Here is a 56,556-nt window from a genome sequence, read left to right on the forward strand (position 1 = left end):
TAGGGGGTCATGGCGACTTACCAAACCAAGGCAAACTCCGAATACCGATGAGTACAGCTTGGGAGACAGAGCACCGGGTGCTAACGTCCGGACTCAAGAGGGAAACAACCCAGACCGCCAGCTAAGGTCCCTAAAATTGGCTAAGTGGGAAACGAAGTGGGAAGGCTAAAACAGTCAGGATGTTGGCTTAGAAGCAGCCATCATTTAAAGAAAGCGTAATAGCTCACTGATCGAGTCGTCCTGCGCGGAAGATGTAACGGGGCTAAGCCAGTTACCGAAGCTGCGGATTTGCAATTTATTGCAAGTGGTAGGAGAGCGTTCTGTAAGCCTGTGAAGGTGCGTTGTAAAGCGTGCTGGAGGTATCAGAAGTGCGAATGCTGACATGAGTAGCGTTAAAGGGGGTGAAAAGCCCCCTCGCCGTAAGCGCAAGGTTTTCTACGCAACGTTCATCGGCGTAGAGTGAGTCGGCCCCTAAGGCGAGGCAGAGATGCGTAGCTGATGGGAAACAGGTCAATATTCCTGTACCGATTGTTAGTGCGATGTGGGGACGGATCTTAATAGGTCATCCAGTTATTGGATTATTCTGGTTTAGTTGGATGTAGGCGTGCATTAGGCAAATCCGGTGCACATATACCGAGGCCAACGATCGAGCGGACTTGTCCGTGAAGTGACTGAACGAGGTTCCAGGAAAAGCCACTAAGCTTCAGCTAACAACGACCGTACCGCAAACCGACACTGGTGCGCGAGATGAGTATTCTAAGGCGCTTGAGAGAACTCAGGAGAAGGAACTCGGCAAATTGACACCGTAACTTCGGAAGAAGGTGTGCCCTATTAGTGTGTAGTGAACAACGAAGCATGAATGGGTTGCAAAAAATCGGTGGCTGCGACTGTTTATTAAAAACACAGCACTCTGCAAACACGAAAGTGGACGTATAGGGTGTGACGCCTGCCCGGTGCTGGAAGATTAAATGATGGGGTGCAAGCTCTTGATTGAAGTCCCAGTAAACGGCGGCCGTAACTATAACGGTCCTAAGGTAGCGAAATTCCTTGTCGGGTAAGTTCCGACCTGCACGAATGGCGTAACGATGGCCACACTGTCTCCTCCTGAGACTCAGCGAAGTTGAAATGTTTGTGATGATGCAATCTCCCCGCGGAAAGACGGAAAGACCCCATGAACCTTTACTGTAGCTTTGTATTGGACTTTGAACAGATCTGTGTAGGATAGGTGGGAGGCTTTGAAGCAGGGTCGCTAGATCTTGTGGAGCCAACGTTGAAATACCACCCTGGTGTGTTTGAGGTTCTAACCTAGGTCCATTATCTGGATCGGGGACAGTGCATGGTAGGCAGTTTGACTGGGGCGGTCTCCTCCCAAAGCGTAACGGAGGAGTTCGAAGGTACGCTAGTTACGGTCGGACATCGTGACGATAGTGCAATGGCATAAGCGTGCTTAACTGCGAGACTGACAAGTCGAGCAGATGCGAAAGCAGGACATAGTGATCCGGTGGTTCTGTATGGAAGGGCCATCGCTCAACGGATAAAAGGTACTCTGGGGATAACAGGCTGATACCGCCCAAGAGTTCATATCGACGGCGGTGTTTGGCACCTCGATGTCGGCTCATCTCATCCTGGGGCTGTAGCCGGTCCCAAGGGTATGGCTGTTCGCCATTTAAAGAGGTACGTGAGCTGGGTTTAAAACGTCGTGAGACAGTTTGGTCCCTATCTTCCGTGGGCGCTGCAGATTTGAGGAAGCCTGCTCCTAGTACGAGAGGACCGGAGTGGACACACCTCTGGTGTATCGGTTGTCACGCCAGTGGCATTGCCGAGTAGCTAAGTGTGGAAGAGATAACCGCTGAAAGCATCTAAGCGGGAAACTCGTTTCAAGATGAGATCTGCCGGGGCCTTGAGCCCCCTAAAGAGTCGTTCAAGACCAGGACGTTGATAGGTCAGGTGTGGAAGCGCAGTAATGCGTTAAGCTAACTGATACTAATTGCTCGTGCGGCTTGACCCTATAACTTTGATCAATCTGATCAAGGTGTTATGCCAAGTTGACGCATTCAAAATAATTCGCCAAAAGCTGATTCCAAACTCTATGAATTCGTTTGATTGATCGTGTGATCAATCGGACAACCCTTTATGCCTGATGACCATAGCGAGTTGGTACCACTCCTTCCCATCCCGAACAGGACAGTGAAACGACTCAGCGCCGATGATAGTGCGGGTTCCCGTGTGAAAGTAGGTCATCGTCAGGCTCTTACAGCCCAGAAAACCCCAGTCAGCAATGACTGGGGTTTTTTGCTTTGCGCACAGAAAACGCCAAACGCATAAAAAGCGCTGACTCGAAAGAAGCAGCGCTTTTTTATTGCGGCGAACATCCACCAATCAGGTGTTGCGTACTCCCAAAGCATCGGATTGTGCTGCGCCGGCCGTAATCAGCTCTGCAAGCAGGTCCGTCGTCAGGGCCTCCAGCGACGCATCCGCAAAGAATCGAGCTCGAATCAGCTCGAAGTAGGGCGTCCCGCCAAGCCACGCATCCCACTCAGCGTGCGACACCGCATGCAATTCCAGAAGCTTGAACTTCATCAGCACCTTCATCGCGTGACGCGCGTGCTTCACAGGATCGCGCTCCAAGCCAGCTAAACGCTTGCGCGCCGTATGCAACGCGCGCTCGACATCGGTGAAGACGCCACCATGCCCCGGGATCACCTGCCGCGGCGACAATTGACCTGCGCCCAAAACAAAAAAAGCCCGATGAGATGAACTCATCGGGCTTTCTATTGGGCCTTCAAAACCCGCACTTCGCAGGCCCCATGAGCCCGCGAGAAGAGCTTACTTAAGCCGCCAGCCGCTGCTCAATCGCAGCCTTCGTCTCCGGCAGTTCCTTCGGCAGATGGTGCGCCAGTTGCTGGAACAACTCCGTGTGCAACTTCAGCTCAGCCTGCCAAGCCGCCTTGTCGATGCTCGTGACGGTAGCGAACTGCTCGGCGCTGAAATCCAGGCCGGTCCAGTTCAGGTCTTCGTAGCGCGGGCTCACGCCGGTGATGTGCTCGACACCTTCCGTCGCCTTGCCTTCCACGCGGTCGATCATCCACTTCAGCACGCGCATGTTCTCGCCGTAGCCAGGCCAGACGAACTTGCCGTCCGCGCCCTTACGGAACCAGTTGGTCGTGTAGATCTTTGGCAGCTGGGCGCCCAAGGCTTGCAGTTTCTTGCCCAGGTCGAGCCAGTGCTGGAAGTAGTCGCTCATGTTGTAGCCCATGAACGGCAGCATGGCGAACGGGTCGCGGCGCACCACGCCCTGCTGGCCGGCGGCCGCAGCGGTGGTTTCCGAGCCCATCGTGGCGGCCATGTAGACGCCTTCGACCCAGTTGCGGGCTTCGGTGACCAGCGGCACGGTCGTCGAACGGCGGCCGCCGAAGATGAAGGCGTCGATCTTTACGCCCTTCGGATCGTCCCAGGCTTCGTCGAGCGCGGGGTTGTTGGTGGCGGCGACGGTGAAGCGCGCGTTCGGGTGGGCGGCCTTGGCGCCGGTTTCCTTGGCGATCTGCGGCGTCCACTCCTTGCCTTGCCAGTCGATGCAATGCGCGGGCGCGTCGCCCATGCCTTCCCACCAGACATCGCCATCATCGGTCAGCGCCACGTTCGTGAAGATCACGTCACGGTGCAGGCTGGCCATGCAGTTCGGGTTGGTCAGGTCGTTGGTGCCCGGAGCCACGCCGAAGTAGCCGGCTTCCGGGTTGATGGCGCGCAGCGTGCCGTCGGCTTGCGGCTTGATCCAGGCGATGTCGTCGCCGATGGTCGTGACCTTCCAGCCGTCGAAGCCCGCCGGCGGGATCAGCATGGCGAAGTTGGTCTTGCCGCAGGCGCTCGGGAAGGCGGCGGCCACGTGGTGCTTCTTGCCCTCGGGGCTGGTCACGCCGAGGATCAGCATGTGCTCGGCCAGCCAGCCTTCGTCGCGGCCCATGTTCGAGGCGATGCGCAGCGCGAAGCACTTCTTGCCCAGCAGCGCGTTGCCGCCGTAGCCCGAGCCGTAGCTCCAGATCTCGCGCGTTTCGGGGTAGTGGACGATGTACTTGGTGGTGTTGCAGGGCCAGGTCACGTCCTTCTGGCCGGCCTCGAGCGGGGCGCCCACGGTGTGGACGCACGGCACGAACTCGCCATCGGTGCCCAGCACTTCGTACACGGCCTTGCCCATGCGGGTCATGATGCGCATGTTGACGGCCACGTAGGGGCTGTCGGACAGCTCGATGCCGATGTGTGCAATGGGCGAGCCCAGCGGGCCCATGCTGAAGGGCACCACGTACATGGTGCGGCCCTTCATGCAGCCGTCGAACAAGGGCTGCAGCGTCGCGCGCATCTCGGCCGGGGCCATCCAGTTGTTGGTGGGGCCGGCGTTTTCCTTCTGTGCGGAGCAGATGAAGGTGCGGTCTTCGACGCGTGCCACGTCGCTCGGATCGGACATCGCGAGGAACGAGCCCGGGCGCTTGGCGGGGTTCAGTTTCTTGAAGGTACCGGCGTCGACCAGTTGCTGGCAGAGGCGGTCGTATTCTTCCTTGCTGCCGTCGCACCAGTGGATGGCGTCGGGTTTGCACAGCGCGGCCATCTCGGCCACCCAGGCGATCAGCTTGGCGTTCTTGACGTATGAGGGCGCCTGAATGGGAAGGCCCTTCATCGTGGGTGCGTTCATCGGAAATCTCCTAAGTTGAAAAATCGTCTTTCCGAACGGGGCGCCGCGCCTGACCAGGCGCGGAGGTCCGTTTGAGAAAACGTTTCGCTTCGGGAGATTGCGTCAACGCGGGCCGCACAGCCCGCGGACAAAAGCGCGAAAGCCTGTCAGTTCAGGCGAGAAAAACGGCGATCGACGCCAGCAGCAGCATCAGCACGCCGCCAGCCAGCGGGAGCACGAGCGGCATCAGGTGAACGACCGATTCGACGGCGTCATGTTCGGCGGCGGCAGCGTGGCCGTGCTCGGCGGGGGTGGGATGGGACATCGGGAAATACCTCGAATACGCAAATGACAACGCATCAAATGCAGTCAACCGCAAATGACAAAACTCCCGCCATTTTACCGGCGAGGCGCCGTCAGCGGGTCTAGGGGGTTGCGAGGAGCCCTCAGTGCTGCTCCACCGCTTCGAAACCGGCGTCTTTCAGGGCGCTCAACACGCTCGCCAGGTGGGCCCGACCGCGTGTTTGCAGCACCAGCTCGACGTCGACATTCTGCGCCGCCAGCATGGTGAAGGCGCGCTGGTGGTGCACTTCGTCGACGTTAGCGCCCGCTTCGGCCACAGTGGCCGTGATCTGGGCCAGCGAACCCGGCACGTCGCGCGCGCTGACACGCACCCGGGCGAGCCGTCCGGCGCGCACCATGCCGCGTTCGATGATGGCCGCGAGCAGCAGCGGATCGATGTTGCCGCCCGACAGCACCAGGCCCACGCGCTTGCCGCGAAAGCGTTCCGGGTGGCGGATCAGCGCCGCCAGGCCGGCCGCGCCCGCGCCTTCGACCAGGGTTTTTTCGATCTCGAGCAGCATCAGCACGCCTTGCTCGATGTCGCCTTCGTCCACCAGCAGCAGGTCGTCGACCTTGGCGGCGATGATCTCCCGCGTCAGCACGCCCGGCGTGCCGACCGCGATGCCTTCGGCGATCGTGCTCGTGCCCTGCGCGTGGTGCGTGCCCTTGACGGCATTCACCATCGCCGGAAAGCGCTGCGTCTGCACGCCGACGATCTCGATGCCGGGCTTGATCTCGCGCGCCGCAACGGCCATGCCGGCGATGAGCCCGCCACCGCCGACCGCCACCACCAGCGTGTCGAGGTCGGGCACCGCGTCGAGCATCTCGAGTGCGATCGTGCCCTGGCCGGCAATGATGGCTTCGTCGTCGTAGGGGTGCACGAAGGTCAGCCCTTCGCGCTCGGCCAGCGCCAGCGCATGGGCGCGCGCTGCGTCGAGCGTGTCGCCGTGCAGCACCACCTCGGCGCCGAAGCCGCGCGTGCGCTCGATCTTCACGCCGGGCGTGAAGCGCGGCATCACGATGAGTGCGCGCAGGCCCAGCCGCTGCGCGTGATAAGCCACACCCTGCGCATGGTTGCCGGCCGACATGGCGATCACGCCGCGCGTGCCGCCTTCAGACAAATCGACCAGCTTGTTGCACGCCCCGCGTTCCTTGAACGAGGACGTGAACTGCAGGTTCTCGAACTTGAGGAACACCTGCGCGCCCACGATTTCAGAGAGCGTGCGCGACTCCACGCAGGGCGTGTTGAGCACCTGGCCCTGCAGGCGCGCCGCGGCGCGACGGATAGCTTCGATTCCGACCATGGCGCGCATTGTGGCTGGAATCCAGCGGATCAGGGTTTTTACTCTTTCGGCGTCTTCCCGAAGCCAAAAGTCTGCGTTATGGTCGCTCCAAGTATTTCCTCGCAGGAGGTTGCCTGATGGTCAAGCGTGCGGGTGTCGATGTGGTGGCTGCTGCGGTGCGCGGGCAGGCCTTGCCTTCGCCCGGCCTCAAGGAAGCACCGGTGCTGGAGCTCATGTGCTCGCACTTCGTGCTCACGCTCGCCGCCAAGCAGGGGCCGCGCTTCAATGTGCGGCGCGATATCAACGGATTGCTCTCGCTCACCGGGCGTCACCTCGTGTGGCCCGCCGCGGTGCTGCAGCGATTGCGCGAGTTCCTGGGTCGCCGCTGTGCGGGCAACGAGGCGTGGAAGGGCGTCGAAGATTTCGACGGCCGCACGCTGCTCGAACGCCACGGCGTGTGGCGCGGCCCGTATGAAGAAGGCACGCTGTTCTTCTACCTCGACGAGTACGCGAAAGACCAGCCGAAAGACCTGCTCTCGGTGCTGGCCGTCACGCGCGACTGGCTCACGCACGCGCTGCGCAAGCAGTCCACGCTGGTCGAGAAGAACATCGACGCGCTCGCGGGCCTGCTGCAACTCAACAAGGCCGAGCGCGCGCTGCTCCTGTACGGCACGCTCGCGCGCTACCAGCGCGACCTGCGTTCGCTGCTGGTCGAGTTCAAGGTCAACAACGCGCCCGAGGCCTACGCCGCCATCGCCGACATCGCGGGCGTCAACGCGAGCGAGGTGGGCGAGGCGCTGCGCGCGGGCTCGCGGCTGGAGCGCATCGGCTTGGTCGAAAACCTCATCTCCGAGCACAACATCACCGACCTCGCCGACCTCATGAAGGTCAGCGAGAAGTTGCCGCCCGTGCTCATGCGCGAGTACCGCGACCACAACGAGCTGATGGCCGTGTTCACGCGGCCCTCGGCCAAGAGCGCACTCACGCCGCACGATTTTTCTTTCGTGCAGGAGGACGCGCAGATGCTCGTCACGCTGCTGCGCGCTGCGGTCGCGCGCAAGGAGCCCGGCGTCAACGTGCTGCTCTACGGCCCGCCCGGCACCGGCAAGACGGAGCTGGCCAAGGTGGTCGCGCAGGCCGCGGGCCTGGAGCTCTTCGAGGTCGAGTACGCCGACCGCGATGGCAACTCGCTCAGCGGCCGCGACCGCTACCGCTCGCTGCAGATCGCGCAGGTGTTCCTCAAGGGCAGCGCGCAGGCCGCATTGCTGTTCGACGAAGTCGAGGACGTGTTCCCGCCCATCAGCACCGAGGCCGCACAGTTCATGGCGCGCGCCGAGCAGATCCCCGCGCCCGCCAGCGGCAGCGTGAGCGGCAAGGCCTGGGTCAACCAGATCCTCGAGGCCAACCCCGTGCCCACGCTGTGGGTCACCAACCGCATCGAGCAGATCGACCCGGCCTTCCGCCGCCGTTTCGCCTACCACCTGGAGCTCAAATCGCCGCCGCCCGGCGCGCGCGAACAGCTCGTCAAGAAGACGCTCGAAGGCGTGGTCGTGTCCGAGGCCTTCACCGCCAAGCTGGCCGAGCGCAAGGGCCTCACGCCCGCGCAGATCCGCACCGCCGTGCGCTTCGCCGGCCTGGCGAAGACCGACGAGGCCTCGGTCGAGGCCCTCATCGAGCGGCAGCTGCGCAATGCCGACCTCGCGCTGGGCACGCTCGACAAGAGCCCGGCCGAGCGCCGCAGCGTGACCACCTACGACCTGGACATGCTCCACGTCGAGACCCGCTTCGAGATCCCGCGCATCGTCGAGGCGTTGAAGGCGCGCGGCCACGGCACGCTGTGCTTCTACGGCGCGCCCGGCACCGGCAAGACCGCGCTGGCCGAGCACATCGCCAAGGCCGTGGGGCGCCCGCTCATCGTCAAGCAGGCCAGCGACCTCATGAGCAAGTACGTCGGCGAGACCGAGCAGAACATGGCCGCCATGTTCAAGGAGGCCGAGTCCGAGAAGGCCGTGCTGCTGCTGGACGAAGCCGATTCGTTCCTGCAGGACCGGCGCGGTGCGCAGCGCACCTACGAGGTCACCGAGGTCAACGAGATGCTGCAGGGCATGGAGCGTTTTCGCGGCGTGTTCGTGTGCACCACCAACCTGCTCGACCGGCTCGACCAGGCGGCGCTGCGGCGCTTCACCTTCAAGATCAAGTTCATGCCGCTCACCGCGGCGCAGCGCGAACGCATGTTCGTCACCGAGGCGCTCGCGGGCGACGCGGCCCTGCTCACCGGCGAGGTGCGCGCGCGCCTGGCGCTGCTGTCGCAGCTGTGCCCGGGCGATTTCGCGGCCGTGAAGCGGCAGACCGACATCCTCGCTGCCGAGTTCTCGGCGGCGGAGTTTCTCGAACAGCTCGAAGCCGAGCATCGCATCAAGCCCGAGGTGCGCGAATCGCGCGGCATGGGCTTCATCCAGTAGCGGGCGAGCGTCCCGCCCCCGCGCCCCGAACAAAAACCAGTCTGCACTGTCCGCCACCGCGGACGCCAGGAGGACCCCGATGGCCTTTCGCAATGCACACGCGTCGCGGCGCTCGCGGGCCCTGGCCGCCACCACCGGCGCGATGGCGCTCGCCCTGGCCGGCCTGCTGGCGGGGTGCGGCGGAGGCGGCGGGGGAGGAGGTGGCGGCGGTGGCTTCCCGATCGGCGTGCTGCCGACGCCCGTGCCGGGAGGCGGAGGCAACGGGGGCGAGGGCGGCATCGTCGCGTCTGCGACCGTCGCCGGCCAGTGCGTCGCGCCGCGCCGGGGCACCAACCCCGCGACGGGCCGCGCGTACCCCGACACCGCCGGCACCGTCGACAACGAGAAGAGCTGGGTGCGCGGCTGGATCGACGAAACCTACCTTTGGTACAACGAGGTGCCCACGACCCTCAAGGCCTCGGACTACGCCACGCCGTTGACCTGGTTCAGCGCGCTCAAGACGCAGGCCACCACGCCCTCGGGCCAGCTCAAGGACCGCTTTCACTTCTACCTCGACACCGAGGCGTACCGCCTGGAGTCGGAGGGCGGCGTGTCGGTCGGCTACGGCATGGACACGGCGGCGGTGCGCAGCTCGCCGCCGCGCAACATCCGCCTCGCCTTCGTCGAGCCGGGCTCGCCGGCGGCGGCGGCCGGCCTGGCGCGCGGGGCCAAGCTGGTCGGGGTCGACGGCGTCGACGTGGTGGCCAGCACCGGGCAGGCCAACGTCGACATCATCAACCGCGCGATCTCGCCGCAGAACCTCGGCGAGAAGCACACTTTCACCTTCGAGGTGAGCGGCACGCGCGGCAGCCCGATCGAGCTCACGGCCCAGCGCATCACGAGCACGCCGGTGCTGTACACCCGCACCATCGGGCCGGCCGGCAACCGCGTGGGCTACCTGCTGTTCAACGACCACATCTCGACCGCCGAGGGGCAGCTGGTCACGGCCATGAACACGCTCAAGCAGGACGGCGGCGTCCAGGACCTCGTGATCGACATGCGCTACAACGGCGGCGGCCAGTTGCGCATCGCGAGCCAGCTGGCCTACATGGTGGCCGGGCCAGGCCCGACGAACGGCAAGACCTTCGAGTTGCTGACCTTCAACGACAAGAACCCGTACCGCACCACGCTCGCGGACAACCTCACGCCCTTCTTCACGACCACCCGCGCCGGCCAGCCCCTGCCCACGCTGGGCCTGTCGCGCGTCACGCTGCTGACGGGCCGCAGCACCTGCTCGGCCAGCGAGTCGGTCATCAACAGCCTGCGCGGCGTGGGCGTCACGGTCAACCTCGTAGGCGCCACCACCTGCGGCAAGCCCTACGGGTTCGTTCCGCAGGACAACTGCGGCACCACCTACTTCGCGGTCAACTTCAAGGGCGTCAACCAGGCCGGCTTCGGCGACTACGGCGACGGCTTTGCACCCAATGCCAGCTGCGCCGTGGCCGACGACTTCGACCACCTGCTGGGCGACACCGCCGAAGGCCGGCTGGCCGCGGCGCTGCGGCTGCGTGACACCGGTTCGTGCACGGCGGCGGCGGCATCCGCCAAGGCCGCGGACACCCCGGGCCTGGAGAAGGCCGCCGCGCCGGTGGAAGAAGACGAGCCCTTCCTGCGCCCCCGCTCGCCGCTGCGCGAGAACCGGCTGATCGACCCCCTGCCCAGCCCGGGCTGATGCCGGCCTGACCCCGCGCGCGGGGCCGGCTCAGGCCTCGCGGAAAACCCCTAGCCGCACCCCATTGCCACGCCTGCGGCCTGCCACTTAGAGTTTGGCAAACGTTTGCGCAAAGGTTTGCGCAAACGTTTTCACTCCTGGCGCTCCTCTGGGAACCGGGCTTGAAACCAAACACTTAGGAGAAGCAGATGCGCAAATGGACAGTGACGACCTTCTGGCTCGTCGTCGTGGCCGTGCTCACGGCATGCGGCGGCGGGGGCGGCAATGACGGCATCGGCCTGGCGCCCGGGTTCGCCGCGCCGCCGGTGGCGCAGAAAGTCATCATCGACAGCGACTACAACACCATGAGCGACGACGGCCAGCTCGGCGTCATGGCCGCGCAGCTGCAGGCCGAGGGCAAGGTGCAGGTGATGGGCATCAGCGTGGTGTCGGGCAACCAGTGGCTCAAGCAGGGCGTGGCCGACGCGCTGATGTCGGTCGAGCGCCTGGGCGTGGGCCAGCGCATCGGCGTCTACGTGGGCGAGAACTACGCCATCAACCACGACTACGCCACCATCGAGGCCGAGATGAAGGCCGGCGCGGGCGGCGACGGCTACCTGGGCGCCTGGAGCGGCCCCGAGCCCAAGACCGACGCCGACCTCAAGCCCTCGCCCGACGGCTTCGCCACGCGCACCGTGGTGCAGCGCAAGAGCGCGGTCGACTTCATCATCGACACCGTCAAGGCCAACCCGAACGAAATCACCATTCTGGCCATCGGCCCGCTCACCAACATCGCGCTGGCCGTGAAGAAGAGCCCCGAGATCGTGCCGCTGATCAAGAAGATCATCTACATGGGCGGCGCCGTCGACGTGGCCGGCAACACCACCCATTTCGCCGAGTTCAACTGGTGGTTCGACCCCGAGGCCGCGCAGTTCGTGGTGCGCCTGCCGATCCCGCAGGTGGTGGTGCCGCTGGACGTGACCGACACCGTGTTCCTCACCAAGCCCGTCTACGACCGCATCGCGCACCCGGCCAAGCCGACGGCCGTGACCGAGGTGTTCCGCAAGCTCAACGGCTACGGCTTCAGTGGCACCAACGGCTTCGAGAACAACCCGAACTACACGCAGAACATCTGGGACACGCTGGTGCTGGCCTACCTCATCGATCCGCGCTACGCCACGCAGACCGTCGAGCGCTATGTCGACGTGGTCGCCAAGCCCGGCGCCGCCGACAACGGCCGCTCCATCGGCTACACCACGCCGCCCGCCGGCACGTCGCTGCAGAAGATGACGGTGGTGAAGAAGTTCGACAACGCGCGCTTCTTCGAGCTCTACATCGACCTGCTCACGCGGCCGGTGCCGATTTCGCTGCCGGCGACCGGCTCGTAAACCACCTGCCGTCAGCCGGCGCGCGGGGCCGGAGCGCCGATACTTCGGCCCTCGAACAGGGAACACACGCATGCTGATCGGCATCGATATCGGAACCTCCGCGGTCAAGATCGTCCTGACCGACATGCAGTTGCATGTCGTCGCCACGGTCGATCGGCCGCTCACTTCGCAGTACCCGCAGCCCCTGTGGTGCGAGCACGACCCCGACCAGTGGTGGGCCGCCGTGGCGGACGGCCTCGACGAGCTGGCGCGCACGCACCCGACGGCGATGACCGGCGTGCAAGGCATCGGCCTGTCGGGTCAGATGCATTCGCTGGTGCTGCTCGACGCGGCCGACCGCCCGGTGCGCCCTGCGATCTTGTGGAACGACGGCCGCGCCGCCGCCGAGGCCGCCGAACTCATGCAGACCGACCTGGCCCTGCGCCGCGCCGTCGGCGTGCAGCCGATGGCGGGCTTCACCGGCCCCAAGCTGCGCTGGCTGCGCACCCACGAGCCCGAGGCCGTGGCGCGCGCCCGCTCGCTGCTGCTGACCAAGGACTACGTGCGCCTGCAGCTGTCGGGCGAGAAAGTGACCGACGTCACCGACGCGGCCGGCACTTGGCTGTTCGACCAGGCACAGCGCCGCTGGTCGCCGCAGGCGCTCGCCGCCTGCGGGGTCGATCCTGCCTGGCTGCCTCGCGTGGTCGAGTCGTGCGAACCCTGCGCCACCGTGCGCGACGCGCTGGCCGCGCGCTGGGGCCTGCCGCGCGGCGTGCCGATTGCGGGCGGCGCGGGCGATGCCGCGGCGGGCGGCGTCGGCATCGGTGTGGTCGGGCCGGGCGACGGCTTCGTGTCGCTCGGCACCTCGGCGCAGATCCTGGTGGCCGACACCGCGCACCGCCCCGACCCCGAGCGGCTGGTGCACGCCTTCTGCCACGCGCTGCCGCAGCGCTGGTACCGCATGGCGGCGCTGCTCAACGGCGCGAGCCCGCTCGCGGCGCTGGCGTCGTGCACCGGCGGTGCACCGGTCGGCGCGCTGCTGGCCGAGGTCGAGGCCGCGTACACCGGGCCGTCGCGGCTGCTCGCGCTGCCCTATCTGTTCGGCGAGCGCACGCCGCACAACAACCCGTTCGCGCGCGGCGCGATCGTCGGCCTGTCGGGCGCCACCACGCGCGCCGACCTGATGCAGGCGGTCTGCGAAGGCATCGCCTTCTCGCTCGCCGACGGCCTGGAAGCGCTGAGCGCGCAGACGGCGCGGCCCGAGCGCCTGGCGCTGATCGGCGGCGGCGCGCGCTCCGCCTTCCTGGCGCAGCTGATCGCCTCGGTGCTGGACGTGCCGCTGGTGCTGTACGAATCCGCCGACCGCGGCCCGGCCTTCGGTGCGGCGCGGCTCGCGCGGCTGGCGGTCACGGGCGAAGACCCGGCGGGTGTGGTGGTGGCGCCTGCCGTGCGCCAGGTGCTGGCGCCCGACGCCGCCTTGCATGCGGCCTACCAGCCCCGGCTCGAGGCCTTCCGCACGCTCTACCGCGCGATGGCGCCGGTCTGGGCGTCGGTGGCCTGAAGAGGCGCTCGTCGGCTCAGTCCGGCGTGAGCCCGGCGGTGTCCACCACCTTCTTGTACACGTCGAATTCGGCGGCGATCTGCTGCGTGAAATCCTGCGGCGTGTTGCCGACGACGAAGGAGCCGGTGTCCTGGATGCGCTTGCGCACGGCAGGCTCTTCGAGCGACTTGCGCGCCGCCGCGTGCACCTTGTCCACCACGTCCTTGGGCAGGCCCTTGGGGCCCACGATGCCGTAGTACGCCATGCGGTTCACCGGCGCGAGCCCGACCTCCTTGAAGGTCGGCACGTCGGGCAGGTCCTTCAGGCGCTCGGACGCCGCCACGACGATCGGGATCAGCCGACGGTCCTTGATGAAGGGCAGCGCCGACGGCAGGTTGTCGAAGATCATCGCGACCTGGCCCGCGACGGTGTCGTTGAGCGCCGGGCCCGACCCGCGGTAGGGGATGTGCGTGACGGACGCGCCGGCCATGCCCTTGTACAGCTCCATCTGCAGGTGCCCGATGCTGCCCGTGCCTGCGGTGGCGTAGGCGTACTTGCCGGGGTTCTTCTTCAGCACCTCGATGAAGCCCTTGTAGTCCCGGGCCGGAAAGCTGGGGTGGACCGCAATGACATTGGGCGTCGCCGCCAGGTTGATGATCGGCGTGAAGTCGGTCTTCGGGTTGTACGGCACCTTGGGGTTGATGGCCGGGTTGGCCGCCGTCGTCGACACGGTGCCGATGCCCAGCGCGTAGCCGTCGGGCGTGGCGCGCGCGGTCTCGGCGGCCCCGATCGCGCCGCCCGCGCCCGACTTGTTCTCGACGATGACGCTCTGCCCCAGGTGCCTGCCCAGGGGCTCGGAGATGACGCGCGCAATGATGTCCGTCGTGCCGCCCGGTGCGAACGGCACCTGCAGCTTGACGGGCTTGTCGGGATAGCCCTGCGCGTGGGCGGGCACGGCCGCTGCCAGCAGGCAGGCGAGGGCGAACAGGGTGGGGTTTTTCGGCAAGGTGTCTTCCTCCTCTTGGATGGATGAAATGGGTGGGATGAGTGGGGGCCGATCAGGGGCGCCGCGGAATCAGGCAGCTCGCGTCGAGTTCGCCCGGGTCGTTGACGCCGAGCATGGCCATGTTCCGGTCGACCTCGTCCCGCAGCAGCCGGATCGCGTGCATGACGCCCGCGTGGCCGCCCACGGCGGCGGCGTACATGAACGGCCGGCCCGCGAACACAGCCTTGGCGCCCAGCGCCAGCGCCTTCAGCACGTCGCTGCCGCGCCGCACGCCGCCGTCGACCATCACGGGCAGCTCGCCTGCGGCGTCCAGCACCTGCGGCAGCGCGCGAAGCGCCGGTGCCGCGCCGTCGAGCTGTCGGCCGCCGTGGTTGGAGACGATGAGCCCATCGGCGCCGAGCTGCCGCGCGCGCCGCGCATCGGCCGGATGAAGAATGCCCTTCAGGATCAGCGGCCCGCGCCACTGCTGCCGGATGCGGGCGATGTGGTCCCAGTGGATGTGGTCGCGGCCGGTCGTGTCGCGGATCGCGGTGCTGGAGAAAAGAGGCGCGCCGCGCGTGGCGAACGAGTTCTCGAAATGCGGCATGCCCTGCGTCACGAAGGTCCGCGCGAGCGTGCCGAGCAGCCAGCGCGGCCGCACGAGGCCGTCCCACGCCAGCCGCAGGCTGGGCCGCAGCGGCGTCGTGAAGCCGGCGCGCACGTTGTTTTCGCGGTTCGCCCAGACGGGAATGTCGACCGTCACGACCAGGTGGCGAAAGCCCGCGCCGGCAATGCGCGCCACCAGGCCGTCGATGCGCGCCGCGTCGCCCGGCAGGTAGGCCTGGAACCACGTGCCGGGCGCGGCCTGGGCCACTTCTTCCATCGGAATGAGCGAGGTGCCGCTCATGACCGCGGGAATGCCGGCCGCCTGCGCCGCCTGCGCGAGCACCAGGTCGCCGCGGTAGGCCGACAGCGCGCTGATGCCGACCGGCGCGATCCCGAAGGGCGACGCGTAGCGCTGGCCGAACAGCGTGACCTCCTGCGAGCGCCGGGAGACATCGACCAGCACCCGGGGCAGGAAGTCGTGCGCGTCGAACGCGGCGCGGTTGGCGTCCAGCGAGCGGTTGTCCTCCGCCGCGCCGGCGATGTAGCCGAACAGCGGGCGCGGCAGCCGGCGCTTGGCCGCGTGCTCGAAGTCCTGCAGCGACAGGATGCCGGCCAGACGCCGCGGCGTCGCGGCGGTAACAGCAGGGGCTTGCGCCGGCGCGGTGCGCGGGGCATCGAAGGCACGCGAGAAAACAGTCATGTCCGCCATCCAGTCAGTCGTTCGGTCCGCGCGGACTGTAGGCGTGCAGAAGGTTTTGAAAAAGCGAATTTATGGTAACTTGTCATTTCGCTTTTTTCGAAATGACAGAGGGGGACGGCGCATGACGCTGAAGCAACTGGAGGCCTTCTACTGGGCCGCGACCTGCGCCAGCTTTGCGCTCGCGGCGCAGCGGCTGCACCTGTCGACCTCGTCGCTGTCCAAGCGCCTGGCCGAGCTGGAGGTGTCGCTCGGCGCGCCCTTGTTCGACCGCGCCGGGCAACGGGCCACGCTCACGGACGCGGGTGAGCGGTTCCTGCCGCGCGCCGCCGCGCTGCTGCTGGCGGCCGACGAGACGAAGCGGTCGATCGGCGCGCCCGCCAGCCTCGGTGGCCGTTGCACTTTCGGCATCGGCGAACTGAGCGCGCTGACCTGGCTGCCCCAGCTCGTCGCGCACGTGGGGCGGCACCTGCCGGACCTGCGCCTGGAGCCGCACGTCAACTTCGGCTCGGCGCTGGACGAACGCCTTCGCAACGGCGAGCTCGACTGCGCGGTGATCGCCGGGCGCTCACCGCACCACGGGCTGATCTCGTCGCACACCGTGGGCCAGGCGCATTTCGTGTGGGTGGCCGCGCCCGCGCTGGCGGGCAAGACCACGACCCTCGGCGCGCCGCTGCTCGCGCAGCATCCCATCGTGACGCTGCCGACCGGCGCGGGCACCAGCCGCCTGCTCGACGAATGGCTCATGGCCGAGAACCTCGAGGCGCCGCACCGCCTCAGCTGCAACAGCTGGGGCGCCGTCGCCGGCCTGCTGATCGAGGGGATCGGTGTCGGGTTCCTGCCGGAAGGCTGGGCGCGCCTGCTGTCGCGCCGCGGCGACCTGCGCATCCTGAAGGCCCGCCAGGCCTTGCCCGCGCTGACCTACACCTTCCAGAAGCGCAGCAACGACGAGCGCCATCTGCTGACGGCCATGCGCGCCGCGGTGCTCGCGTCCATCGATTTCTCGAAGGCGGCCCGCCTGCTCTAGGTGGAGAGCGTTAGAAGGCTTCGCACACGCGAAGCACTTCGGCGCCGTAGGCCTCGAGCTTCTTCGTGCCGATCCCGCTGATGCCCTGCAGGTCTTCGAGCGTCGCGGGCGCGCGCTCGGCGATGGCGGCCAGCGTGGCGTCGTGGAAGATCACGTAGGCCGGCAGGTTGTGTTCCTTGGCCACCTCGGCCCGCCAGGCCTTGAGTGCCTCGAAGCGCTTCTTGCCCACGTCGTCCAGCGAGGCGGCTGCCGGCGACGGCGCGCCCTTGGCGGCCTTCTCGCGCCGGGGCTTGCGCTCGGCCGGTGACGACACCGACTCGCGCAGCGACACCGTGGTCTCGCCCTTGAGCACCGCGCGCGAGCCCTCGGTGAGCTTCAGCGTGTTGAAGGCCTCGGCGTCCACCGCCAGCGCGCCGGTGGCGATCAGCTGGCGCAGCACGCCGCGCAGCGCCACCTCGCTGAACTCCGCGCCGATGCCGAAGGTGCTGATGCGCTCGTGGCCGAACTGCTTGACCTTCTCGGTCGCCTTGCCGCGCAGGATGTCCATGATGTGGCCCGCGCCGAAGCTGATGCCGCTGAGCTGCTGCACGCGGTAGATGGTGCTCAGCAGCTTGCGCGCGGCATCGGTGCCGTCCCACACCTGCGGCGGGTTCAGGCAGTTGTCGCAGTTGCCGCAGGGCGTGCTCTTCTCGCCGAAGTAGCCCAGCAGGCGCACGCGGCGGCAGTCGCTGGCCTCGGCCAGCGAGAGCAGGGCGTCGAGCTTGCCGCGCATCACCTGCTTGAACTCTTCGCCGGCCGGGCTCTCGTCGATCATGCGGCGCTGGTTCACCACGTCGTTCAGGCCGTAGGCCATCCAGGCGTCGGCGGGGGCGCCGTCGCGGCCTGCGCGGCCGGTTTCCTGGTAGTAGCCCTCGATGTTCTTGGGCATGTCGACGTGGCCCACGAAGCGCACGTCGGGCTTGTCGATGCCCATGCCGAAGGCGATGGTCGCGACCATCACGATGCCTTCTTCGCGCAGGAAGCGGTCCTGGTGCTTCTGGCGCACCGCCGCATCGAGCCCCGCGTGGTACGGCAGCGCGTTGATGCCGGCGCCCTGCAGCGTCGTCGCGAGGTCTTCCACACGCTTGCGCGACTGGCAATAGACCACGCCCGCGTCGCCCTCGTGCTCGCGCTCGATGAAGCGCAGCAGCTGTGTGGTGGCGTCCTTCTTCTCGACGATGGTGTAGCGGATGTTCGGACGGTCGAAGCTGGAGACGAACTGGCGCGCTTCTTCCAGCTGCAGCCGCTCGACGATGTCGGCGCGCGTGAGGTCGTCGGCCGTGGCCGTGAGCGCGATGCGCGGCACGCCCGGGTAGCGCTCGTGCAGCACGGTGAGCGCGCGGTACTCGGGGCGGAAGTCGTGGCCCCACTGGCTCACGCAATGCGCCTCGTCGATGGCGAACAGCGAGAGCTTGCCGCGCTCGTTCAGCGAATCGAGCTGCGACAAAAAGCGCGGCGTGTTCACGCGCTCGGGCGCCGCGTACAGCAGCGTGATCTCGCCGCGCAGCATGCGGCGTTCCACGTCCTGCGTCTGCTCCCAGTCGAGCGTGGAATTGAGGAACGCCGCGCTCACCCCCGCCTCGTGCAGCGCGCCGACCTGGTCGTGCATCAGCGCGATCAGCGGCGACACCACCACCGCCACGCCGCGCCCCGCGCGCTGCCGCGCGATGGCCGGAATCTGATAACAGAGCGACTTGCCGCCGCCCGTGGGCATGAGCACCAGCGCGTCGCCGCCGCCGACCACGTGCTCCACGATGTCCTGCTGGGCCCCGCGAAAGCGCGCGTAGCCGAACACGTCGTGAAGGATGTCGGCGGGGGCCGCGCTGCCGGAGCTGCTGCCGTCGCTGGAAGCGTCGAAGGGGCGGGGAGCGAGGGAAGACACAGGCGGGGGTGCGAAGGGCGGGGAGGGGGGAGAAAAGGGCCGGAGCCGGGGCGGACGCCGATTGTCCCCCAGCGGCTCCGATATGACTGTGGCACGGCGTTTGCAATGGTGAACCCCGTCCCGGCACCCCTCTTGTCTAGACAGCAAACTGGGGCATTTCTCTCGGAGATGCACCAAAACAGGACTTTCGGGTTATCCTGTATATACAAGTTGGGGCGCTTGGCAACAATGCGAGGCGTGCTGCCCATATCCCCCGGGCATGTATCGCCGAGTCACCTCTCTCAAAAAATGGAACCAGGAGTCCCCATGGTCAAGACGGTAGTTGTGAAAGTCGCTTCGCTGCTGGCAGCAGGTGCATGTGCAGCGGGCATGGCCGGAACGGCCGCCGCCCAGGACACGAAGATTTCGCTCGGCATGTCCGGCTGGACCGGCTTTGCGCCGCTGTCGCTGGCCGACAAGGCCGGCATCTTCAAGAAGAACGGGCTGGACGTCGAACTCAAGATGATCCCGCAGAAGGACCGCCACCTGGCGCTGGCCTCCGGCGCGATCCAGTGCGCGGCCACCACGGTGGAGACGCACGTGGCCTGGAACGCCAACGGCGTGCCGATCGTGCAGATCTTCCAGATGGACAAGTCCTACGGCGCCGACGGCCTGGCCGTGCGCAACGACGTGAAGAGCTTTTCCGACCTCAAGGGCAAGAGCATCGGCGTGAGCGCCCCGGGCACCGCGCCGTACTTCGGCCTGGCCTGGATGCTCAGCAAGAACGGCATGAGCCTGAAGGACGTGAAGGTGGTCTCGCTCGAGCCGCAGCCCGCTGCGCAAGCTTTCGTGGCCGGCCAGAACGACGCCGCCATGACCTACGAGCCCTACCTCTCGACCGTGCGCGCCAACCCGGCCGCCGGCAAGATCCTGGCCACCACGCTCGACTACCCGATGGTGATGGACACCGTGGGCTGCGCCCCCACCTGGCTCAAGGCCAACGCCAAGGCCGCCGCCGCGCTCACCAAGTCGTACTTCGACGCGCTGGACATGATCAAGGCCGACCCGGCCAAGGCCAACGAGCTCATGGGCTCGGCCGTCAAGCAAAGCGGCGAGCAGTTCGCCAAGTCGTCGGCCTACCTGCGCTGGCAGGACAAGGCCGCCAACCAGAAGTTCTTCGCGGGCGAGCTCACCAGCTTCATGAAGGAAGCCGCGGCCATCCTGCTGGAGGCCGGCGTGATCCGCAAGGCGCCGGAAGACTACGCAGCCACCTTCGACGCCAGCTATGTCAAGTAAGGCCTTGCCGCAGATGCAACCGATGACCGCCGCCCCGGCGCGCGCCGTGACGCCGCCGCCCGCGCCTCCCGTGCGGCGCCGCGTGTTCGCGCCGCTCGAGCCCATCAGCGCGTCCGCGCGCACGCTGCTGGGGCTCGGCTTCTTCGTGCTCTTCGTGGTGGTGTGGGGCATCGCCACGCTGGGCGGCTTCGTGTCGCCCACCTTCCTGGCGAGTCCGATCACGATGGTCAAGGAGGGCTGGCTGCTCTTCACCGAGTACGGCTTCATCGGCGACATCGGCATGACCGTGTGGCGCGTGTTCGGCGGCTTCCTGCTGGCGGCCGTCATCGCGGTGCCGCTGGGCGTGGCCATGGGCACCTGGAAGACCGTCGAGGCCTTCTTCGAGCCCTTCGTCTCGTTCTGCCGCTACCTGCCGGCCTCGGCTTTCATCCCGCTGCTCATCCTGTGGGCGGGCCTGGGCGAAATGCAGAAGCTCTTGGTGATCTTCATCGGCTCGTTCTTCCAGATCGTGCTGATGGTGGCCGTCACCGTGGGCGGCGCGCGGCGCGACCTCGTCGAGGCCGCCTACACGCTGGGCGCCAACAGCCGCGGCATCGTGGCGCGCGTGCTCATTCCGGGCGCCGCGCCGGGCATCGCCGAAACGCTGCGCCTCGTGCTGGGCTGGGCCTGGACGTACGTGATCGTGGCGGAACTCATCGGCTCCTCGTCGGGCATCGGCCACATGATCACCGACAGCCAGGCGCTGCTGAACACCGGGCAGATCATCTTCGGGATCATCGTGATCGGCGTCATCGGCCTGTTGTCCGACTTCGCTTTCAAGGCGATGAATCGCCGTCTGTTTGCATGGGCTGCACTGTGAAGAACCAACTCTCCATTCAAGGCGTCTCGCGCGTCTTCACCGGCACCAAGGGCCAGCGCACGCAGGCGCTGCAGCCGATCGACTTCGAGGTGAAGGAGAACGACTTCGTCACCATCCTCGGCCCCTCGGGCTGCGGCAAGTCGACGCTCTTGCGCATCGTGGCGGGGCTCGACTTCCCGACCACCGGCCAGGTGATGCTCGACGGCGAGCGCATCGAAGGCCCCGGCGCCGACCGCGGCGTGGTGTTCCAGAGCTACACGCTGTTCCCGTGGCTCACGGTGGCGCAGAACATCCGCTTCGGCCTGCGCGAGCGCGGCATGAGCGAGGCCGACCAGAAGGAACGCAGCGAGTTCTTCATCGCCAAGGTCGGCCTGCGCGGCTTCGAGCACCACTTTCCCAAGCAGCTCTCGGGCGGCATGCAGCAGCGCACCGCCATTGCGCGCGCGCTGGCCAACGACCCCAAGATGCTGCTGCTCGACGAGCCCTTCGGCGCGCTCGACAACCAGACCCGCGTGCTCATGCAGGAGCTGCTGCTGGGCATCTGGGAGTCGGCGCAGAAGACGGTGCTGTTCGTCACGCACGACATCGACGAGGCGATCTTCATGGCCAACCGCGTGGCGGTGTTCAGCGCGCGGCCGGGCCGCATCAAGACCGAGATCGCGGTCGACTTCCCGCACCCGCGCAGCTACACCATCAAGACCTCGCCCGAGTTCATGGACATCAAGGCGCGCCTGACCGAAGAAATCCGCGCCGAGTCGATGGCCGCTGCGGAACATTGAAAGCACGATGAAACGCGACCTGCCGTCCCTCGCGCTCTATGCGCAAGTCAAGGATCACATCTCCCGCAAGATCCAGGACGGCACGTGGCCGCCCGGCCACCGCCTGCCTTCCGAGAACGAGCTGGTCGCGCAGTTCGGCATGGCGCGCATGACCGTGAACCGCGCCCTGCGCGAGCTCATGGAGCAGGGGCGCATCGTGCGCGTGGCCGGCGTGGGCAGCTTCGTGGCCGAGAACAAGCCGCAGTCGACGCTGCTGCAGATCGCCAACATCGCCAGCGAGATCCGCCAGCGCGGCCACGACTACCGCTGCGAGATGCTCGCGGTCGAGCGCCTCGCGGCCTCGCCCGACGTGGCGGCCTGGCTCGACCTGCGCGCGGGCGACTCGGTGTTCCACAGCGCCTGCCTGCACCTGGACAACGACACGCCCGTGCAGCTCGAGGAGCGCTACGTCAACCCGCAGGTCGTGCCCGACTTTCTCGAGCAGGACTTCACGGCCGTGCCGCCCAGCGAGTACCTGGTGCGCAACGTGCCCTTCGACCAGATCGAACACGTCGTCGATGCCGTGCTGCCCAGCGCCGAACAGGCCGAGCGGCTCGCGATGGCCCCCACCGACCCCTGCCTGCTGCTGACGCGCCGCACCTGGATCCGCAACACGCCCGTGACCTGGGTGCGCTGCCTGCATCCCGCTTCGCGCTACAGCCTGGGCAGCCGATTCAAGTCCGACGGCAACCCGACCTTCGGCTGAATATGACGCTCCCCCAGTCTTCGCGCACTTCGTGTCGCTTCGCCAACCCCCTCGCCGGGGGCAACACCAGCGGCCCGGCAAAGCCGGTTCCGCGGTGTTCCACGAAGGGACCGTGAGTCTTTTTTAAATGTCCAAAGGACAAGGTTTTCTCTCGCAACCACTTGTATAGACAGGTTCACATGCCAAGCAATCACACCGCCACTTCCCACGCCACATTGACCCTCACGCCCGGCAAGGTCGACCTTGCGATGCTGCGACGCATCCAGGCCGGCGGCGTGCACCTTGCGCTCGACCCGTCGGTGCAGGACGGCATGGCCAAGGCCGAGGCCGCGGTGCGCCACATCGTCGAGAACGACGAGGTGGTCTACGGCATCAACACCGGTTTCGGCAAGCTCGCCAGCACGCGCATCGGCAACGACCACCTGGCCGAGCTGCAGCGCAACCTCGTGCTCTCGCACAGCGTGGGCACGGGCGAGCCGCTGGCCGCGCCGGTGGTGCGCATGATCCTCGCGACCAAGGCGGTGAGCCTGGCGCGCGGCCACTCGGGCGTGCGGCCCGCGCTGGTCGATGCGCTGCTGGCGCTGTTCAACGCCGGCGTCACGCCCAGCATCCCGTGCAAGGGCTCGGTCGGCGCCTCGGGCGACCTCGCGCCGCTGGCCCACATGGCCTGCGTGCTCATCGGCGAAGGCGAAGCCACGCTGGCCGACGGCAAGAAGGTGAGCGGCGCCGAAGCCATGCGCAGCATCGGCCTCGAACCCTTTGTGCTCGGCCCCAAGGAAGGCCTGGCGCTGCTCAACGGCACGCAGGTGTCGACCGCGCTGGCGCTGGCCGGCCTGTTCGGCGCCGAAGACGTGTTCGCCGCCGCACTGATGTCGGGCGCGCTGTCGCTCGAAGCCATCCAGGGCTCGATCAAGCCCTTCGACGCGCGCATCCACGCCGCGCGCGGCCAGCCCGGCCAGATCGCCGTGGCCGGCGCCGTGCGCACGCTGCTCGACGGCAGCGAGATCGTCCCGTCGCACGCCGACTGCGGCCGCGTGCAGGACCCGTACTCGGTGCGCTGCATCCCGCAGGTGATGGGCGCCTGCCTCGACAACCTGGCCCACGCCTCGCGCGTGCTGGTCATCGAAGCCAACGCCGCATCGGACAACCCGCTGGTGTTCTGCGACACCGGCGAGGTGATCTCGGGCGGCAACTTCCACGCCGAGCCGGTCGCCTTCGCGGCCGACATCATTGCGCTGGCCGTGAGCGAAGTCGGCGCCATCGCCGAGCGCCGCCTCGCGCTGCTGCTCGACAGCGGCCTGTCGGGCCTGCCGCCCTTCCTGGTGCGCGACGGTGGTCTCAATTCCGGCTTCATGATCGCGCAGGTCACGGCCGCCGCGCTCGCCTCGGAAAACAAGTCGCACGCGCACCCCGCCAGCGTCGACAGCCTGCCGACCTCGGCCAACCAGGAAGACCACGTGTCGATGGCCACCTTCGCGGCGCGCCGCCTGGGCGACATGGTCAACAACACCGCGGTCGTCGTCGGCATCGAAGCGATGGCCGCCGCCCAAGGCATCGAACTCAAGCGCAAGCTGAAGAGTTCGCCGCTGGTCGAAGCGGAATTCGCCCGCATCCGCCAGAAGGTCGCGTTCCTCGAGACCGACCGCTACCTCGCACCCGACATCGAAGCCATGCGCCTGTGGGCGCTCGCGGCCGACCTGCCGGCCGCGCTGCTCGACATCCTGCCCAGCCACTCGAAGTGATCCGTACCGACCGCCACCCGACAAGGAGAACCACGCCATGAACGCACCCGACAAATTCGCCCTGAACACCCCCACCGGCGCCGATCCGCGCCATGACCCGACCCGTGTGATCCGCGCCCCGCGCGGCACCGAGCTCAACTGCAAGAGCTGGCTCACCGAAGCGCCGTACCGCATGCTGCAGAACAACCTCGACGCCGAGGTGGCCGAGCGCCCGCAAGACCTCGTGGTGTACGGCGGCATTGGCCGCGCCGCGCGCGACTGGGCCTGCTACGACCAGATCCTCGCCTCGCTGAAGGAACTGGAAGACGACGAGACGCTGCTCATTCAATCGGGCAAGCCCGTGGGCGTGTTCAAGACGCATGCCGACGCACCGCGCGTGCTGCTCGCCAACTCCAACCTCGTGCCGAAGTGGGCCAACTGGGAGCACTTCAACGAGCTCGACCGCCAGGGCCTCTTCATGTACGGCCAGATGACGGCGGGCAGCTGGATCTACATCGGCAGCCAGGGCATCGTGCAAGGCACCTTCGAAACCTTCGTCGAAGCCGGCCGCCAGCACTACAACAACAGCCTCGCGGGCAAGTGGATCCTCACGGCCGGCTTGGGCGGCATGGGTGGCGCACAGCCGCTCGCGGCCACGCTGGCCGGCGCCGTGTCGCTGAACATCGAGTGCCAGCAGTCGAGCATCGACTTCCGCCTGCGCACGCGCTACGTCGACAAGCAGGCGCGCGACATCGACCACGCCTTCGAGCTCATCAAGCAGCATTGCGACGCCAAGGAAGCCGTGTCGATCGCGCTGCTGGGCAACGCGGCCGACATCCTGCCCGAACTGGTCAAGCGCGCGAAGGCCGGCGGCCTCAAGCCCGACCTCGTGACCGACCAGACCTCCGCGCACGACCTGATCAACGGCTACCTGCCCTCGGGCTGGAGCGTGCCGCAGTGGCAGGCCGCCATGAAGGACGCGTCGCAACACGACGCCCTGAAGAAGGCCGCCGCCAAGTCGTGCGCCGTGCACGTGCAGGCCATGCTCGACTTCCAGGCCATGGGCATCCCCACGGTCGACTACGGCAACAACATCCGCCAGGTCGCGTTCGACGAAGGCGTGAAGAACGCCTTCGACTTCCCGGGCTTCGTGCCGGCCTACATCCGTCCGCTGTTCTGCGAAGGCAAGGGCCCGTTCCGCTGGGTGGCGCTCTCGGGCGACCCGGAAGACATCTACAAGACCGACGCCAAGATCAAGGAGCTGTTCCCCGAGAACACCCACACGCACCGCTGGCTCGACATGGCGCGCGAGCGCATCGCCTTCCAGGGCCTGCCCGCGCGCATCTGCTGGCTCGGCCTGGGCGAGCGCCACATCGCCGGCCTGGCCTTCAACGAGATGGTGAAGAACGGCGAGCTCAAGGGGCCGATCGTCATCGGCCGCGACCACCTGGACACCGGCTCGGTCGCCAGCCCGAACCGCGAGACCGAAGCCATGAAGGACGGCACCGACGCCGTCTCCGACTGGCCGCTGCTCAACGCACTGCTCAACACGGCCGGCGGCGCGACCTGGGTCAGCCTGCACCACGGCGGCGGCGTGGGCATGGGCTACTCGCAGCACTCGGGCGTGGTGATCGTCTGCGACGGCACCGACGCTGCCGCCAAGCGCATCGGGCGCGTGCTCTTCAACGACCCGGCCACCGGCGTGATGCGCCATGCCGACGCGGGTTACGACATCGCCGTGGCCACGGCGAAGAAGCAGGGCCTGAAGCTGCCGATGATCAAGTAAGGCCGGCAGGCGCCGCAGGTGAAGTAAAAAAGCGGGTCACCCGACACCCCACACCCGAAGGAGACCCGACGATGACCCTCGATGCTTCCGACCTGCAGCGCCGCGTGCGCGAACGCGTGGACGACGCGCTGGTGGCGCAGTTCCAGCGCGACGGCGCGGTCTGCATCCGCCAGCTGCTCACGGCCGACGAACTCGCGCTGCTGCGCGATGGCATCGAAGCGAACCTGGCGGCGCCCAGCCCGCGCGCCAAGGTCGCGAGCCGGCCCGACGACCCGGGCCGCTTCTTCGAGGACTTCTGCAACTGGCAGGAGATCGACGCCTTCGGCCGCTTCATCAGGGAGGCGCCGCTGGCGCAGCTCGCGCAGCGGCTCATGGGCTCGGACACCGTGCGCCTGTACCACGACCACCTGCTCGTGAAGGAGCCCGGCACGCGCCAGCGCACGCCGTGGCACCAGGACCAGCCCTACTACAACATCGAGGGCATGCAGAACGTCAGCATGTGGATTCCGGTCGATCCGGTGTCGCGTGCCGCCACGCTCGAGTTCGTGGCCGGCTCCCACAAGGGGCCGTGGCTGATGCCGCGCACCTTCATGGACAACCACGCCAAGTGGTTCCCCGAAGGCAGCCTCGACGACCTGCCCGACATCGAGGGCGCGCGCGAGCGCTTTCCCATCGTCGGCTGGGACATCGAGCCGGGCGACTTCGTCTGCTTCCACATGCTCACCCTGCATGCGGCCGCCGGCGTGGAAGGGCCGAACCGGCGCCGCGTGTTCTCGGTGCGCTTCCTGGGCGACGACATCCGCCACGCGCCGCGCAGCTGGAAGACCTCGCCCGATTTCCCGGGCCTGGCCGAGCGCCTGCCGGCCGGCGCGCCGATGGACGATCCGCTCTTTCCGTTGCTGGTGCGCTGAGCCTCGGTAAGACGAAGGTAGAAAGAAAAAACGCGCTCATTCCCATCGCGTGGGAATTCGGGCTTGGTCGTGAGAACGGCGAGCAAGATACTGCACGCCGCATCCACTTTCGACCGCCCAGCGATTGCCCCCGATGACGACCCCCCTTGACGCTCCCGCCCACAACGACCGCGCGCTGTTCGTGCTGTCGGTGCTGGCGCAAAGCAAGGCGGCGATGACGGCGGCCGAGCTGGTGCAGGCCACCGGCCTGTCGCAGAGCACGCTGTACCGCCAGGTCGCCACCTTGCGCCGCTGGGGCTTCGTGATGGAGTCCGAGGGCCGCTACTCGCCGGGACCGGTGAGCGTGCAGCTGGCCAGCGGCTTCGACGGCAACTCCGACCTCGTGATGGCCGCGCGCGCCGACATGCGCGTGCTGGCGCAGCAGAGCCACGAGAGCGTGGCGCTCGTCACCCTGGTGAACGAGCGCGTCGTGTGCCTGGAGATGATCGACAGCGAACAGTCGCTGCGCTGCTCCTTCGACCGCGGCCGCAGCGTGCCCGCGCGCGACGGCGCCAGCGCCAAGTGCCTGCTGGCCCACGCGCCCGACGAGGCGCGCGACCTGCTGCTCGACGGCCTGGACGAAGGCCCCGAACGCCGTGCCGAGCGCGCCGCCGAACTCGACGCCATCCGCGCCGCCGGCCATGCCGTGACCCACGGCGAGGTCGATGCCGGCGTGTGGGGCGCGAGCGCGCCGGTGCTGGCCGCGGGCCGGCGCCTGCGCGGGGCGATCACGCTGATGGCGCCGCTCACGCGCGTCGAAGGCATGGAAGCTGCATTGGTCCACATGACCGTCGTCACGGCGGCCCGCATCTCGCGCGCACTGCAGTAGTCGCCGCTTTTCTTTTTCTTTCTCCCTCCCTCACCTCCACGAAAGCCCTCCCCATGAACACCCGTCGCACCCTCGTCGCCGCCGCCCTGTCCGGCCTCGCCTTCTTCGGTTTCGCTGGCGCCGCGCAAGCCCAGGGCGAGCCGCTGCGCGTGGCCACCGACGCCACCTTCCCGCCGATGGAGTTCGTGGAAAACGGCAAGCGCACCGGCTTCGACGTGGAGCTGGTGGAAGCCATCGGCAAGACGCTGGGCCGCAAGATCGAGTGGATCGACATCGACTTCAAGGGCCTCGTGCCGGGCCTCATTTCGAAGCGCTTCGACATGGCCGTGTCGGGCATCTACATCACCGACGAGCGCAAGAAGGTCGTCGACTTCACCGTGCCGTACTACGCCGGTGGCCTCGTGGTCATGGTGAAGGACAACAACACGACCATCAAGAAGCCGGCCGACATCAACGGCAAGAAGGTCAGCGTGCAGGTGGGCACCAAGTCCGTGTCGTACACGAAGGAGAAATTCCCGCAGGTGCAGCTGATGGAAGTCGAGAAGAACCAGGAAATGTTCAACCTCGTGGACATCGGCCGTGCCGACGCCGCCGTCACCGGCAAGCCCGCCGCCTTCCAGTACGTGCGCACGCGCGGCGGCCTGAAGGTGCTCGACGAGCAGATCACCACCGAGGAATACGGCATGGCCATCCGCAAGGACACGCCCGAGCTCACCAAGGCCGTGAACGGCGCGATCGAGAAGCTCAAGGCCGACGGCACCTACGCGGCCATCGTGAAGAAGTGGTTCAGCGCCACCGCCAAGTAAGCGCGCCATGGACTTCGATTTCTCGCCCGTCTGGCAGGGCTGGCCCGACCTGCTGCGCGGCGCGCTGGTCACGGTGGAGATCACCGCCTGCGCGCTGGCCCTGGGATGCGTGCTGGGCCTGCTGGTCGGCATTGGCCGGCTGAACCCGAAGCGGCGCTGGATCTACGGCGTGTGTACCGCCTATGTGGCGGCGATTCGCGGCACGCCGCTGCTGGTGCAGCTGTTCATTCTGTTCTTCGGCCTGCCGCACTTCGGCATCCTGCTGCCGGCCTTCGTGTGCGGCGTGCTGGGGCTCGGCGTGTACTCGGGCGCCTACGTGTCCGAGATCGTGCGCGGCGCGATCCAGTCGATCGACAAGGGCCAGACCATGGCCGCGCAGTCGCTGGGCATGACGCCCGGCGTGGCGATGCGCCAGATCGTGCTGCCGCAGGCCGTGGTGCGCATGATCCCGCCGCTGGGCAACGAGTTCATCGCGCTCATCAAGAACTCGGCGCTGGTGTCGCTCCTGACCATCCATGACGTGATGCACGAAGGCCAGAAGATCATCAGCGTGTCGTACCGCTCGCTCGAGGTGTACCTGGCCATCGCGCTCGTGTACTTCATGCTCACGGGCACCATGACCCTGATCCTGCGGCATTTCGAGCAGAAGCTGCGCCAGGGCGGGTTGATGCGATGAGCGTGCAGCGTTTTTCGCGCGCGACCCTGCGCGCCACGCCCTGGAAGAACGGCGGCGGCACCACGCAGGAAATCGCCAGCTGGCCGCCAGGCGCGGGGCTCGACAGCTTCGGCTGGCGCGTGAGCATCGCCACCATCGCGTCGCCCGGCCCGTTCTCGGTGTTCCCGGGCATCGACCGCCAGATCATGCTGCTCGAAGGCGACGGCGTGCGCCTCTTCACGCACGACGGCCGCGTGTCGCACCGGCTCGACGTGCCGCACCAGCCCTTCGCCTTTTCGGGCGACGACCCGATCGACTGCACGCTGCTCGGCGGCGCCTCGAACGACTTCAACGTGATGGCGCGCGGCGGCCAGTGGCGCGCCGACGTGCAGGTGCTGGAACGCGCCGCCGACATCGCGCCCACGCCGCACGGCGTGCTGCTGGCGTTGCGCGGCGAGTGGCGCCTGAATGACGGCGAGGCCCTGGGCGAAGGCGACGGCCTGTGCTGGGCCGACGCCGCGCAGGCATGGCAGGCCGCACCGGCAAGCGACGGCGCGCGGCTGGTGGCCGTGCGCTTCGTGCCGGCCTGAGCGGCCACAGAAAAAGGAGATGACGATGACACCCCCCAGCGAATTCCCCTCGGCCGACGGCCTCTGGACCGGCCTGCGCCTGGCGCCCGGTGCGGCGCCCGGCGTCACCTTGGCGCCCGACGCCGAAGCCGCCCTCGTGGTCGCGCAGGGCACGGTCCGCTGGGTCGGTGCGCGCGCCGACCTGCCCGCCGAATTCGCGGGGCTCGCGCCGCACGACGGCGGCGGTGCGCTCGTCACGCCCGGCCTCGTCGATTGCCACACGCACCTGGTCTACGGCGGCCAGCGCGCCAACGAGTTCGCGATGCGGCTCGCGGGCGCCACCTACGAAGAGGTGGCCAAGGCCGGCGGCGGCATCGTCTCGTCGGTGCGCGCCACGCGCGAGGCCGACGAAGACACGCTGTTCGCCCAGGCCGCCGCGCGCCTCGAGCAGCTGCTGGCCGACGGCGTCTGCGCCATCGAGATCAAGTCGGGCTACGGCCTGGCGCTCGAACACGAGCGCAAGCAGCTGCGCGTGGCACGGCGACTGGGCGAGGCTTACGGCGTCACCGTGCGCACCACCTTCCTCGGCGCGCACGCGCTGCCGCCCGAATACGCGGGCCGCAGTGGCGACTACATCGACCTCGTCTGCAAGGAGATGCTGCCCGCGCTCGCCGCCGAAGGGCTGGTCGATGCGGTCGATGTGTTCTGCGAACGCATCGCCTTCTCGCTCGCGGAAACCGAACAGGTCTTCCAAGCCGCCAAGGCGCTGGGCCTGCCCGTGAAGCTGCATGCCGAGCAGCTGTCGGACATGGGCGGCGCGGCCCTGGCCGCGCGCTACGGCGCGCTGTCGTGCGACCACATCGAGCACCTGTCGGCCGACGGCATCGCGGCCATGCGCCAGTCGGGCACCGTGGCCGTGCTGCTGCCGGGCGCCTACTACACGCTGCGCGACACGCACCTGCCGCCCATCGACGCGCTGCGCGCCGCGGGCGTGCCGATGGCCGTCTCGACCGACCACAACCCCGGCACCTCGCCGACGCTGAGCCTGCTGCTGATGGTCAACATGGCCTGCACGCTGTTCCGCCTCACCGTGCCCGAGGCGCTGGCCGGCGTCACCGTGCACGCCGCGCGCGCGCTGGGCCTGCAGGACACGCACGGCGCCATCGCGCCCGGCATGCCCGCCAACTTCGTGCTCTGGAACCTGCACGACGCCGCCGAGCTGGCCTACTGGTTCGGCCAGCAGCCGGTGCGCGCCGTGGTGCGCCAGGGACGCATCGCCATCGGAGCCACCGAATGACACACACGCTTTTCGCAGCCGATGCGCTGCTGCCCGCAGGCTGGATGAAGAACGTCCTGCTGACGTGGAACGACGCCGGCCAGCTCACGCAGGTGCAGGCCGGTGCGCAACCGCCCGCGGGCGCGCAGGTGGCGACCGGCCCGGTGATCCCCGGCATGCCCAACCTGCATTCGCATGCCTTCCAGCGCGCCTTCGCGGGCCTCACCGAGCACCGCGCCGAACAGCAGGACAGCTTCTGGAGCTGGCGCACGTTGATGTACCGCTTTGCCGCGCGCCTCGGCCCGCAGCACATGGAGGCCATCGCGACCTGGCTCTACGCCGAGATGCTCGAGGCGGGCTACACCAGCGTGTGCGAGTTCCAGTACGTGCACCACGACACCGATGGGCGTCCCTACGCCGACGACGCGGCACTGAGCCGCGCGCTGCTGCGCGCCGCGCACAACACCGGCATCGGCTTCACGCTGCTGCCCGTGCTCTACCAGACCAGCGGCTTCGGCGACCAGCCGCCCACCGAGGGGCAGCGCCGCTTCATCCGCTCGACCGAATCGATGCTGCGCCTGCTCGACGCGCTCAAGCCCGACTGCGACGCGCAGGGCGCGCGCCTGGGCCTGGCGCCGCACTCGCTGCGCGCCGTGCCGCCCGAGGCGCTGCGCGAGGCGCTCGCCGGCCTGGACGCCATCGACCGCACCGCGCCGGTCCACATCCACATCGCCGAGCAGACGAAGGAAGTGGACGACTGCGTGGAGTGGAGCGGCCTGCGCCCGGTCGAATGGCTGCTCGACCACGCGAGCGTCGATGCGCGCTGGTGCCTCGTGCATGCCACGCACATGAACGACGCCGAATACGAATACGCGGCCCAGAGCGGTGCGGTCGCGGGCCTGTGCCCGACCACCGAGGCCAACCTGGGCGACGGCATCTTCGACTTCGCGCGCTGGCGCAGCCACGGCGGCGCCTGGGGCGTGGGCTCCGACAGCCACGCCAGCGTCAACGCGGCCGAGGAGCTGTTGATGCTCGAATACAGCCAGCGCCTGGGCCGGCGACAGCGCAACGTCGGCGCCAGCGCGGCGCAGCCGCACGTGGCCACCGCGCTCACGCTCGAAGCCGTGCAGGGCGGGGCGCAGGCGGCGGGCCGCGCGGTCGGCGGGCTGGCCGCGGAGCAGCAGGCCGACTTCGTCGTGCTCGATGCCCATCACCTCGCGCTGCAGGGCCTGTCGGCGCCCGACATGCTCTCGGCCCATGTGTTCGCGAGCCACCGCACCTCGGCCGTCGACGCGGTCTGGGTGGCCGGCCGCGCGCGCGTCACGGCCGGGCGCCACGCGCTGCATGGCGATGCCGCCGCCGCCTTCGTTGCCGCGCGCACCCAACTCCTCAAGGACTGAATTCCCATGGCCTTCACCACCTCCGAACCGGCGTTCCGCTTCCGCCAGGGCACGCGCCCGCTGCTGATCTCGATGCCGCACGTCGGCACGCACGTGCCGCCCGCACTGGCCGCCCGCTTCACCGACGAGGCGCGCCACGTGCCCGACACCGACTGGCACCTCGAGCAGCTCTACGACTTCGCCGACGCACTCGGCGCCTCGGTGCTCGTGGCCACGCACTCGCGCTACGTGGTCGACCTGAACCGTCCGCCGGACGGCGCCAGCCTCTACCCGGGCCAGAGCGTCACCGGCCTGTGCCCGGTCGACACCTTCGACGACACGCCGGTCTATGCGAAGCCCGAAGACCACCCGTCCGACGAAGAAGTTGCCGAACGCCGCGAGGCCGTCTGGCGCCCGTACCACCAGCAGCTGCAGGCCGAGCTCGACCGCCTCACGGCCGCGCACGGCACCGTCGCGCTGTGGGACGCGCACTCGATCCGCTCCGTGCTGCCGCGCTTCTTCGAAGGCAAGCTGCCCGACCTGAACCTGGGCACCGCCGACGGCAAGAGCTGCGACCCCGCGCTGGCCGCCACGCTGCGCGGCATCGCCGAATCGGCGCCGGGCTACACCGGCGTGCTCAACGGCCGCTTCAAGGGCGGCCACATCACGCGCCAGTACGGCAACCCGGCCGGCGGCGTGCATGCGGTGCAGCTGGAGATGACCCAGTCGAGCTACATGCAGGAAGCGCTGCCCTTCGACTACCTGCCCGACGTGGCCGCGGGCGTGAAGCCGCACGTGCGCCGCATGCTGGAAGCCGTGCTGGCCTTCGTCGATGGCGGCGCCCGGTGAGCGCCGCCATCCACGCGTTCGCGCGCCCCGAGGTGCCGCCGCTGCCGCCCTACAACGCCGGCCTGTCCTCGGACGCCGTGCGCGCGCGCTACGGCGTCAGCGAGATCGCGCGGCTGGCGAGCAACGAGAACCCGTACGGCCCCAGCCCCGCGGTGGCGCGTGCGCTGGTCGACCTGGCGGCGCGCGCGGGCACCTACCCCGACGCCAACTCCACGGCGCTGCGTGCCGCCATCGCGCAGCGCACCGGCGCGCAGCCCGGCGAGGTGGTGATCGGCAACGGCTCCGAGGACATCCTGCAGATGCTGTGCCAGGCGCTGCTGTCGCCGGGCGACCGCGTGCTCACGCAGCGCCCGGCCTTCGGCCTGCACGAGATCTACCCGCGCATGATGGGCGCGCAGGTCGAGCTGCTGACGCTCACGCCGGAACTCGGCTTCGACCTGGAGGCCTGGTGCGCCGCGCTCGCGCGCGGGCCCAAGGTGGTGATGCTGGCCAACCCCTCGAACCCGGTCGGCTGCATGTTCGATGCGGGCGACTTCGCACGCCTGCTCGCGGCGGTGCCCGCGGGCACGCTGCTGGTGGTGGACGAGGCCTACTACGAATATGCGCGGCTGGCGCCCGGCTACCCCGACGTGCTCGCCCTGCTGCGCGCATGGCAGGCGGCCGGCGAAGGCCGCGCCCCCTGGATCGTGCTGCGCACCTTCTCCAAGGCCTGGGGCCTGGCCGGCCTGCGCGTGGGCTACGGCATGGCGTCCGACGCGGCGCTGGTGCAGCTGCTCGACCGCGTGCGCACGCCCTTCAACGTGAACCTGGCGGCGCAGGCCGCGGCGCTGGCGGCCTGGGGCGACGAGGCCTTCATGGCGCAGGCGGTGGCGCGCACCGTGCAACAGCGCGAGGCGCTGGCGGCGCAGCTTCGCGCCCTGGCCGGGTCGGTCTGGCCGGGCCTGCGCATCGCGCCTTCGGCGGCCAACTTCCTGTTCGTCGACCTCGGGCGGCCCAACGCGCCAGTCAACGAGGCGCTGCTGGCGCGCGGGATCATCGTCAAGCCCTGGAAAGAGCCGGGCTTCGAGACCTTCATCCGCGTGTCGGTGGGCACCGACGCGGACAACGCGCGCTTCGTGCAGGCGCTGGCGGAGATCGCGGGCGGGCAGGGCTGACGCCGGCAAGACCCGCCTGCGCGCCGGGCCAGACCGGGGTTTTTACAATCGCGGACATGACCAAGCCCCTCATCTATACCCGCGGCCAGGCGCTGCCGGGCATCCTCGCCAACCGCATTGCCATCCTCGACGGCGCGATGGGCACGATGATCCAGCGCTTCAAGCTCACCGAAGAGCAATACCGCGGCGAGCGCTTCAAGGACTTCGAGCGCGACGTGAAGGGCAACAACGAGCTGCTGTCGCTCACGCGCCCCGACGTCATCACCGACATCCACGAGGCCTACCTCGCGGCCGGCGCCGACCTCATCGAGACCAACACCTTCGGCGCCACCACCATCGCGCAGGAGGACTACAAGATGGCCCACCTGGCGCGCGAGATGAACCTCGAATCGGCCAAGCTGGCGCGCGCGGCCTGCGACAAGTACAGCACGCCCGACAAGCCGCGCTTCGTGGCCGGCGCCCTCGGCCCGACGCCCAAGACGGCGAGCATCAGCCCCGACGTGAACGACCCGGGCGCACGCAACGTCGATTTCGAATCGCTGCGCGCCGCGTACTACGAGCAGACCGAAGCGCTGGTCGAAGGCGGCGCCGACGTGATCCTGGTCGAGACCATCTTCGACACGCTCAACGCCAAGGCCGCGCTGTTCGCGGTGGACGAGTACTTCGACAACAGCGGCCAGCGCCTGCCGCTGATCATCAGCGGCACGGTGACCGACGCCTCGGGCCGCATCCTCAGCGGCCAGACCGTCACCGCCTTCTGGCACAGCGTGCGCCATGCGCAGCCGCTGGCCATCGGCCTGAACTGCGCGCTGGGCGCGACGCTCATGCGCCCCTACATCCAGGAATTGGCGCGCGTGGCGGGCGACACCTACATCAGCTGCTACCCGAACGCCGGCCTGCCCAACCCGATGAGCGACACCGGCTTCGATGAGACGCCCGACGTCACCTCGCGCCTGCTGCACGAGTTCGCGGCCGAGGGGCTGGTGAACATCGTGGGCGGCTGCTGCGGCACCACGCCGGACCACATCGCGGCGATCGGTGCAGCGGTGGCGCCTGCGAAGGGCCGTCTCCTGAACAGCAACGGCTTCTACAAGGAAGCCGCCTGAAGCCGGGCGCCGCGCGCGCCCTCGGCTGATTGACGGCTCCCCGCCCCACGCCTACGCTGGGGCGCACAGGAGCCTCCCATGAACGCCACATCCTTCTTGCGCCGCGCTGCCTTGGGCGCGCTCGTCTTGCTGCTGCCGCTTGCGGCGGCGGCGCAGCAGGCCTTCACGCGCGGCGCGGTCAACCTGCGCGCCGGGCCCTCGGGCGACTACCCGCTGGTGGCACGGCTCGGGCCGGGGCAGCCGGTCGACGTGGTCGGCTGCACCAGCGGCTACGGCTGGTGCGACGTGGTGCTGCCCGACGGCGGGCGCGGCTGGGTCTGGGCCAGGAACCTCGACTACGCCTACCAGCAGCAGCGCGTGCCGCTGGCCACCTACGGCGCGGTCATCGGCGTGCCCATCGTGAGCTTCGTGATCGGCAGCTACTGGGCCGACTACTACCGCGACCGCCCCTGGTACGGCGACCGGCGCTGGTGGGGCCACCGGCCCCCGCCGCCGCCGATCGCAGGCTGGCGTCCGCCGCCGCCCGTGCACCCGGGCTGGCAGCCGCGGCCCTGGCCGGGGCCTGGCGTGCGTCCGCCCCACGGACCTGGGGTCCGTCCACCTCATGGACCTGGGGTTCGTCCCCCGCACGGGCCGGGCATCCGGCCGCCCGTCGACCCCGGGTTCCGCCCGCCGCGCCCGCAGCCGGGCTTCCGGCCCGGGCCGCCGCCGGGCGTGTCGCATCCGCATCCGGGCGGCGGCCGGCCCGGTGGGGGCGGCGGGGGTGGCGGAGGGCGTCCGCACGGTGGGGGCGGTGGGCACGGCGGTGGAGGCGGGCACGGCGGTGGAGGCGGGCACGGCCACGGCCACGGAAAGAATTGACCCGGCTCACACGGCCGGCGTTTCGATGCCGGCCGCCGCCTGCCGGTCGCGCGCGATCAGCGCCACGAAGCGCTGCGCGCCCAGGCCCAGCGGCCGTTCGCGCGACCACACCACGTCCACCCACAGGTCCAGCCCGTTGCTGAGGTTCTCGAACGGAATCTCGACCAGCGCGCCCGCCGCCACGTGTGGCCGCGCGAAGTTGCGCGGCAGCCAGCCCCAGCCCAGCCCGGCGGTGATCAGGCTCAGCGCGGCCAGCGCGTTGTCGGTGCGCCAGACATGCCGCGCGAACACGAAGCGCGGGTCGCTGGTGGCCAGGTCGCGCCCCGCGACCACGATCTGGCGCGTGTTGGTCAGGTGCTCCTCGCGCAGGCGCCCGCCGGCCGCCGCGCGCAGCACGGGGTGCTCGGGCGCCATCACGGCCACCATGGTGTCGCTGCCCACCTCCTGGAAGCCCTCGCGGCCGTCGAGGCTGGGGCGCTCGAACACCAGCGCCAGCTGCGCCCGGCCGCTGTGCAGCAGCGCCAGCGCGTCGGCCTGCGGCGCGGCCAGCACCTCGACCTGCAGCAGCGGGTAGTCGTCGGCCAGCGCGGCCAGCGGCCCGCTCCAGGGCGCGGCCAGCAATTCGGGCGCGATGGCCAGCGTGAGCCGGTCTTCCAACCCCTGCGTGAGCGCCAGCGCCTGCACCTGCAACTGCCGCAGCTGGGCCGCGAGCAGCCGTGCCTGCGGTTCGAGCGAGCGCGCGGCGGACGTGGGCTGGGGCTCGCGGCCACTGCGGTCGAACAGCGGCAGCGCCAGCTCGGCCTCCAGGTTGGCGATGGCCATGCTCACGGCCGACGGCACCTTGCGCAGCGCCCGTGCGGCGGCCGAGAAGGAGCCGTGGTCGATCACGGCCAGGAAGACCTCGACGTTGTCGCTGGAGAAAGCCATGGCGCCCGATCTATCAATAAAACTGAAATAAGTTAACTTTTTATATCAACTAAAAGCAAATAAAGTCCCTCCATCGCAGTCAAACACACAGAGAAACAGTCATGCAGGGCCTTCAGCGTCGGATCGTTTACATCTCCCTCTACGAGGGCATTGCCATCGTGGCGGCCAGCGCCGGCCTGGCCCTGATGTCGGACGCGGGGCTCGGCCACTCGGGCCTGCTGGCGGTGGGCGCCTCGGTGATCGCGGTGATCTGGAACCTGACCTTCAACGCCCTGTTCGAGCGCTGGGAGTCGCGCCAGGCGGTGCGCGGGCGCAGCCTGAAGCGCCGCATCGCCCACGCCATCGGCTTCGAGGGCGGCCTGATCGCCTTCCTGGTGCCGATGCTGGCCTGGGGCCTGGGCGTGTCGCTCTGGCAGGCGCTGGTGATGGACCTGGGTCTGGTGGTGTTCTTCCTGGTCTACACCTTCGTCTTCAACTGGGCCTTCGACCGCGTGTTCGGCCTGCCGGCTTCGGCCATGGGCGAAGCGCAGCCTGCGTAAGCATGCGCTTACTTAACGGATTTATCGCGCCGGCTTGGGCGCGGCGGCCGAGCGCATCGCAAGGGAACCGCTCAGGCGCAGGCGCTCGCTCTCATTGAAGAGCGTCTCGCGCAGCTGGGCCCGCTCGGCCTCGGGCGCGCTGGCGTAGCGGTCGAGCCGGGCATTCCATTCCTGGGTTTCCTGGTCGAGCGTGGCCAGGCCGCGCGCCACCTCGTAGCCGTAGGCCTCGCTGCGCGCGGCAAAGCGCTCCTGGGGGCTGGCACCGCGCGCCTGCAGCGCCTCGGTCTGGCGCATCACGTCCAGATGGGCCACCGCCTCCTTGCGCACCTCGCGCTGCGCGGGCGACAGCCAGGCCTGCTCGCTTTGGGCCAGCGCCGCGGCGCGCTGCTCGGGCGTGAGGCCGGGGTTGGACAGCAACTCCATCTTCTCGGCCATGAACCGGTCCTGCCGGATCTGGTCGCCGAACAGGCCTTCGATTTCCTCGGGCGCGAAGAACTGCCGGCGCACCGCCTCGCGCGCCTCCAGGCTGCGGCGCAAAAAGGCCGGGTCGCCGGGCGCGGGCGGCTGCAGGGTGCGCAGGGCCTCCTGCATGTCGACGTAGCGCTCCAGCAGGCCCAGCGCGCGCACACGCCAGTCCTCGCGCAGGCGCTGGGCGAGCAGGGCGGGCGCGCGGGCCATCAGCGTGGCCTTGCTGTCGGCCTGCGCTTCGGCGAGCACCTGGTCGAAGAGGGTGATGAGGTCGCTGGTGAGCAGGGGGTCGGGGGCCGTGGCAGCTTGGGGCACCGGCGGGGACATGCCGGGCACCGCGACCACTGCCGTGGTGCGCGGCGCGGCGGCCTGCGGCGCATCGGCCGCCCCGGGGCCGAGCGCCAGCCAGCCGGTCCCCGCGGCCACCAGCGCGACGGCGCCGATGGTCAAGGCCACACCGCGCATGCGCAGCGTCCTCAGAGCCCCGCGCTCTTGAGTCGCGCGGCCTGTTCCCTGAACAGCTCCGGCGGCTTCTTCTCGTAGTACGGGAACTGGCTGCCGTAGGTGTTGCCGAAGGCCTGGTTCACCTCGTCCAGGTGGTTCTGGCGGTAGTCGCCCAGGTGGGTGCCCAGGCGCGTGGTGCAGACCGCGAGCAGGCCGTCGTTGGCCTCGCCGAAGAAGAACAGGCTGCCCAGCGTCGACAGCGCCGTGTCGCTCGGGTCGAACAGGTTGAAGCTGGTCGACACGCCCGACCACGAGTAGTAGCGCACGCCGTTGGCCACGGCCGCACCGCTCTTCACGTCGCACGACGAGCCCGGCGCGGGGCGCCCCTGCGGGAACTTGGCGTCGAAGGCCGCGCCGCCCGCCGTGGTTAGCGAGGCCAGCGCGTTCAGCGGCACTTCGGGCAGCTGGCTCGGGTCCTTGCCCGAGAGAAAGCCGATCAGCCCCGTCAGCAGGCCGACGGCCTTCACCACCAGGGTCTGGCCGATGCCGCCTTCGGGCAGCTTGGCGAGCAGGTCGGCCACCTTCGAGCCGCCGTTGGCACCGCCCACCGACGTGACCGAGGCCACCATGTCGGGCGCCACCGCCGCCACGTAGCGCACCGTGGGCGAGCCCTGCGAATGGCCGATCAGGTTGAACTTGAGCGTGGGGTTCTGCTCCAGCGCGCGGATGGTCTTGAGCTCCTGCAGCAGCTGCTCGCCGCGGATCTCGGAGGTGTTGGTGCCCGACACCTGCGCCACGTACACCTTGGCGCCCGCAGCGGCCAGCCTGCCGGGGATGTCGTAGAAGTAGTCGACGCCCAGCAGGTTGTCGAAGCCCAGCAGGCCGTGGACCAGCACGATCGGGTATTTGGTCTTCGCCGTGTCGGAGGTGACGCGGGCCTCGACGCGCGTGGCGCTGTCGCCGGCGGCGGCACGCGCCGGTGGCGCATGAACCGCGAGGGCCGCGGCGGCCAGGAGGCCGCAGCTCAAGGCCACGGCGCGCATCGGGGTGGCTGCATGCTGCAACCGGACATTCCACTTCCTGGCCATCGGCGAACTCCCTTACGTTTGGTTAAAAACACGAACGTTCGTTCAGAAACGGTGGGCGCATTCTGTTGACACGTGCAGGAATGAAAACTGGGGTTTTCCCAGGGCGCAATCGAATCGACCTAAAATGCGCGACTTCCCAAGGAGCGTTGCAGCGGTTCGCCACAGAGGCGAATCGTCAGGCTTGGGGCGACAACGACGCTCGCCTGTCCGACTCTTCCGCAGGTGAGGCCATGTCCCAGATTCCCGCATCCGTTTCCGCTCCCGTCGCTCCCCCTCCCATGAAGCTGTCCGGCCTCGAGCCGGTCGCCATCGGCGAAGGCTCGCTGTTCGTCAACATCGGCGAGCGCACCAACGTCACCGGCTCCAAGGCCTTCGCGCGCATGATCCTCAACGGCCAGTTCGAGGACGCCCTGGCCGTCGCGCGCCAGCAGGTCGAGAACGGCGCGCAGGTGATCGACATCAACATGGACGAGGCCATGCTCGACAGCAAGGCCGCCATGGTGCGTTTCCTGAACCTCATCGCCAGCGAGCCCGACATCGCGCGCGTGCCGGTGATGGTCGACAGCTCCAAGTGGGAGGTCATCGAGGCCGGCCTGCGCTGCATCCAGGGCAAGGGCATCGTCAACTCGATCTCCATGAAGGAGGGCGTGGACAAGTTCAAGCACGAGGCCAAGCTGGTCAAGCGCTACGGCGCGGCCGCCGTGGTCATGGCCTTCGACGAGAAGGGCCAGGCCGACACCTACGCACGCAAGATCGAGATCTGCGAACGCGCCTACCGCGTGCTGGTCGACGAGGTGGGCTTTCCGCCCGAAGACATCATCTTCGACCCGAACATCTTCGCCATCGCCACCGGCATCGAGGAGCACGACAACTACGCGGTCGACTTCATCAACGCCGTGCGCTGGATCAAGCAGAACCTGCCCGGCGCCAAGGTGTCGGGCGGCGTGAGCAACGTGAGCTTCAGCTTCCGCGGCAACGACCCGGTGCGCGAGGCCATCCACACCGTGTTCCTGTACCACGCGATCCAGGCGGGCATGGACATGGGCATCGTCAACGCCGGCATGGTCGGCGTGTACGACGACCTCGAACCCACGCTGCGCGAGCGCGTGGAAGACGTGGTGCTCAACCGCCGCCCCGACGCGGGCGAGCGCCTGGTCGAAGTGGCCGAGACCGCCAAGAGCGGCGCCAAGGACGACAGCAAGAAGCTCGAATGGCGCGGCACGCCCGAGCACCCGGTGCACGTCAACCAGCGCCTGTCGCACGCCATGGTGCACGGCATCACCGACTTCATCGTCGAAGACACCGAAGAGGCCTACCAGCAGATCCTCGCCAAGGGCGGGCGTCCGCTGCACGTGATCGAAGGCCCGCTCATGGACGGCATGAACATCGTGGGCGACCTGTTCGGCCAGGGCAAGATGTTCCTGCCGCAGGTGGTGAAGTCGGCGCGCGTGATGAAGTCCGCCGTGGCCCACCTCATTCCCTACATCGAGGAAGAAAAGCGCCAGGACGAGGCCGCGGGCCGCGACGTGCGCACCAAGGGCAAGATCATCATCGCCACCGTGAAGGGCGACGTGCACGACATCGGCAAGAACATCGTCACCGTCGTGCTCCAGTGCAACAACTTCGAAGTGGTGAACATGGGCGTGATGGTCCCGTGCCACGAAATTCTGGCGAAGGCCAAGGTCGAGGGCGCGGACATCGTGGGCCTGTCGGGCCTCATCACGCCCAGCCTCGAAGAGATGCAGTACGTGGCCGGCGAGATGCAGAAGGACGACCACTTCCGCATCAAGAAGATCCCGCTGCTCATCGGCGGCGCCACCACCAGCCGCGTGCACACGGCCGTGAAGATCGCGCCGCACTACGAAGGCCCCGTGGTCTACGTGCCCGATGCCTCGCGCAGCGTGAGCGTGGCGCAGTCGCTGCTCTCGGACCAGGCCACCGCGTACATCGACGAGATCAACGCCGACTACGAGAAGGTGCGCACGCAGCACGCCAACAAGAAGCAGGTGCCGATGTGGCCGCTGGCCAAGGCGCGCGCCAACAAGACGCCGGTCGACTTCGCGAACTTCGTGCCCACGGTGCCCAAGTTCATCGGCCGGCGCGTGTTCAAGAACTTCGACCTCACCGAGCTGGCCAAGTACATCGACTGGGGCCCGTTCTTCCAGACCTGGGACCTGGCCGGCCCGTTCCCCGCCATCCTGAAGGACGAGATCGTCGGCACCGAGGCCGTGCGCGTGTACGCCGACGGCCAGCGCATGCTCAAGCGCCTCATCGAAGGGCGCTGGCTCAGTGCCAGCGGCGTGGTCGGCTTCTGGCCCGCCAACACGGTGAACGACGACGACATCGAGCTGTACACCGACGAGACGCGCAGCGAAGTCGCGCTCACCTGGTACGGCATGCGCCAGCAGACCGAGAAGCAGATGATCGACGGCGTGATGCGCCCCAGCCGCTGCCTGGCCGACTTCGTCGCCCCTAAGGACAGCGGCGTGAAGGATTACGTCGGCGTGTTCGCCGTCACGGCCGGCCTGGGCGTCGAGAAGAAAGAGAAGTTCTTCATCGACGACCTCGACGACTACTCGGCCATCATGCTCAAGGCCCTGGCCGACCGGCTGGCCGAGGCTTTTGCCGAAGCCATGCACCACCGCGTGCGCACCGACCTGTGGGGCTACGCGCCCCACGAGGGCCTGAGCAACGACGACATGATTGCCGAGAAGTACCGCGGCATCCGCCCCGCGCCCGGCTACCCGGCCTGCCCCGACCACAGCGTGAAGGGCCCGATGTTCGACCTTCTGAACTGCGCGGACATTGGCATGACCCTGACGGAGAGCCTCGCTATGATGCCCGCCGCCAGCGTGAGCGGCTTCTACCTCGGGCACCCCGATGCGACGTACTTCAACGTCGGCAAGATCGGGCACGACCAGTTGCAGGACCAGGCCGCGCGGCGCCGCACGAGCGAAGCGGAGCTCGAGCGCCTGCTGGCGCCGAACCTTTGAACCTGCCGGCCGGTCGGCGCGACCGGAGTGACCGGCCACGGGAGTTGATATTCAGAAGCTGATCTTTGCCGCCGCGCACTACGCCCAGTTCGCGATCTTCGTGATTGCCTGCTGGGGTGCCGGCCGCGCGGTGCTCGCGCGCCTGCGCCCGCCCTCGCGCCGCGACGCCTGGCTCGAGGCGGCCATGTCGGCCGCGCTCGGCGTCGGCCTTTACATCTGTGCCTTCCAGGCGCTGGCCATCTTCGGGCTCTTCCGCCGCGAGGCCACGCTGGGCCTGATCGGCGCGGGTGTCGTGGCCGCCGCGTGGCAGTGGCGCGGCTGGCGCGCCGAGGTGCGTGCGCTGCGCGCAGCCGCGCCCGCCACGCCGCCGTGGACCCGCTTCGAACGCATCGCCGCCATCGCGCTGGCGCTGGTCGCGCTGCCCGCGCTGGTGGCGCCGCTCGCACCGCCGGCCGCCTTCGACGAGCTGATGTACCACCTGCCGTATGCGCGCCTCGTGGCGCAGCAGGGCACGCTGGGCATCCACGACTGGCTGCGCTACCCCTGGTTCCCGTACAACTACAACCTGCTGTACGCCGCCGCGCTGCAGGTGGGCGACGACGTGTTGCCGCACTTCCTCAACGCCCTGGCGGGCGCGCTGTCGGTGCTGATGATCTTCCGCCTGGGCATCCTGCACGCCAACCGGCTCACCGCCTGCATCGGCGCGGCCATCTGGCTGGGCATGGGCGACTACGCCAACGCGCTGATCGACATGGGCGTCGCGCTGTTCGTGCTGTCGGCCTTCGTGGCGCTGTGGTGGTGGCGCGAATCCGAACCGCTGCGCGACGGCACGCGCTGGCTCTGCCTGGCGGCGTTCTGCCTCGGCGTGGCGGCGGGCTCCAAGTACCAGGCGCTGATCTTCCTGCCGCTGGTGGCGCTGTTCGTGGTGCGCCACGAGCGCCGCCTGTTGCAAGCCTGGGCGCCGGCGCTGCTGTGCTTCCTGATCCCGTGCATCTACTGGTACGCACGCAACGCGATCATGACGGGCGACCCCTTCAACCCGATCGGCGCGCGCGTGTTCGGCTTCACCGAATGGGTGCCGGCCGACTACGTGCAGCAGGTGGCCGACGTGCGAGATCACGCCGAGATGCCCAACGCGCTGATCTGGTCGGTGTTCCTCGCGCCCTTCAGCGTGTGGTGGAAGCGCTCCGCCGCCGTGCGCGCGGCGGGCTGGTTCTGCCTGTATTCGGTGGCCGTGTGGGTCGTGACCTCGCGCTATCCGCGCTACCTCATGGCCTCGTTCCCGCTGCTCGCCATGATGGCGGCCGTGGGCTGGCAGGTGCTGTTCGGCTGGATCGCGGCGGGCGTGCGCCGCCTGCGCGCAGCGCCCGCTGCAGTCGCTGCCGACGGCCCGCGCAGCGGCGCCGGCGTCGGCGACTGGATCGTGGTGCTGCTGCTGGCCGTGCTGGCCGCCGTGTCAGTGGGCCAGACGGCCACCAAGGTGTCGATGATCTCGCTCACGCCCGAGGCGCGCGAGGCCTTCCTGCGCAAGCACGTGCCGGGCTACGGCGTGATGGACTACGTGCGCCGCAACGTGACCGGCCGCGTCTACCAGATTGCGCTGAACGAGGCGATCTACTACGGCCCCAACCCGATCTGGGGCGACACGCTGGGGCGCTGGCGCTACCGCGACTACCTGCTGATGTCGCCCGGCGACACGGCGCGCAAGCTGGCGGCCGAGGGCTTCACCACCGTCGTCATGTCGCCCGAGATGGTGAAAGTGCTCAGCGTGCGGCCCGGCTTCGACCAGTACTATGGCCTGCTGCACGACCAAGACGGCAGCCGCGCCTACCGACTCCTTCCGACGACCGCTCCATGACGACCGACCACCGACCCGCCCCCGTGTCCGCCATGCCGCGCATTGCCGCCGTCATTCCCTGCTTCAACGAGGCCCTGGCCATCACCCAGGTGATCGAGGGCTTCCGCGCGGCCCTGCCCGGCGCCGAGATCCACGTCTTCGACAACAACTCCACCGACGACACGGCCGCCGTGGCCCGCGCGGCCGGCGCGATCGTCACGCACGTGGCCGCGCGCGGCAAGGGCAACGTGGTGCGGCGCATGTTCGCCGACGTCGAGGCCGACATCTACGTGATGGTCGACGGCGACGCCACCTACGACACCACCGCCGCGCCGCGCCTCATCGCGCGGCTGATCGAGGGCAACCTGGACATGGTGGTCGGCAGCCGCGTGGACGACGGCCAGGACGCGCTCACCTACCGCGCCGGCCACCGCTTCGGCAACTGGCTGCTCACGGGCACCGTGGCGCAGCTCTTCGGCGGCGGCCTCACCGACATGCTCTCGGGCTACCGCGTGTTCTCGCGCCGCTATGCCAAGTCGTTCCCCGCGCTGTCGCAGGGCTTCGAGATCGAGACCGAGCTGACCGTGCACGCGCTCGAGCTGCGCATGCCCTACGCCGAGGAAGCGACCGCCTACAGCACGCGCCCCGAAGGCTCGCACAGCAAGCTCTCGACCTACCGCGACGGCTGGCGCATCCTGAAGACCATCGGCAAGCTGTTCGTGAGCGAGCGGCCGCTGCAGTTCTTCTCGATCGTCGCGGCCGTGCTCGCGATCGCAGCGCTCGCGCTGGCCCTGCCGCTGTTCATGACCTACGCCCACACCGGCCTGGTGCCGCGGCTGCCCACGGCGGTGCTCGCCACCGGCGCGATGCTGGCGGCGCTGCTGTCCTTCGTCTGCGGCGTGGTGATGCACACCGTCACGCTCGGCCGGCAGGAGGCCAAGCGGCTGCGCTACCTGGCGCAGCCCTGCGTGCGCGAGAGCTTGCGCAAGAGCCTGCGCGCGCACTGACGGCGGCGCGATGAAGATCGGGCGCGAGTTCCTCTCGTTCGCCGTGGCCGGCGTGATCGGCTTCGTGGTGGACGTGACGGTGCTCTACCTGCTGGCGCCGCTCTTGGGGTGGTACGGCGCGCGCGTCGTGTCGTTCCTGGCCGCCGCCACCACCACCTGGCTCTACAACCGCCGCTACACCTTCGCGGCGAGCGCGGCCGGCGCCGCCACGGGGCGTTCGGTCTGGCGCGAATACCTGGGCTACCTCACGACCATGCTGGCCGGCGCCGTGCTGAACTACGGCACCTACGTGCTCACGCTGCACTGGGTGGAAGGCCGCTGGGCCGCCGCGCTCGGCGTGGCGCTGGGCAGCATCGCGGGCCTGGGCGCCAACTTTCTCTCGGCGCGCTACCTGGTCTTCCGCTCGCACCGCAGCGGCGGCTGAGGCCGCCGCGGGGCGCGTGCACTCAGGTTCAGTGCCCGCCCGACACCACCACCGGGATCTCGGTGGCCGGCGGCGTGTTGCGGCTGCGGCCGCAGCGCACGAGGCCGTCGATCATCACCATGCCCACGCCCGGGATGTCGCCCAGCTGCACGCTTTCGAGCAGGCCCGGCGCGGGCGAATGCTGGGCGCGGTCCATGAACACGAAGTCGGCCGCGCGGCCCACCTCGATCAGGCCGCAGTTGAGCTTGCGGATCTTCGCCGTGTTGCCGGTGGCGAAGCAGAACACCAGCTCGGCCGGGATGTTCGCGATGGACGACAGCATCGCCACCATGCGCAGGATGCCCAGCGGCTGCACGCCCGAGCCCGCGGGCCCGTCGGTGCCCAGGATCACGCGGTGCGGGCACTTCAGTTCGAGCGCCGCCCGGGCCGCCGCGATGGCGACCTTCTCGTTGCCGTTGTGCACGATCTCGATGGCGCGCGACGATTTCTCGCACAGCTCGCAGACATGCGCCTCGGGCAGCGAGGTGTGGCCGCCGTTGATGTGGCCGATGATGTCGGCGTCGGCCTCGAGCACCACGTCCTTGTCGATCAGGCCCGAGCCGGGGATCGAGGGGCCGCCCGTGTGGATCGTGCTCTGGATGCCGTACTTGCGCGCCCAGGCCACCATCTCCTTGGCCTCGTAGCCGGCCTTCACCGAGCCCAGGCCCACTTCGCCCAGCAGGCCCACGCCGGCTTCGGCGAGTTCCTTGAAGTCGCTCTCGACCATGCCCTTTTCGATGACCGGCGCACCGGCGAGCACCTTCACGCCGCCGGGGCGGAAGTTGTCGAAGGCGCGCTGCGCGGTGATGGCCAGCGCCTTCAGACCGACGATGTCCTTCGGGCGGCCGGGCAGGTGCACCTCGCCGGCCGAGATCATGGTGGTCACGCCGCCGTGCATGGTGGAGTCGATCCAGCCGATCTGGCCCTGGCGCGGCGTCCAGTCGCCGAACACCGGGTGCACGTGGCTGTCGATGAGGCCGGGTGCGACGCAGGTCTTCTTCGCGTCGATGACGGTGACGGCGCCTTCGAGGTCGCAGTCTTTCTCCTTGCCGACCGCCACGATCAGGCCGTCGTTCACCACCAGGGTGTCGGCGTCGAGGATGGGCTTGTCGATGTCGCCCGAGAGCAGCAGCCCGATGTTCTTTATGACGACCTTGCCCGACTTTGCGCCGGCTGCGATTTCTGCCATTTCGTTGTGTCCTCGTCGTGGGGTGGGGAAGGGGTGCGGTTGTCCGATGCCTCGTCCGCGCGCACGGTGCGCAGCAGGGTCTCGATCACGAAATCTTCCCAGTGCGCGACGGCTTCCGGCGACTCCAGCGGCTCGCCGAGGAAGGCCGTGAGCGTGTGCCGGTTCGAGGTGTAGAAATAGCCGGTGGACGCGATCAGCAGGTAGATGTCGCGCGCCACGAGGTCGGTGCGGAACAGGCCCTGGGCCGCGCCGCTGGCAAGGATTTCCGAAATGATGGCCACCGCCCGCGACGAGTACTCGCGCGCCCGCAGCGACTTCGAGATGTGCCGGCCCTTGTGCAGGTTCTCGGTGTTCAGCAGCGTGACGAACTCGGGGTTCTTGCGGTAGTAGCCGAGCACGAAGCGGATGACTTCGGTGAGCGCTTCCACGGGCCGCGAGGCGTCGAGCGCAATGGCGGCTTCGGCATCGTCCATGCGCTGGTAGATGCCTTCGAGCACCGCGATGAACAGGCCCTCTTTGCTGCCGAAGTAGTAGTAGATCATCCGGTCGTACGACTTGGCGGCCTTGGAGATCTTCTCCACGCTGCCGCCGTCGTAGCCGTACTTGGCGAACACCTTGGTCGCCGCCTTGAGGATGCTGTCGCGCGTGGCCTGGGCCGCGGCCTCGCGCACGCCGGTGCGGCGCTGGGGCTTGGGCTTGCTGACGGAGCGGGAGTCGGCCATCGTGCGCGCAGCGCCTGTGTGTCGGGTCTTACTTCTCGGCGAAGGCGCGTTCGACGACGAAGTCGCCCGGCGTCGAGGTGTTGCCTTCCTTGAAGCCGCGCTTTTCCAGGATGTGCTTCAGGTCGACCAGCAGGCCGGGGCTGCCGCACAGCATCACGCGGTCTTCCTCGACGTTCAGCGGGGGCAGGCCCAGGTCGTCGGTGAGCTTGTTGCTCTCGATCAGGTCGGTGACACGGCCCTGGTTGCGGAACTCCTCGCGCGTGACCGTGGGGTAGTACAGCAGCTGCTTGGCGATCATCTCGCCCAGGATCTCGTGCTTGGGCAGATGGTCGGTCACGAGGTCGTGGTAGGCCAGCTCGTCGACCTGGCGCACGCCGTGCACCAGGATGACCTGCTCGAACTTCTCGTAGGTGTCGGGGTCGCGGATGATGCTCATGAACGGCGCCAGGCCGGTGCCCGTGCCGAACAGGTACAGGCGCTTGGCCGGCAGCGTGTAGTCGATGAGCAGCGTGCCGGTGGGCTTGCGGCCCACGATCACGGTGTCGCCCACCTGGATGTGCTGCAGCTTCGAGGTGAGCGGGCCGTCTTCCACCTTGATGCTCAGGAACTCCAGGTGCTCCTCGTAGTTCGGGCTCACGATGCTGTAGGCGCGCAGCAGGGGCTTGTTATTGACCTTCAGGCCGATCATCGTGAAATGACCGTTCGAGAAGCGCAGCGCCGGGTCGCGCGTGGTGGTGAAGGTGAACAGGCGGTCGGTCCAGTGGTGGACGCTCAGGACGCGTTCTTCGCTGAATGCACTCATACAGAACTCAAGTGTTGGTTGAAGACAGAAAAGGGTGGCTGAGCCGAAATGCACGCCTTTGGGGCGTCCGCCATCGGCCGGCTAGCAACCCTCCATTGTCGTTGGTCGGAAAAACCCCGATGAACACCGCGAGAAAACACCATTGCAAGCATCGGGCCTGTTTGCTACATTGACCTTTGATGTAGTGAACGCAACATGAAAGTGTAGGGGATGCTACACAAACGAAAGCCGCCGCACAAGCACCTGCACGGCACGTTTGTTGCAAACCTCCGGGGCCTGAAGACCCGCTCCGACAGCACCACACCACGAGATCGCCCCGATGACTGAACACACCAAGACAGACGGATTGCCCGGCATCGACATGCCCCTGGTCGCGCAGGCCGGCGGCGCCGCCTTCGGCAAGGCGCCGCCGCGCAACGAGAAGATGAGCACCGCCAAGGTCGAGTGCAACGCCTGCCCGGTGCTGTGCCAGATCTCCGACGGCCGCACCGGCGCCTGCGACCGCTACGCCAACCGCCAGGGCGTGCTGGTGCGCGTCGACCCGGTGGTGCTGTTGCGCCGCACGCTTGCCAGCGAACAGCCGGCGCTCGTGCCCTTCGACCGGCCCGGCGCCGAGGCGGCCGAGGCAGACGCCACGCCCGACTGGAACGGCGACCTGCTGCACGCCGACGAGGTCTTCGTCACCGGCGTGGGCTCGTCCACCACGTATCCCGACTACAAGCCCGCGCCCTTCATCGTGGCCTCCAAAGCCCAGGGCGTCGACATGGTCACCGTCGTCACCGAAGGCATCTTCAGCTACTGCAGCTTCAAGGTGAAGATCGACACCGACCGCTTCCTGGGCGCCGAGCAGGCCAACGTGCGCTACAAGGGCGAGGTCGTGGGCCATGTCACCACGGCCGAGTACGGCTCGCAGATGCTGTCGCTGGGCGGCGTGCACCACCTCACGGGCGGCAGCAAGAAGGAAGGCCGCATGACGGCCGAGCTCATGCAGCTCTTGGGCAACAAGCAGGCGGTCGAATGCACCATCGACGGCGGCGCCAGCCTCGTCATCCAGGCCGGCAAGGCGCCCATCGTCAACGGCGTGGAAGAGCAGCGCATGCGCGTGGGCTGCGGCTCGGCCGCCGTGGGCATCTTTGCGCGCCAGTTCGCCGGCGTGGCCGACGAGGTGGTGGTGGTCGACGACCACATCACCGGCGTGCTCACCGAGCACCAGGCCGGCCGCTGCCTCGATATGACGCCCTCGGGCATCCAGATGCTGGGGCGCAAGTCGACGCCGGGGCGCTACTTCCAGGTGGCGAACCCGGGCAACGGCTGGGGCGGCACCGACATCGCCGACCCGCTGGCGATCATCGAAGGCTGGGAAGAGGGCGTGGCCCGCCCCGGCCTGCGCCTGCTCATGACCTCCACCACCGGCGAGCACGCGCAGTGGTACGTGCTCGACGAGGCCCTGAAGCCCGTCGAGCAGCCCATGCCGCCCGAGGTGCGCCGCATCGTCGACCGCATCGGCGAGAACTGCGAGCCTTCGCTGTGCACCGTGCTGTTCCTCGGCGGCGCCGGCGGCAGCCTGCGCGCGGGCGTCACCGAAAACCCCGTGCTGCTCACGCGCGCCATCAAGCGCGCGCTGGTCAACGTCACCTGCGGCGGCGCGCCGGCCTATGTGTGGCCCGGCGGCGGCATCACCGTGATGGCCGACGTCATGCGCATGCCCGACAACAGCTTCGGCACCGTGCCCACGCCGGCCATCGTCGCGCCTATCGAATTCAGCATGCGGCGCGACGACTACGAGGCGCTCGGCGGGCACGTCGAACACATCTTCCCGCTCGAACAGGCGCTCGCGCGCGGCGCGTGGCAGGAAGACGGCGCACCGCTGGCGCGCCAATGGCTCGTCATCGACGATGCCAACCCGTGGCCCCTGGGCCATGCCCCGATGCTGGGCTGACACCATGTCCGCCCAACGCACGGCGCTCGACGCGGGCCGCTGGCATTTCAACCACGGCCCGATCGACATCGTGGCCGAAGCGCACGGCGACCCGTACGCCGTCGCCGCCGCGCACGATGCGGCCTGGGCGCGCTTCGGCCATGTGCTCGACGAACTCGTGCGCGAGCTGCCGCAGCTGCGCCTGCCCGTGGCCGCGCGCCAGCGCCCGCGCGGCGTGGTCGCGCGCCGCATGTGGGACGCCTGCGATGCGTTTTCGCCGCTGTTCCTCACGCCGATGGCGGCCGTGGCCGGCAGCGTGGCGCAGGAACTCATTGCCTTCTACGACCGGCCGGGCATCGAGCGCGCCTGGGTCAACAACGGCGGCGACATCGCGCTGCACCTCGCGCCTGGCCACACGGCGCGCGTGGGCCTGTTCGCCGACCTCGCGCGCTTCGACTGGCGCGACAGCGGCATGCTGACCACCGACGGCCAGTTCGAGCTGCACGCCGACCAACCCGTGCGCGGCGTCGCCACCAGCGGCTGGCGCGGGCGCAGTTTCTCGCTGGGCATCGCCGACAGCGTGACGGTGTTGGCCGCCACCGCGGCGCAGGCCGACGCCGCCGCCACCGTGATCGCCAACGCCGTCGACGTGGCCGACGCCCTCATCCAGCGCCTGCCCGCCAGCGCCTGCAAGGACGACAGCGACCTTGGCGACACCCTCGTCACCGTCGACGTGCCGCCGCTGGCGCCCGCGCAGGTGCACCATGCACTCGATGCGGGCGCGGCGTGCGCCCGCGTGCTGCAGAAAAGGGGGCTCGTGTGGGCCGTTCTGCTCGTTTGCCAGGGGCAGTGGCGGCGGGTGGAACCCTTATGCTCGAAGTCGCTGGACATTGCGCTGCCCGAAGCAGTTGGTTCAGTATTTGCTTAACGAAAAGCAAGGTTCTTTTTCATGATCGAAATCCGTCGCGTCTTCACCCATGTCGAGCACATCCACCACGAGTTCGGACCGCGTGCCGAGACCCCGCTGGTGCGCGGTGCCATCGGCGCGGTGCTGACCAATCCTTTCGCGGGCCGCTACGAGCCCGACATCCTGCCGATGATGGCGCTGCTCGACCCCGTGGGCGTCGACATGGCGCACCAGCTGCACGCCGCCATGGACGTGCCGCTCGAGCAGATCGCCACCTACGGCAAGGGCGCCATCGTCGGCGCCGACGGCGAGCTGGAGCACGGCGCGCTGTGGCATGTGCCCGGCGGCTACGCCATGCGCGAGCTGCTCGGCTGGAAGGGAAGCCGCGCCGCCTACACCGCGGGCAAGGCCGAGGAGAAAACCGGCCAGCCCGGCAACGCGCTGTCGATCGTGCCCTCGACCAAGAAGGTCGGCCCGCCCGGCGCCGCGCTCGACGTGCCGCTCACCAACATCAACGCCAGCTACGTGCGCGGCCAGTTCGATGCCATCGAGGTGCGCGTGCCCGGCGCGCCGATGGCCGACGAGATCGTCTTCATCCTCGCGATGAGCACCGGCTACCGCGTGCATGCGCGCGTCGGCGGCCTGCTCGCCAAGGACATCAGCAAGTGGGACGGCCTGCGCTGACCCGCACAAGACAAGAGACAAGACAAGGAACTACAGACATGACCGCCAACATCCGCAAGCTCGTCATCCAGGTCGATGAAACCCGCAAGGAAATGGGGCAGGACGTGACGCCGCCCACGCGCCGCGCCGTCGCCATCGCCGTCATCGAGAACCCCTACGCCGGCCGCTACAGCGAGAACCTCGACGAACTCATCGCCATCGGTGAAGAGCTCGGCGCGCTGCTCGGCCAGAAGGCCGTGAAGGCGCTGGGCATCGAGCCCGGCCAGGCGCAGAGCTACGGCAAGGCCGCCATCGTCGGCGAGCGCGGCGAGCTGGAGCATGCCGCCGCCATCCTGCATCCCAAGCTGGGCGCGCCGCTGCGCGTGGCGGTCGAGAAGGGCGCGGCGCTCGTGCCTTCGGCCAAGAAGCAGGGCACGCTCGGCACCGCCATTGACGTGCCGCTGGGCCATAAAGACGCCGCCTTCGTGCGCAGCCACTTCGACGCCGTCGAGGCCCGCGTGAGCGACGCGCCGCGCGCCAACGAGATCGTCGTGGCCGTGGCCGTCACCGACAGCGGCCGTCCGCTGCCGCGCATCGGTGGCCTGCAGGTCAGTGAAATCAAGGGCGAAGACGGTCTTCGCTGACCTGTCATTGCATCGTCACCCGCATCGTGTTTTCTGTTCGAACTTCTAGGAGCTTCCCGATGAATCCATTGCGCCTTGCCTTCTGCGCCGCTTCCGTCGTCACGCTGGCCACCGCCCTCGTCCCCGCGCATGCGCAGGGCGTGATCAAGATCGGCGAAATCAACAGCTACAAGGCGCAGCCCGCCTTCCTCGAGCCCTACAAGAAGGGCATGGAACTGGCGGTCGACGAGATCAACGCCAAGGGCGGCGTCAACGGCAAGAAGCTGGAGCTCATCAGCCGCGACGACAACGCCAACCCCGGCGACGCCGTGCGCGTGGCCGAAGAACTCATCTCGCGCGAGAAGGTCGACGTGCTGGCCGGCGCCTTCCTGTCGAACACCGGCCTGGCGCTGACCGACTTCGCCAAGCAGAAAAAATTCTTCTACCTCGCCGCCGAGCCGCTCACCGACAAGATCGTCTGGAGCAACGGCAACAAGTACACCTACCGCCTGCGCCCCTCGACCTACATGCAGGTCGCGATGCTGGTGCCCGAGGCCGCCAAGCTCAAGAAGAAGCGCTGGGCCATCGTGTACCCCAACTACGAGTACGGCCAGTCGTCGGTCGCCACCTTCAAGACGCTGCTCAAGGCGATCCAGCCCGACGTCGAGTTCGTCGCCGAGCAGGCCCCGCCGCTGGGCAAGGTCGATGCGGGCAGCGTGGTGCAGGCCCTGGCCGACGCCAAGCCCGACGCCATCTTCAACGTGCTGTTCGGCGCCGACCTGTCCAAGTTCGTGCGCGAAGGCAACACGCGCGGCCTGTTCAAGGACCGCGAGGTCGTGAGCGTGCTGACCGGCGAGCCCGAGTACCTCGACCCGCTGAAGGACGAAGCGCCCAACGGCTGGGTCGTCACCGGCTACCCCTGGTACGGCGTGAAGACCGCCGAGCACAAGGCCTTCAACGACGCCTACCAGGCCAAGTTCAAGGACTACCCGCGCCTGGGCTCGGTGGTGGGCTACAGCGCCATCTACTCGATCGCGGCCGGCGTGAAGAAGGCCGGCAGCACCGACACCGAGAAGCTCGTGGCCGCCTTCAAGGGCCTGCAGGTCGACACGCCCTTCGGCAAGATCAGCTACCGCGCGCAGGACAACCAGTCCACCATGGGCGCGTACGTCGGCAAGACCAAGAACGACGGCGGCAAGGGCGTGATGGTCGACTATGTCTATCTGGATGGCGCCAAGTTCCAGCCGACGGACGACGAAGTGAAAAAGATGCGCCCTGCGGACTGACCGCACGGCTCCTGCAACGCGTCCGCCGCCGCTTCTTGAGCGCGGCGGGGCGCGGTGTCTCCAGTTTCCTCAGGGTCCCTCATGAGCTTTTCAGGCTTCGTTGTTCAGTTGCTCAACGGGTTGGCCGGCGCGTCTTCGCTGTTTCTGGTGGCGGCCGGCCTCTCGTTGATCTTCGGCGTGACGCGCATCGTCAACTTCGCCCATGGATCTTTTTTCATGGTGGGCATCTACGTCGCGTACACGCTCGTCGAGAAGCTCGGCCCGAGCGTGGGCTTCTGGCCGGCGCTGTTGATCGCCGCGCTCGCGGTGGGCGTGCTGGGCGCGCTCATCGAGGTGCTGCTGCTGCGCCGCATCTACAAGGCGCCCGAGCTGTTCCAGCTGCTGGCCACCTTCGCGCTCGTGCTGGTCATCAAGGACGCGGTGCTGTGGCTCTGGGGGCCTGACGAACTGCTCGGCCCGCGCGCGCCGGGCCTGAAGGGCTCGGTCGAAATCCTCGGGCGCCAGTTTCCTTCCTACGACCTGTTCCTGATCGTCGTCGGCCCGCTGGTGCTCGGCCTCGTGTGGCTGCTGCTCACGCGCACGCGCTTCGGCACGCTGGTGCGCGCCGCCACGCAAGACCGCGAGATGGTCAGCGCACTGGGCGTCAACCAGGCCTGGCTCTTCACCGCCGTGTTCGCGCTCGGCGCGCTGCTCGCGGGCCTGGGCGGCGCGCTGCAATTGCCGCGCGAACCCGCCACGCTGGAGATGGACCTGAACACCATCGGCGCCGCCTTCGTCGTCGTGGTGGTCGGCGGCATGGGCTCGCTGCCCGGCGCCTACGTGGCCGCGCTGCTCATCGCCGAGATCAAGGCCGTGTGCATCTGGCTGGGCGTGGTGCAGATCTTCGGCATCGACGTGTCGTTCTCCAAGCTCACGCTGATGGTCGACTTCCTCGTGATGGCCATCGTGCTGGTGTGGCGCCCCTGGGGCCTGTTCGGCCGGCCGCAGGCGCCGAGCCGCTACGTCGGCATGCAGGAAGAGCCGCTGCGCCGCCCGAGCACCGCCTACATCGTGGCCGCCGCCGGGCTGGCGCTGGTGCTGGCCGCGCTGCCGCTGCTGACGGCCGGCTCGCCCTACACCACGGTGCTGATGATCGACCTGCTGATCGCCGCGCTGTTCGCCACCAGCCTGCACTTCATCATGGGGCCGGCCGGCATGCACTCCTTCGGCCACGCGGCCTACTTCGGCCTCGGGGCCTACGGCGCGGCGTTGCTGGTGCGCGCGCTGCACCTGCCGATGGAGCAGGCGCTGGTGGTCGCGCCGCTGGTGGCGGCGCTCGGCGCCTTCGTCTACGGCTGGTTCGCCGTGCGGCTGTCGGGCGTGTACCTGGCGATGCTCACGCTGGCCTTCGCGCAGATCACCTGGGCCGTCACCTACCAGTGGGACAGCTTCACGGGCGGCAGCAACGGCCTGACCGGCGTGTGGCCTTCGGAGTGGCTGTCGAACAAGCAGGTGTACTACTGGCTCACGCTGGTGCTCGTGGGCGCGGGCGTGTGGTGGCTGCGCCGTGTGCTGTTCTCGCCCTTCGGCTATGCGCTGCGCGCCGGCCGCGACTCGGTGCTGCGCGCCGACGCCATCGGCATCGACGTCAAGCGCATGCAGTGGGCGGCCTTCGTCATCGCGGGCACCGTGGCGGGCCTGGCCGGTGCGCTCTATGCGTTCTCCAAGGGCAGCATCTCGCCCGAGAGCCTGTCGGTCGGCAAGTCGGTCGACGGCCTCGTGATGGTGCTGCTGGGCGGCATCCAGACGCTCGCGGGCCCCGTGGTCGGCGCCGTCACCTTCACTTGGCTGCACGACACCGTGGCGCGCAACACCGACTACTGGCGCGCGATGCTCGGCGCCATCATCCTGATCCTGGTGCTCTTGTTCCCGCAGGGCATTGCAGGGTCGATCAAGCAGCTCGTCGATCGGTGGCGCGCACCGAAGCATGATGAAGCAGACGCCAAGCTCAAGGAGGTGAAGGCATGAGCCTCCTCAAAGTCACCAACCTCGGCAAATCCTTCGGCGGCGTGAAGGCCGTGGACGGCATCAGCTTCGAGCTGCCGCCCGGCGAGCTGCTCGCGCTCATCGGCCCCAACGGCGCCGGCAAGTCGACCACCTTCAACATGGTGAACGGCCAGCTCAAGGCCGACCAGGGCTCGATCACGCTCGACGGCCACGAACTCGTGGGCCGCAAGCCGCGCGAGATCTGGCGCAAGGGCGTGGGCCGCACCTTCCAGATCGCCGAAACCTTCGCCTCGCTGACCGTGGTCGAGAACGTGCAGATGGCGCTGCTCTCGCACGACCACAAGCTGTTCTCGATGTGGCGCCGTGCGGCCGACCACAAGCGCGACGAAGCGCTGGCACTGCTCGACCAGGTCGGCATGAAGGCGCAGGCCGACCGGCCCTGCAGCGTGCTGGCCTACGGCGACGTGAAGCGCGTCGAACTCGCCATCGCCATGGCCAACTCGCCCAAGCTG

Annotated in this window: 47 protein-coding genes, 2 rRNA genes and 1 riboswitch (2 of these 50 running past the window's edge); of the genes, 36 read left to right on the forward strand and 13 right to left on the reverse strand. The window is 68.3% G+C overall.

Features of this window, described 5'->3' with window-relative positions:
* Positions 1-2,008 (forward strand): 23S ribosomal RNA (locus ACAM42_RS00945); it begins 866 nt to the left of the window's first position.
* A gap of 128 nt (positions 2,009-2,136) precedes the next feature.
* Positions 2,137-2,249: ribosomal RNA gene (gene rrf, locus ACAM42_RS00950) — 5S ribosomal RNA — on the forward strand.
* Positions 2,250-2,379: 130 nt separating this feature from the next.
* Here rrf and ACAM42_RS00955 read toward each other — a convergent pair.
* From ACAM42_RS00955 to ACAM42_RS00970, 4 genes are all read right to left on the reverse strand, one after another.
* Positions 2,380-2,763, reverse strand: a complete 384-nt coding sequence (locus ACAM42_RS00955) for a hypothetical protein (protein ID WP_369630848.1) — start codon at positions 2,761-2,763, stop codon at positions 2,380-2,382.
* Positions 2,764-2,830: 67 nt separating this feature from the next.
* A complete protein-coding gene (locus ACAM42_RS00960; RefSeq protein WP_369630849.1) occupies positions 2,831-4,684 on the reverse strand; it encodes a phosphoenolpyruvate carboxykinase (GTP) in 1,854 nt (617 codons plus the stop codon).
* A gap of 151 nt (positions 4,685-4,835) precedes the next feature.
* On the reverse strand, positions 4,836-4,988 hold the full coding sequence (locus tag ACAM42_RS00965) for a hypothetical protein (RefSeq protein ID WP_169805104.1): 153 nt from the start codon (positions 4,986-4,988) through the stop codon (positions 4,836-4,838).
* A gap of 121 nt (positions 4,989-5,109) precedes the next feature.
* Positions 5,110-6,309, reverse strand: a complete 1,200-nt coding sequence (locus ACAM42_RS00970; RefSeq protein ID WP_169805105.1) for a threonine ammonia-lyase — start codon at positions 6,307-6,309, stop codon at positions 5,110-5,112.
* A gap of 116 nt (positions 6,310-6,425) precedes the next feature.
* Between ACAM42_RS00970 and ACAM42_RS00975 the strand changes: the two genes are divergently transcribed.
* The 4 genes from ACAM42_RS00975 to xylB all read left to right on the forward strand — a co-directional run bounded on the left by ACAM42_RS00975 (position 6,426) and on the right by xylB (position 13,368).
* Complete coding sequence (locus ACAM42_RS00975) at positions 6,426-8,750, forward strand: ATP-binding protein (RefSeq protein WP_062482108.1); 2,325 nt, start codon at positions 6,426-6,428, stop codon at positions 8,748-8,750.
* 79 nt (positions 8,751-8,829) lie between these two features.
* Positions 8,830-10,461 (forward strand): S41 family peptidase, encoded by a 1,632-nt coding sequence (locus ACAM42_RS00980; protein ID WP_369630850.1) that lies wholly within the window; start codon positions 8,830-8,832, stop codon positions 10,459-10,461.
* A gap of 188 nt (positions 10,462-10,649) precedes the next feature.
* On the forward strand, positions 10,650-11,828 hold the full coding sequence (locus ACAM42_RS00985) for a nucleoside hydrolase (RefSeq protein ID WP_369630851.1): 1,179 nt from the start codon (positions 10,650-10,652) through the stop codon (positions 11,826-11,828).
* Positions 11,829-11,898: 70 nt separating this feature from the next.
* Positions 11,899-13,368, forward strand: coding sequence for a xylulokinase (gene xylB, locus ACAM42_RS00990; protein WP_369630852.1), 1,470 nt, complete (start codon positions 11,899-11,901; stop codon positions 13,366-13,368).
* A gap of 16 nt (positions 13,369-13,384) precedes the next feature.
* Here xylB and ACAM42_RS00995 read toward each other — a convergent pair whose 3' ends face one another.
* A complete protein-coding gene (locus ACAM42_RS00995) occupies positions 13,385-14,335 on the reverse strand; it encodes a tripartite tricarboxylate transporter substrate binding protein BugE (RefSeq protein ID WP_369632701.1) in 951 nt (316 codons plus the stop codon).
* Between the two features lie 70 nt (positions 14,336-14,405).
* Complete coding sequence (locus ACAM42_RS01000; RefSeq protein WP_369630853.1) at positions 14,406-15,638, reverse strand: alpha-hydroxy acid oxidase; 1,233 nt, start codon at positions 15,636-15,638, stop codon at positions 14,406-14,408.
* A 121-nt stretch (positions 15,639-15,759) separates the two neighbouring features.
* On the opposite strand from ACAM42_RS01000, the gene ACAM42_RS01005 reads away from it, so the two are divergent.
* Positions 15,760-16,662, forward strand: a complete 903-nt coding sequence (locus ACAM42_RS01005) for a LysR family transcriptional regulator (protein ID WP_369630854.1) — start codon at positions 15,760-15,762, stop codon at positions 16,660-16,662.
* A 10-nt stretch (positions 16,663-16,672) separates the two neighbouring features.
* Here the strand turns inward: ACAM42_RS01005 and recQ are convergent, their stop codons facing one another.
* Positions 16,673-18,583: a DNA helicase RecQ gene (gene recQ, locus ACAM42_RS01010; protein ID WP_369630855.1), complete on the reverse strand. Its 1,911-nt coding sequence runs from the start codon at positions 18,581-18,583 to the stop codon at positions 16,673-16,675.
* A gap of 306 nt (positions 18,584-18,889) precedes the next feature.
* Here recQ and ACAM42_RS01015 point away from each other — a divergent pair, with 306 nt between their 5' ends.
* The 17 genes from ACAM42_RS01015 to ACAM42_RS01095 all read left to right on the forward strand — a co-directional run bounded on the left by ACAM42_RS01015 (position 18,890) and on the right by ACAM42_RS01095 (position 36,182).
* Positions 18,890-19,858, forward strand: a complete 969-nt coding sequence (locus ACAM42_RS01015; protein WP_062481284.1) for an ABC transporter substrate-binding protein — start codon at positions 18,890-18,892, stop codon at positions 19,856-19,858.
* Positions 19,859-19,880: 22 nt separating this feature from the next.
* On the forward strand, positions 19,881-20,717 hold the full coding sequence (locus tag ACAM42_RS01020; protein WP_095747392.1) for an ABC transporter permease: 837 nt from the start codon (positions 19,881-19,883) through the stop codon (positions 20,715-20,717).
* Positions 20,702-21,496: an ABC transporter ATP-binding protein gene (locus ACAM42_RS01025; RefSeq protein WP_062481286.1), complete on the forward strand. Its 795-nt coding sequence runs from the start codon at positions 20,702-20,704 to the stop codon at positions 21,494-21,496. The genes ACAM42_RS01020 and ACAM42_RS01025 overlap by 16 nt, the downstream gene beginning before the upstream one ends.
* A 7-nt stretch (positions 21,497-21,503) precedes the next feature.
* Complete coding sequence (gene hutC, locus ACAM42_RS01030; RefSeq protein WP_062481289.1) at positions 21,504-22,241, forward strand: histidine utilization repressor; 738 nt, start codon at positions 21,504-21,506, stop codon at positions 22,239-22,241.
* A gap of 179 nt (positions 22,242-22,420) precedes the next feature.
* On the forward strand, positions 22,421-23,983 hold the full coding sequence (hutH, locus tag ACAM42_RS01035; protein WP_095951037.1) for a histidine ammonia-lyase: 1,563 nt from the start codon (positions 22,421-22,423) through the stop codon (positions 23,981-23,983).
* A gap of 37 nt (positions 23,984-24,020) precedes the next feature.
* A complete protein-coding gene (hutU, locus tag ACAM42_RS01040; RefSeq protein WP_070064049.1) occupies positions 24,021-25,748 on the forward strand; it encodes a urocanate hydratase in 1,728 nt (575 codons plus the stop codon).
* Positions 25,749-25,819: 71 nt separating this feature from the next.
* Positions 25,820-26,659 carry a phytanoyl-CoA dioxygenase family protein gene (locus tag ACAM42_RS01045; RefSeq protein WP_139703358.1) on the forward strand — a complete coding sequence of 280 codons (840 nt, stop codon included), beginning with the start codon at positions 25,820-25,822 and terminating at the stop codon, positions 26,657-26,659.
* A gap of 133 nt (positions 26,660-26,792) precedes the next feature.
* Positions 26,793-27,527 carry an IclR family transcriptional regulator gene (locus ACAM42_RS01050; RefSeq protein WP_139703361.1) on the forward strand — a complete coding sequence of 245 codons (735 nt, stop codon included), beginning with the start codon at positions 26,793-26,795 and terminating at the stop codon, positions 27,525-27,527.
* Positions 27,528-27,580: 53 nt separating this feature from the next.
* Positions 27,581-28,333 carry a transporter substrate-binding domain-containing protein gene (locus tag ACAM42_RS01055; protein ID WP_062482279.1) on the forward strand — a complete coding sequence of 251 codons (753 nt, stop codon included), beginning with the start codon at positions 27,581-27,583 and terminating at the stop codon, positions 28,331-28,333.
* Positions 28,334-28,340: 7 nt separating this feature from the next.
* A complete protein-coding gene (locus ACAM42_RS01060) occupies positions 28,341-29,009 on the forward strand; it encodes an amino acid ABC transporter permease (RefSeq protein ID WP_062482282.1) in 669 nt (222 codons plus the stop codon).
* Positions 29,006-29,578: a HutD family protein gene (locus ACAM42_RS01065; protein WP_369630856.1), complete on the forward strand. Its 573-nt coding sequence runs from the start codon at positions 29,006-29,008 to the stop codon at positions 29,576-29,578. The genes ACAM42_RS01060 and ACAM42_RS01065 overlap by 4 nt, the downstream gene beginning before the upstream one ends.
* Before the next feature lie 25 nt (positions 29,579-29,603).
* Entirely contained in the window at positions 29,604-30,854 is a 1,251-nt protein-coding gene (gene hutI / locus ACAM42_RS01070) for an imidazolonepropionase (RefSeq protein WP_369630857.1), read from the forward strand.
* A complete protein-coding gene (locus tag ACAM42_RS01075; RefSeq protein ID WP_369630858.1) occupies positions 30,851-32,233 on the forward strand; it encodes a formimidoylglutamate deiminase in 1,383 nt (460 codons plus the stop codon). The genes hutI and ACAM42_RS01075 overlap by 4 nt, the downstream gene beginning before the upstream one ends.
* A 6-nt stretch (positions 32,234-32,239) precedes the next feature.
* Positions 32,240-33,061 (forward strand): N-formylglutamate deformylase, encoded by an 822-nt coding sequence (gene hutG / locus ACAM42_RS01080; RefSeq protein ID WP_369630859.1) that lies wholly within the window; start codon positions 32,240-32,242, stop codon positions 33,059-33,061.
* On the forward strand, positions 33,058-34,215 hold the full coding sequence (locus ACAM42_RS01085; protein WP_369630860.1) for a histidinol-phosphate transaminase: 1,158 nt from the start codon (positions 33,058-33,060) through the stop codon (positions 34,213-34,215). Before hutG ends, ACAM42_RS01085 begins: the two co-directional genes overlap by 4 nt.
* A 56-nt stretch (positions 34,216-34,271) precedes the next feature.
* Complete coding sequence (locus ACAM42_RS01090; RefSeq protein WP_070064057.1) at positions 34,272-35,321, forward strand: homocysteine S-methyltransferase family protein; 1,050 nt, start codon at positions 34,272-34,274, stop codon at positions 35,319-35,321.
* 78 nt (positions 35,322-35,399) lie between these two features.
* Complete coding sequence (locus tag ACAM42_RS01095; RefSeq protein ID WP_369630861.1) at positions 35,400-36,182, forward strand: SH3 domain-containing protein; 783 nt, start codon at positions 35,400-35,402, stop codon at positions 36,180-36,182.
* A gap of 6 nt (positions 36,183-36,188) precedes the next feature.
* Here the strand turns inward: ACAM42_RS01095 and ACAM42_RS01100 are convergent, their stop codons facing one another.
* Positions 36,189-37,109 carry a LysR family transcriptional regulator gene (locus tag ACAM42_RS01100; RefSeq protein WP_369630862.1) on the reverse strand — a complete coding sequence of 307 codons (921 nt, stop codon included), beginning with the start codon at positions 37,107-37,109 and terminating at the stop codon, positions 36,189-36,191.
* A gap of 101 nt (positions 37,110-37,210) precedes the next feature.
* On the opposite strand from ACAM42_RS01100, the gene ACAM42_RS01105 reads away from it, so the two are divergent.
* Positions 37,211-37,648 carry a PACE efflux transporter gene (locus tag ACAM42_RS01105; protein WP_062473998.1) on the forward strand — a complete coding sequence of 146 codons (438 nt, stop codon included), beginning with the start codon at positions 37,211-37,213 and terminating at the stop codon, positions 37,646-37,648.
* Positions 37,649-37,669: 21 nt separating this feature from the next.
* Here ACAM42_RS01105 and ACAM42_RS01110 read toward each other — a convergent pair whose 3' ends face one another.
* Together ACAM42_RS01110 and ACAM42_RS01115 are read right to left on the reverse strand one after the other, a co-directional pair.
* Complete coding sequence (locus ACAM42_RS01110; RefSeq protein WP_369630863.1) at positions 37,670-38,581, reverse strand: lipase secretion chaperone; 912 nt, start codon at positions 38,579-38,581, stop codon at positions 37,670-37,672.
* Positions 38,582-38,592: 11 nt separating this feature from the next.
* Positions 38,593-39,648 (reverse strand): triacylglycerol lipase, encoded by a 1,056-nt coding sequence (locus ACAM42_RS01115; protein WP_235926910.1) that lies wholly within the window; start codon positions 39,646-39,648, stop codon positions 38,593-38,595.
* A 132-nt stretch (positions 39,649-39,780) separates the two neighbouring features.
* Positions 39,781-39,856, forward strand: a riboswitch (S-adenosyl-L-homocysteine riboswitch).
* Between the two features lie 70 nt (positions 39,857-39,926).
* On the opposite strand from ACAM42_RS01115, the gene metH reads away from it, so the two are divergent.
* The 4 genes from metH to ACAM42_RS01135 all read left to right on the forward strand — a co-directional run bounded on the left by metH (position 39,927) and on the right by ACAM42_RS01135 (position 45,909).
* On the forward strand, positions 39,927-42,641 hold the full coding sequence (gene metH / locus ACAM42_RS01120; RefSeq protein WP_235926909.1) for a methionine synthase: 2,715 nt from the start codon (positions 39,927-39,929) through the stop codon (positions 42,639-42,641).
* Positions 42,642-42,741: 100 nt separating this feature from the next.
* Positions 42,742-44,499, forward strand: a complete 1,758-nt coding sequence (locus ACAM42_RS01125; RefSeq protein WP_369630864.1) for an ArnT family glycosyltransferase — start codon at positions 42,742-42,744, stop codon at positions 44,497-44,499.
* Positions 44,496-45,485 (forward strand): glycosyltransferase family 2 protein, encoded by a 990-nt coding sequence (locus ACAM42_RS01130; protein ID WP_369630865.1) that lies wholly within the window; start codon positions 44,496-44,498, stop codon positions 45,483-45,485. Before ACAM42_RS01125 ends, ACAM42_RS01130 begins: the two co-directional genes overlap by 4 nt.
* Positions 45,486-45,495: 10 nt before the next feature.
* Entirely contained in the window at positions 45,496-45,909 is a 414-nt protein-coding gene (locus ACAM42_RS01135; RefSeq protein ID WP_070063556.1) for a GtrA family protein, read from the forward strand.
* Positions 45,910-45,937: 28 nt separating this feature from the next.
* Here the strand turns inward: ACAM42_RS01135 and ACAM42_RS01140 are convergent, their stop codons facing one another.
* The 3 genes from ACAM42_RS01140 to ACAM42_RS01150 are packed head-to-tail and all read right to left on the reverse strand — an operon-like array spanning position 45,938 to position 48,661.
* Positions 45,938-47,137, reverse strand: coding sequence for an amidohydrolase family protein (locus ACAM42_RS01140; protein WP_265298794.1), 1,200 nt, complete (start codon positions 47,135-47,137; stop codon positions 45,938-45,940).
* The gene (locus tag ACAM42_RS01145) at positions 47,092-47,859 is read right to left on the reverse strand and encodes a TetR family transcriptional regulator (protein WP_307638564.1); all 768 of its coding nucleotides are present in this window, start codon (positions 47,857-47,859) and stop codon (positions 47,092-47,094) included. The genes ACAM42_RS01140 and ACAM42_RS01145 overlap by 46 nt, the downstream gene beginning before the upstream one ends.
* A 28-nt stretch (positions 47,860-47,887) precedes the next feature.
* Positions 47,888-48,661, reverse strand: a complete 774-nt coding sequence (locus ACAM42_RS01150; RefSeq protein ID WP_062473986.1) for a ferredoxin--NADP reductase — start codon at positions 48,659-48,661, stop codon at positions 47,888-47,890.
* A 319-nt stretch (positions 48,662-48,980) separates the two neighbouring features.
* On the opposite strand from ACAM42_RS01150, the gene ACAM42_RS01155 reads away from it, so the two are divergent.
* From ACAM42_RS01155 to ACAM42_RS01185, 7 genes are all read left to right on the forward strand, one after another.
* Positions 48,981-50,600: a 6-hydroxynicotinate reductase gene (locus tag ACAM42_RS01155; protein WP_159278912.1), complete on the forward strand. Its 1,620-nt coding sequence runs from the start codon at positions 48,981-48,983 to the stop codon at positions 50,598-50,600.
* Between the two features lie 4 nt (positions 50,601-50,604).
* Positions 50,605-51,507 carry a UPF0280 family protein gene (locus tag ACAM42_RS01160; RefSeq protein ID WP_307696550.1) on the forward strand — a complete coding sequence of 301 codons (903 nt, stop codon included), beginning with the start codon at positions 50,605-50,607 and terminating at the stop codon, positions 51,505-51,507.
* A gap of 21 nt (positions 51,508-51,528) precedes the next feature.
* A complete protein-coding gene (locus ACAM42_RS01165) occupies positions 51,529-52,170 on the forward strand; it encodes an amino acid synthesis family protein (protein WP_095743158.1) in 642 nt (213 codons plus the stop codon).
* A gap of 38 nt (positions 52,171-52,208) precedes the next feature.
* Entirely contained in the window at positions 52,209-52,793 is a 585-nt protein-coding gene (locus ACAM42_RS01170; RefSeq protein ID WP_130426486.1) for an amino acid synthesis family protein, read from the forward strand.
* A 59-nt stretch (positions 52,794-52,852) separates the two neighbouring features.
* Positions 52,853-54,058 (forward strand): ABC transporter substrate-binding protein, encoded by a 1,206-nt coding sequence (locus ACAM42_RS01175; RefSeq protein ID WP_062473975.1) that lies wholly within the window; start codon positions 52,853-52,855, stop codon positions 54,056-54,058.
* 81 nt (positions 54,059-54,139) lie between these two features.
* Positions 54,140-56,065, forward strand: a complete 1,926-nt coding sequence (locus ACAM42_RS01180) for an ABC transporter permease (protein ID WP_369630866.1) — start codon at positions 54,140-54,142, stop codon at positions 56,063-56,065.
* Positions 56,062-56,556, forward strand: partial view of an ABC transporter ATP-binding protein gene (locus ACAM42_RS01185; RefSeq protein WP_095949850.1) — the 5' portion only. The gene runs 297 nt beyond the window's last position; 495 of the gene's 792 nt are visible here — the first part of the coding sequence; its start codon is at positions 56,062-56,064; the stop codon falls past the right edge of the window. The genes ACAM42_RS01180 and ACAM42_RS01185 overlap by 4 nt, the downstream gene beginning before the upstream one ends.

Source organism: Variovorax sp. V35 (genome assembly GCF_041154465.1).
In the GTDB taxonomy this organism is placed as follows: domain Bacteria; phylum Pseudomonadota; class Gammaproteobacteria; order Burkholderiales; family Burkholderiaceae_C; genus Variovorax; species Variovorax boronicumulans.

What these genes read in the sequence shown, in the direction of transcription:
- ACAM42_RS00955 (WP_369630848.1), bottom strand. Translation starts at nt 2,763, where the DNA reads ATGAGTTCATCTCATCGGGCTTTTTTTGTTTTGGGCGCAGGTCAATTG.
- ACAM42_RS00960 (WP_369630849.1), bottom strand. Translation starts at nt 4,684, where the DNA reads ATGAACGCACCCACGATGAAGGGCCTTCCCATTCAGGCGCCCTCATAC.
- ACAM42_RS00965 (WP_169805104.1), bottom strand. Translation starts at nt 4,988, where the DNA reads ATGTCCCATCCCACCCCCGCCGAGCACGGCCACGCTGCCGCCGCCGAA.
- ACAM42_RS00970 (WP_169805105.1), bottom strand. Translation starts at nt 6,309, where the DNA reads ATGGTCGGAATCGAAGCTATCCGTCGCGCCGCGGCGCGCCTGCAGGGC.
- ACAM42_RS00975 (WP_062482108.1), top strand. Translation starts at nt 6,426, where the DNA reads ATGGTCAAGCGTGCGGGTGTCGATGTGGTGGCTGCTGCGGTGCGCGGG.
- ACAM42_RS00980 (WP_369630850.1), top strand. Translation starts at nt 8,830, where the DNA reads ATGGCCTTTCGCAATGCACACGCGTCGCGGCGCTCGCGGGCCCTGGCC.
- ACAM42_RS00985 (WP_369630851.1), top strand. Translation starts at nt 10,650, where the DNA reads ATGCGCAAATGGACAGTGACGACCTTCTGGCTCGTCGTCGTGGCCGTG.
- xylB (WP_369630852.1), top strand. Translation starts at nt 11,899, where the DNA reads ATGCTGATCGGCATCGATATCGGAACCTCCGCGGTCAAGATCGTCCTG.
- ACAM42_RS01000 (WP_369630853.1), bottom strand. Translation starts at nt 15,638, where the DNA reads ATGACTGTTTTCTCGCGTGCCTTCGATGCCCCGCGCACCGCGCCGGCG.
- ACAM42_RS01005 (WP_369630854.1), top strand. Translation starts at nt 15,760, where the DNA reads ATGACGCTGAAGCAACTGGAGGCCTTCTACTGGGCCGCGACCTGCGCC.
- ACAM42_RS01015 (WP_062481284.1), top strand. Translation starts at nt 18,890, where the DNA reads ATGGTCAAGACGGTAGTTGTGAAAGTCGCTTCGCTGCTGGCAGCAGGT.
- ACAM42_RS01020 (WP_095747392.1), top strand. Translation starts at nt 19,881, where the DNA reads ATGACCGCCGCCCCGGCGCGCGCCGTGACGCCGCCGCCCGCGCCTCCC.
- ACAM42_RS01025 (WP_062481286.1), top strand. Translation starts at nt 20,702, where the DNA reads ATGGGCTGCACTGTGAAGAACCAACTCTCCATTCAAGGCGTCTCGCGC.
- hutC (WP_062481289.1), top strand. Translation starts at nt 21,504, where the DNA reads ATGAAACGCGACCTGCCGTCCCTCGCGCTCTATGCGCAAGTCAAGGAT.
- hutH (WP_095951037.1), top strand. Translation starts at nt 22,421, where the DNA reads ATGCCAAGCAATCACACCGCCACTTCCCACGCCACATTGACCCTCACG.
- hutU (WP_070064049.1), top strand. Translation starts at nt 24,021, where the DNA reads ATGAACGCACCCGACAAATTCGCCCTGAACACCCCCACCGGCGCCGAT.
- ACAM42_RS01045 (WP_139703358.1), top strand. Translation starts at nt 25,820, where the DNA reads ATGACCCTCGATGCTTCCGACCTGCAGCGCCGCGTGCGCGAACGCGTG.
- ACAM42_RS01050 (WP_139703361.1), top strand. Translation starts at nt 26,793, where the DNA reads ATGACGACCCCCCTTGACGCTCCCGCCCACAACGACCGCGCGCTGTTC.
- ACAM42_RS01055 (WP_062482279.1), top strand. Translation starts at nt 27,581, where the DNA reads ATGAACACCCGTCGCACCCTCGTCGCCGCCGCCCTGTCCGGCCTCGCC.
- ACAM42_RS01060 (WP_062482282.1), top strand. Translation starts at nt 28,341, where the DNA reads ATGGACTTCGATTTCTCGCCCGTCTGGCAGGGCTGGCCCGACCTGCTG.
- ACAM42_RS01065 (WP_369630856.1), top strand. Translation starts at nt 29,006, where the DNA reads ATGAGCGTGCAGCGTTTTTCGCGCGCGACCCTGCGCGCCACGCCCTGG.
- hutI (WP_369630857.1), top strand. Translation starts at nt 29,604, where the DNA reads ATGACACCCCCCAGCGAATTCCCCTCGGCCGACGGCCTCTGGACCGGC.
- ACAM42_RS01075 (WP_369630858.1), top strand. Translation starts at nt 30,851, where the DNA reads ATGACACACACGCTTTTCGCAGCCGATGCGCTGCTGCCCGCAGGCTGG.
- hutG (WP_369630859.1), top strand. Translation starts at nt 32,240, where the DNA reads ATGGCCTTCACCACCTCCGAACCGGCGTTCCGCTTCCGCCAGGGCACG.
- ACAM42_RS01090 (WP_070064057.1), top strand. Translation starts at nt 34,272, where the DNA reads ATGACCAAGCCCCTCATCTATACCCGCGGCCAGGCGCTGCCGGGCATC.
- ACAM42_RS01095 (WP_369630861.1), top strand. Translation starts at nt 35,400, where the DNA reads ATGAACGCCACATCCTTCTTGCGCCGCGCTGCCTTGGGCGCGCTCGTC.
- ACAM42_RS01100 (WP_369630862.1), bottom strand. Translation starts at nt 37,109, where the DNA reads ATGGCTTTCTCCAGCGACAACGTCGAGGTCTTCCTGGCCGTGATCGAC.
- ACAM42_RS01105 (WP_062473998.1), top strand. Translation starts at nt 37,211, where the DNA reads ATGCAGGGCCTTCAGCGTCGGATCGTTTACATCTCCCTCTACGAGGGC.
- ACAM42_RS01110 (WP_369630863.1), bottom strand. Translation starts at nt 38,581, where the DNA reads ATGCGCGGTGTGGCCTTGACCATCGGCGCCGTCGCGCTGGTGGCCGCG.
- ACAM42_RS01115 (WP_235926910.1), bottom strand. Translation starts at nt 39,648, where the DNA reads ATGGCCAGGAAGTGGAATGTCCGGTTGCAGCATGCAGCCACCCCGATG.
- metH (WP_235926909.1), top strand. Translation starts at nt 39,927, where the DNA reads ATGAAGCTGTCCGGCCTCGAGCCGGTCGCCATCGGCGAAGGCTCGCTG.
- ACAM42_RS01130 (WP_369630865.1), top strand. Translation starts at nt 44,496, where the DNA reads ATGACGACCGACCACCGACCCGCCCCCGTGTCCGCCATGCCGCGCATT.
- ACAM42_RS01135 (WP_070063556.1), top strand. Translation starts at nt 45,496, where the DNA reads ATGAAGATCGGGCGCGAGTTCCTCTCGTTCGCCGTGGCCGGCGTGATC.
- ACAM42_RS01140 (WP_265298794.1), bottom strand. Translation starts at nt 47,137, where the DNA reads ATGGCAGAAATCGCAGCCGGCGCAAAGTCGGGCAAGGTCGTCATAAAG.
- ACAM42_RS01145 (WP_307638564.1), bottom strand. Translation starts at nt 47,859, where the DNA reads ATGGCCGACTCCCGCTCCGTCAGCAAGCCCAAGCCCCAGCGCCGCACC.
- ACAM42_RS01150 (WP_062473986.1), bottom strand. Translation starts at nt 48,661, where the DNA reads ATGAGTGCATTCAGCGAAGAACGCGTCCTGAGCGTCCACCACTGGACC.
- ACAM42_RS01155 (WP_159278912.1), top strand. Translation starts at nt 48,981, where the DNA reads ATGACTGAACACACCAAGACAGACGGATTGCCCGGCATCGACATGCCC.
- ACAM42_RS01160 (WP_307696550.1), top strand. Translation starts at nt 50,605, where the DNA reads ATGTCCGCCCAACGCACGGCGCTCGACGCGGGCCGCTGGCATTTCAAC.
- ACAM42_RS01165 (WP_095743158.1), top strand. Translation starts at nt 51,529, where the DNA reads ATGATCGAAATCCGTCGCGTCTTCACCCATGTCGAGCACATCCACCAC.
- ACAM42_RS01170 (WP_130426486.1), top strand. Translation starts at nt 52,209, where the DNA reads ATGACCGCCAACATCCGCAAGCTCGTCATCCAGGTCGATGAAACCCGC.
- ACAM42_RS01175 (WP_062473975.1), top strand. Translation starts at nt 52,853, where the DNA reads ATGAATCCATTGCGCCTTGCCTTCTGCGCCGCTTCCGTCGTCACGCTG.
- ACAM42_RS01180 (WP_369630866.1), top strand. Translation starts at nt 54,140, where the DNA reads ATGAGCTTTTCAGGCTTCGTTGTTCAGTTGCTCAACGGGTTGGCCGGC.